This window comes from Amycolatopsis sp. NPDC098790 (assembly GCF_044759945.1).
GTDB lineage: Bacteria > Actinomycetota > Actinomycetes > Mycobacteriales > Pseudonocardiaceae > Amycolatopsis.
The window spans coordinates 1,189,803-1,246,148 of sequence record NZ_JBIWAI010000002.1 but is presented as its reverse complement, the minus strand read 5'-3'; the positions used below and the strand labels follow the sequence as shown (position 1 = coordinate 1,246,148).

Here is a 56,346-nt window from a genome sequence, read left to right as displayed (position 1 = left end):
TCGTCCTCGGGAACGCCCTCCTCCTGACCCGCGACGGCTACGACGCCGCCGTCGCGGGCGTCGAAAAGGCCGATCTCAAGGCCCACACCCTCGCCACCATCAAGCACTTCGCGGCGTCGAACCTGTTCACCGGCGGCACCGAGTGGGGCCGGAAGCTGTTCTTCGACACCACCTTCCAGTCGTACTTCCTGCTCGCCGCCCGGCTACTGTGGACAGACCTCGACGGCACCACGAAACAGCACGTCGAGCGCATCACCACCGAACAAGCCGCCTACACCACCGCACTCGGCACCAGCGACGACCCGACCTCCGGCGGCTGGACACCCAACGGCCTCAAGGGCGGCTTCGTGGGCGATACCAAACTCGAAGAAATGGGTGTCTACGCCCAATCGCTCGCCCCCGCGCTCGCGTGGACGCCCCAAGATCCGCGAGCGAAAGACTGGCGGGAAGCCTTCGGCACCTGGAGCCGCAACGAAGGCGGGCTGCCGGCCGCCGACCTCGCCAACCCGCGGCTCGTCGACGGCCACCCCGTCGACGCGAACACCGCCACCAACCTCTACGACACCTTCCTCGTCGAGAACCACGGCTCCTTCGGTCCGCACTACCAGGAAGAGCTCTGGCGCACCTCCGGCCGCAACGCGATGCACTTCCTCGCCGCCGGCACGCCGCTGCCCGAGGTCCTCACCGCCCAGCCGAACGGCGAACTGCTCTGGCGCACCATGCTGCTGATGACCAGCGACGCCGGCGAGCCGCTGATGCCGATGGTCGCCGACCGCGAACACCTCTACGGCCGGGACGTCATCCCGCTCGCCTTCCGCGCCCAGGTCGTCGGCGACCGCCACGCCGCCTACGCCGAAGCCCAGCTGGCCGCCCGGCTCGAGCCCTACCAGGCCTACGCGCCCGCCGATCGGATCACCAAGTTCTCCGGCGAACCCAAGTACGAGCCCGAAGCCCGCGCCGAACTCGCCATCAGCTACCTGCTCCACGAATGGCGGGCCGAGCGAGGCCCGGTGAAAGCCGTCGCCAAGGACGAGTTCGACGCCCACGCCGCCGGCACCGCCGACTTCGGCGCCGCGCCCGGCCTGCTCGCCCACCGCTCCCCCGGCGCCTGGGCGGCCACCGTCACCAAGCCCGGCTTCGTCAAGTTCGCCTGGCAGCCCCGCCACGACGACTGGCTCTTCGTCCTCGGCGGCGCGAACCCGATGCTCCTGCCGGCCACGAACATCGCCGTCAGGGAACGTCACGCCACCACCTACGCGAAGATCCGCGACGGCTTCGACGGGACCGTCGGCGTCCTCCGCTTCGACACCGGGTACGCCGCCTTCGCCACCCTCCCGACCGGCGCCGCCGTGTACGCCAGCACCGGTGTCGCCGAGGGCGAAGGCGTCCTGAACGTCTACAACCTCGCCATGCCCGGCGTCCCGGGCCTCGACGGCGCCCGCACCTACACGGCCGCCGAAGGCACCGTGACCATCGAAGCGCAGACGCCGGGCGTCCGGACCGACGACCTGACGTTCGCCCCGGTCACCGCCCGGCACGTCCGCATGCTCGGCGTCCAGCCGGACCCGCAGTACGGCTACTCGCTCTGGTCCTTCGAGGTCCGGGACGGCGACGGCCCGGACCTCGCGCGGGCCGGCACCGCGTCGGCCTCTTCGGCGAGTGCGGGCAAGGAAGCCAAGTACGCCAGCGACGGCGACGCCACCACCCGCTGGGCAGTGTCCACTTCGGACCGGCCACGCGCCGACAGCTGGCTCGCGATCGACCTCGGCGCACCGCACACGATCGACCGCGCGAGGCTGAGCTGGGAAGCGGCCGCCGGGCGCAAGTACCGCGTCGAAACCTCCGAAGACGGCGTGACCTGGACGACGGCGGCGACCTACCCCACCCCCGCGCTCAGTAGCACGAGGGGCCGGCTGGACATCGACGGCCGGGCCGGGATCACCGTCGCCGGCCCGAACCCGCTCACCGTCACCGGTGACCGCGTCACGCTTTCCGACGGCCCGGCCGCCCCCTTCGTCGCCGAGCTGCGCCCCGGCCCCGCCCAGCCGACCGGCCGGGTCGCCACGAGCGCGGCCGCGGTCGAAGCCACCGTCACCGACGGCTTCCTCGTCCTGCTCAACCTCGCCGGCGCGGCGACGAGCGGGACGGCGATCCTGCCGGGTGGCACCCGGCTCTACCGCGGCGAGCAGACCGTCACCCGGACCGGCACCGAGTACTCCTACGCCCTCGCCGCGGTGGAAGGCCGCATCGAGCCGCCGCGGTTCACGCTGAAGGCCCCGGCCGGTGTGAAAGCGGTCGTGCGCGACGCGAGCCGGGTCGAGCTCACCGCACCGGCCGGGCTGCTGCCCGTGCTCGTCACGGTGACCCCGGACGGCGGTCGCGCGCGGCCGGTGCTGCTGCCGCCACGGCGAACCGTGCCGGTCGTCTTCGGTGACATCCGCCCCTACCCGCTGGCCGACCGCGCGCTCGGCCGGACCACCTTCCCCGCCGAGCCGCTGCCTCCGGGGATGTCCAGCCCCGCCGCGGCCGTGGACGACGACCCGGCGACGGCGTGGCGGCCGGGCCCGGACGGCCGGCTGGTCGTCGATCTCGGGGCGGTGACGGCGGTTTCCGCGGTCGAGCTGGCCTGGACCCGCGGCCGGGTGCCCGCCGCGACCGTCGAAACCAGCGTCGACGGCGTCACGTACACGACCGCGGACTCGGGTCCGGCCCGGTACGTGGCCGTCCGGACGCGCTGGCGGACCGGCGACGCGAGCCTTTCCCGGTTGTCCGTCCGGACTTGATCGATCTCGCACCGCTCGCGGCGGCCCCGATGGCGAGTACCTTGGCACCACAGGGCCCCCGGGAGGACGGATGCGCGTCACGATCGCCGAGGTCGCCCGCCGGGCGCGGGTGAGCAAGACGACCGTGTCGAGGGTGCTCAACAACAAGGCCGATGTGGACGCGGCGACCGCGATCCGGGTGCGCGAGGTGATCGCGGCGACCGGGTACATCCCGAGCGCCGGCGCGGTCGGGCTGGCGCGCGGGGTCACGCGCACGGTCGGGATGCTGGTGCCGGGGCTGACCTGGCCGTGGATGGGCGAGGTGCTGCAGGGCGTCGCCGACGTCGTGGAGGCCAAGGGCTACGGCCTGCTGCTGTCCACGGCCAACCGCGGCACCGAATCCCTCGAGGAGTTCTCCCGGCAGGTGTCGGCGAAGGCGTTCGACGGGCTGCTGCTCGTCGAACCGCCGGACGCGGTGCGGCACCTGCGCGTGCTGCACGACTCCGGGTTGCCGGTCGTGGTGATCGACGACCGCGGGCGGCGGCCCGCGTTCCCGTCGGTGGGCACGGACAACCGGCAGGGCGGCGGCGCCGCGGCCCGGCACCTGCTCGACACCGGGCGGACGCGGTTCGCGACCGTGACCGGCCCGCGCGACTTCGGCTGCACCACCGATCGCCTCAACGGGTTCAACGACGTCGTGCGCGAAGCCGGGCTGACGCTCGACCCTCGTCTGATCATCGAAGGCGACTTCACGAGTGAAAGCGGCGAGGCCGCGATCCTCCAGCTGCTCGCCACCGGGCCGGAGTTCGACGCCGTCTTCGCGCACAACGACCTCACCGCGGCCGGGGTGCTGGCCGGGCTCCGGAAGTCCGGGCGCGCGGTCCCGGGAGACGTCGCCGTGGTCGGGTTCGACGACATCCCCCTGGCCGCGCACACGCAGCCCGCGCTGACGACGATCCGCCAGCCCCTGCGGGAAATGGGCGAGACGGCGGCCCGGCAGCTGCTCGCCCGGCTGGGTGGGGCACCCCGGCCGGACGAGCCGCTGATCGTCCCGACGTCCCTGGTGATCCGCGAATCGACTCGAGGGGCTCAGGAGACGGTCAGCGCCGCCGAGAGCGGGACGTTCCGCGAGGAGTCACCGACGTAGACGCGGTACTGGCCCGCGTTGGTCGTCCACGACCCGGTCCAGTGCGCGAGGTCCCGCGGTGTGAGCGGGAACGACACCTGCGTGCTCTGTCCCGGGTTGAGCTGCACCTTCTTGAACCCCTTCAGTTGTTTGGGCGGCTCGCCGTTCCCGGCGGGCTGCCCGACGTAGAGCTGGACGACGTCGGCGCCCGCGCGGGTGCCGGTGTTGGTCACCGTGGCCGTCACGGTGGCGGTGCCGTTGGTGCCGGAAGGCGTGACGACCAGGTTCGAGAACCCGAACGTCGTGTACGACAGCCCGAAGCCGAACGGGAACAGCGGGTCGACGTTGCGGCTGTCGTACCACCGGTAGCCGACGTTGAGCCCTTCGGAGTACTCGATCCGGTCGTTGGCGCCCGGGAACTGCTGGACGTTCGCCGTCGGCAGGTCGGCGATCTGCTTCGGGAAGCTGATCGGCAGCTTGCCCGAGGGGTTGACGTCGCCGTAGAGCAGCGACGCGAGCGCGTTGCCGTTCTCCTGGCCCGGGTACCAGCCCTCGATCACCGCGGCGACCTTGCCCAGCCACGGCATGGTCACCGCCGACCCCGTGTTGAGCACGACGACCGTGCGCGGGTTGGCCGAGGCGACGGCGTCGATCAGGTCGTTCTGCTGGTGCTGCAGGTCGATCGTGTCGAGGTCCTCGGTTTCGGACTCGCCGTAGCTGGCGAACACGATCGCCACGTCCGCGGTACGCGCGGCGGTCACCGCGGCCGGGATGTTCGGCGTCTGGACGTGTTCACCCGCGCCGTCCACATAGGACACCGTGACGCCGGCACCGGCCCGCGCCTTGATCCCGTTGATGGGGTTGACCGACGCCGGCGACGGGTTGACCTTGGCGCTGCCGCCGCCGATGTTCTGCGGGTCGATCCCGTCGCCGCCGGACAGCGCGATCGACTTGACCGAAGAACCCAGCGGCAGGACGCCGGTGTTCTTCAGCAGCACCGACCCGGCCGCGGCGACGTCCCGGGCGGTCGCCACGTTGGCCGCGTTCGTCACGACCGACTGGGGTGTCCCCCGCCGAGCGCGGTCGAAGACGCCGAAGCGGAACATCTGGGTCAGCACACGCCGGACCATGTCGTCGACCCGCGCCTGCGTGACCTCGCCGCGGGAGACGGCGTCGAGCAGGCCCTGGCCGAAGAACGCGCCGCCGGGCATCTCCATGTCGAGCCCGCCGTTGGCCAGCTGCCGCGGACCGCCGGTCGCCGAACCCCAGTCGGAGCCGACGAACCCGCCCCAGCCGGCGTCCTGCTTGATCGCCGTGGTGAGCACCCCGCTGTTCTGGCAGGCCGGGACGCCGTTGATCTGGTTGTAGGCGCACATCATCGACGCGACCTGGCCCTGGCTCGCCACCTGCTGGAACGCCGGCAGGTACAGCTCGTGCAGCGTCCGGTCGTCGATGATGACGTTGTCCGACGGCGTCCCGCGCGACGCCCCGGCCTCGACGTTGTACGCCGCCGCGTGCTTGGCCTGCGCCATCACGCCCTGGCTCTGGATGCCCTGGATCGTCGAGGTCCCGGCCGCACCGGCGAGGTACGGGTCCTCGCTGTAGGTCTCGAAGTTGCGGCCCCAGCGCGGGTCGCGGACCAGGTTGATCGTCGGGCCGAGGGCGATGTCGACGCCCTTGCCGGCGAACTCGGCACCCATGGCGCTGCCGTACCGGTTCAGCAGCCCGGTGTCCCAGGTCGCGGCGGCCGACACCGGCGCCGGGAACTGGGTGACGCCGTCGAGGCCGTCACCGACCCCGGCCGGGCCGTCCTGCAGGCCGAGGGCCGGGATGCACAGCTCCGGCACGGCGTCGGTGTTGCCGATGTACGGCCCGGTCGCGCCGTTTCCGTGCAGCACCTTGATCTTCTGCTGCGCGGTCATCGCCGCCATGAGCTGGTTGACGCGGTCGGCGACCGGCGCCGTCGAGCCCACCCACGGGCAGCCACCGGGGTTGGTCGGCGTGGTCGTCGGCGGCGCGCTGTCGCTCGTGCGCACCGCGAACTCCCACAGCGAGATCCCCCACTGGGTCGCCCGGGCCGTGGCGTTGAGCCGGACGTAGCGAGCCGTGCCGGACACCGCCGGGTGCTCGGTGCCGCCCGCGCCGGTCACGGTCGCCGCCGTCGTCCACGACGAGCCGTTGGTGGACAGCTGGATCGTGTACGCGCTCGCGTACGCGGCTTCCCACGTCAGGTCCACGCCGCAGACCGGCCGGGAGCTGCCGAGGTCGACCTGGATCCACTGCGGGTCGGCGGCCAGGCTCGACCAGCGCGTGCCGCCGTCGCCGTCGAACGCCGCGCTGACCGGGAAGGCGTCGGACTGGACGCTCGAGGCCGACGACGGCTGCCGCAGTGCCGCGTTCGCGCTGCCGCACGCCTGGGCCGTGCCGTCGCCGAAGACCTGGAACTCCCACAGCGACACGCCCCACTGGGTCGCGCGCTGGGTCGTCGTCAACCGGACGTACCGGCCGGTCCCCGACACCGGCAGCGTCTGCGTGCCGCCGGTGCCGGTCGTCGTCGAGTACACAGTGGACCACTGGTTGCCGTCGGCGGACGCCTGGATCGTGAACGCCTTGGCGTAAGCCGACTCCCACTGGAGCACGACCTGGTTGAGCGTGTGCGATCCGCCGAGGTCGACCTGCAGCGTCTGCGGGTCGGCCGCGAGGCTCGACCAGCGGGTGCCCGGGTCGCCGTCCACCGCGGCCGACGCCGGGAAGGCGGCGTTCTCGGTGGACGACGCGGTCACGGCGTGCCCCTGCGAGAGCAGTGCCGGGGCCGCCTGGGCGGTGAACAGCGGCACGGTGAGCAGGCCCACCGCGACCACCGCGCCGAGGGCGAGCCGCCTCACTGGTAGACCCGCACGTAGTCGATCACCATGTCCTGCGGGAGCACGGTGCCCGCTCCCGGCGGGCCGGGGAAGTCGCCGCCGATGGCGTTGTTGAGGATGAGGAAGAACGGGTGGTCGTAGACCCACGGCCCGCGGGTCGACTCGACGGTGGCGCGGTTGATCGTCTGGAACGCGTTGCCGTCGACGTAGAAGGTCATGTGGTTCGCGTCCCAGTCGAGGCCGAACTTGTGGAAGCCCGCCGCGACGTCCTGGCCGAGGTCGAGGGGCGCGCCGATGCCGCCGGCGCCGTTGTACGCCGGGGCGTGGATCGTCGAGTAGGCCAGGTTCGGCGACTTGCCGACGTGCTCCATGATGTCGATCTCGCCGCAGTTGGGCCACGGCGTGCCGCTGAAGAAGTTGGCGCCCAGCAACCAGAACGCGGGCCACAGCCCCTGCGTGCCGGACACCTTGATGTTCGCCTCGACGTGGCCGTAGGTGAAGCTGAACTTGCCCGCGGTGTTGATCCGGCCCGAGGTGTACTGGCAGGTCCCGCTGCCGCTGATCGGGTCGACCGGGCACGCCGAGCCGGGCGTGACTTCGCGCCGGACCTGGATGACGAGGTTGCCGCGGCCGTCCTGCTTCGCGTTGTTGTTGTTCGTGTAGTACTCGAGCTCGTTGTTGACGCCGGGGCCGGTCTCGGCGGTCCACTTGCTCGCGTCCGGGTTCGCGCCCGCGGCGCCGTTGAACTCGTCGCTCCAGACCAGCGTGCCCGGGAAGTGCGGGGCCGGCGGCGCGGGCGGCGGCTGCGTCGGGTTGCCGCCGGTGCCGTAGACGTCGAAGCCCCACAGCGAGTAGCCGTAGCCGTTCGAGCGGGCGGTGCCGTACATCCGGACGTACCGGCCGGAACCGTTGACGGTCAGCGTCTCCTTGAAGCCCTTACCGGTGGTGGTCGAGTAGACCGAGGTCCAGTTCGCGTTGTCGTTCGACACCTGGATCTGGTAGGCGACGGCGTAGGCCGGGTCCCACTGCAGGACGACCTGGTGGATCGCCGCGGGCGCGCCGAGGTCGACGGTGAGCCAGCCCGGGTCGACCCAGCCGGTGGTCGCGCTCGTCGCCCAGCGCGTGGCCGGGTCGTGGTCGAACGCCTTCGCCGGCAGGCAGCCGGGGCACGCGCCGTCGTCCTGGTAGGAGGACGCCTGACCGGACTTGCCGTAAGACAGCAGGACGTCACCGGGCTGCGTGGTGCCGCCCCCGCCGTAGACCTGGAACTCCCACAGCGAATAGCCGTACTGGGTCGCCCGCTGGGTGCCGGTGAGCCGGACGTACCGGCCGCTGCCGGTCACGTTCAGCGTCTGCGAGCCGCCGGCCGCGGTGGTGGTCGAGTAGAGGGACGTCCAGGTGGCACCGTCGGTCGAGGCCTGGATCGTGAACGCCTTGGCGTAGGCGGCTTCCCAGTTGAGCACGACCTGGGACAGCTGCTGGGCCGAACCGAGGTCGACCTGGAGGTACTGCGGGTCGCTGAACGCGCTGGACCAGCGGGTACCGGGGTCGCCGTCGACGGCGGCGGACGCCGGGAACGCGGCGGACTCGGTCGAGGACGCCGTCACCGGACGGCCTTGGGAGAGCAGGACGGGCGCGGCCTGCGCCACCGGTGCGGTGAGCAAGGCGGCCAGGGTCAGGGCGAGGACGGCGAGAACGCGGATCCTCGGCGTGCGGCGTTGCATGGGCACCTCCACGGCGAACCGGCGCCGGGACGGCCTTGCCCCGGCGCGGATCGGCTCACGTGGTCCTCGGCGCGGGTGTGGGGCCCGCCGTCGGCACGCTCTTAGTTCAGGATATAAATAAAGAGCCGTAAAATGTCAACTTCCCTGCGCCGGACGGTCGCGGACCACGCCGGACACTGGTCCGGGAGAACGAATCCGCGCCGGAGCCTTGACTCCGCCGAACCCGGCGCTGTTAACTGCGATCTCACCGACGGAACCGGTTCCGTGACCGCCACCGGGACGGCTCCGCCGCGACACACACACACCCTTCGGGCTGACTGGTTCGCGCTCCTCGCACCACCCGGTACCGCTCCTCCGGCTCACGGCGCCGGGCGGGTGCCCGGACGCGGACCCGCCGCACCACCCGAGCCGGCGCGAGCTGTGGGGCTCGCCCGGCCCGTTTCGCACGCCCTCCCCCCGATCAGCAGGCAGGCCGATGAGATCAACGACGTTCTCCCCCGTACACCGCCTCCTCGTCATCGCCACCACCTTCGTCACCGCGGTCACGACCGCGGCGGTGGTCGGCTCCGCGCCCGCCCAGGCCGCCGCGTGCGGCACGGCGAACCTCGCGCAGGGCCACCCCGCGACCGCGTCCTCGACCGAGAACGGCGGGACGCCCGCGTCCGCCGCGGTCGACGGCAACACCGGGACGCGCTGGTCCAGCGCGTTCAGCGACCCGCAGTGGCTGCAGGTCGACCTGGGCTCCGCGCAGCAGCTCTGCGACGTGGCGCTCACCTGGGAAGCCGCGTACGCGAAAGCGTTCTCCGTGCAGCTGTCCTCGGACGCGAACACCTGGACGACCGCGTACTCGACGACCACCGCGGCCGGCGGCACGCAGACCGTGCCCCTCACCGGATCCGCGCGCTACCTGCGCGTCTACGGCACCCAGCGGGCGACCGGCTACGGCTACTCCCTCTGGGAAGTCGCGGTGCACGGCACCGGCGGCGGGACGACCGTCCCGCCGACCGACCCGCGCAACCCGGACCTCGGACCGAACGTGTCGGTGTTCGACCCCTCGACCCCGGCCGCGACGATCCAGAACCGGCTGACGCAGCTCGCGAACCAGCAGCACACCAACCAGTTCGGCAACGAGCGCTACGCCGTGCTGTTCAAGCCGGGCACCTACAACGCCGACGTCAACCTCGGCTTCTACGAGCAGGTGGCGGGCCTCGGGCTCTCCCCTGACGACGTCAACCTCAACGGCCACGTCCGCGTCGAGGCGGACTGGCTGCAGCAGGGCGACAACCCGAACAACAAGGGCAACGCGACGCAGAACTTCTGGCGGTCGGCCGAGAACCTGTCGGTGACACTGCCGGCAGGCCAGGTCGAGCGCTGGGCCGTCGCGCAGGCCGCGCCCTACCGCCGGATGCACCTCAAGGGCAGCCAGATCCAGCTGTGGAACGGCGGGGACGGCTGGGCCAGCGGCGGCCTGATCGCCGACAGCAAGATCGACGGCGTCGCCGTTTCCGGTTCGCAGCAGCAGTTCCTGACCCGCAACAGCGAGCTGGGCGGCTGGCAGGGCGGTGTCTGGAACATGGTGTTCGTCGGCTCGACCGGCACCCCGCCGGCGTCGTTCCCGAACCCGCCGGAGACGGTCGTCGGCCAGACGCCGGTGATCCGCGAGAAGCCGTTCCTCTACGTCGACGGCTCGGGCAGCTACAACGTGTTCGTCCCGGCGCTGCGGCAGAACTCCCAGGGCACCAGCTGGGGCCACGGTGCCCCGGCCGGGCAGTCGATCTCGCTCAGCGAGTTCTACGTCGCGCACCCGTCCGACTCGGCCGCGACGATCAACGCGGCGCTGGCGGCGGGCAAGAACCTGCTCGTGACGCCGGGTGTCTACCACCTCGACCAGGCGCTGAACGTCACGCGCCCGGACACGGTGGTGCTCGGGCTCGGCCTGGCGACGCTGATGCCCACCAACGGCACCGCGGCGATCACGACGTCCGATGTGGACGGCGTGAAGATCGCCGGGCTGCTGATCGACGCGGGCCCGGTGAACTCGCCGGTGCTCGTGCAGGTCGGCCAGCCGGGGTCGAACGCCAACCACGCGGCCGACCCGACGTCACTGCACGACGTGTTCTTCCGGATCGGCGGCGCGGCCGTCGGCAAGGCCACGCAGACGCTGGTGGTCAACTCGAACAACGTCATCGGCGACCACATGTGGCTGTGGCGCGGCGACCACTCGAACGGCGTCGGCTGGAACGTCAACACCGCGGCCAACGGCCTGGTCGTCAACGGCGCCAACGTGACGATGTACGGCCTGTTCGTCGAGCACTACCAGCAGTACGAGGTGCTCTGGAACGGCAACGGCGGGCGGACGTACTTCTTCCAGAACGAGATGCCGTACGACCCGCCGGACCAAGCGTCCTGGTCCAGCGGCGGCGGCCGGCAGGGCTGGGCGGCGTACAAGGTGGCCGACTCGGTGACCAGCCACGAAGGGTGGGGCCTGGGCAGCTACTGCTTCTTCCAGACCAACCCGTCCATTGTGGCCGGCCATTCGTTCGAGGTGCCGAACAACGCCGGCGTCCGGTTCCACAACCTCGTTTCGGTGTCACTCGGTGGCGTCGGCACGATCGCGCACGTCATCAACGACACGGGTGACGCCGCGAACACCGGGCACCAGGTGAGCCCGCTGGTCGCCTACCCGTAACACCTCGGCGACGTACGCGTCCGGGCGGACCAGCCAGGCTTCGCCCGGACGCGCACCCAAAGCTCCGCCCACCGGGATCTGCACCGACCGCACGCCCTCCGCCCGCACGCCCGGCGTCGTCAAGAAGAGGAACCCCCGCCGCGCCAGGTCCCGCAACCGTCCACTCGCGACGGTGACGTCGGGGAGCAGCACGCCCGGTCCCGGCGGCGGCACGGCCCCACGCGGTGGCCGTCCGGCGAACGGCCGCAGCGGATCGGGTGTGGTCAACGGCGAATCCACGTACCAGAACGGTTCCGCCAGCCGGCCCGAGTCGACCTGCTCGCAGGCGGCCGGGTCGTGCGCCGCGCGCGTCAGGACGTCGAGCCGGCGCCGGTGCTGCTCGTCGTCCTGGGGCACCAGGAAGTCCATCGTGGCCGTGGTGACGGCCGCGTTCTCCACCGCCGCCGCGTGCCGCTCGGTGTGGTAGCTCTCCAGCAGCTCCTCGCCGGCGTCGCCGCGCAGGACGGCGGCCAGCTTCCAAGCCGCGTTCTCCGCGTCGGCGACGCCGGAGTTGAGGCCGCGCGCCCCGAACGGCGCGACGAGGTGCGCGCAGTCCCCGGCCAGCAGCACCCGGCCGACGCGCATCCGCGGGACCAGCCGCGTGTGGAAGCGGTACACCGACCGCCAGAGCACTTCGTACGGCACCGAACCGATGATCGCCCGGATCCGCGCCTCCATCGCCCCGCCGGACTCCTCGGCCGCGAGGTCGTAGTCCTCGGGCACCTGCCAGTCGATGCGGAACCGCGAGCCCGGGCACGGGTGGATGAGCACCTGGCGACCGGGGTTCCACGGCGGGTCGAAGTAGAACCGCCGCTCGGCCGCCCAGCCCGGGAGGTCGGCGCGGATGTCGCAGATCAGGAACAGGTCCCGGAAGGACACGCCGTCGAGGTGCTGCCCGAGCGCCCGCCGCACGGTGTCGCCGCGCGCACCCGCGCAGGCGATCGCGTAGTCGGCCTCGATCCGGCGCGGCCCGTCCGCCGTGTCGCACTCGACGACCACCCGGCCGGGCTGGGTCAGGCCGCGGACGCGGTGGCCGCGGCGGACGTCGATCAGCGGCTGCCGCTCGATCAGCTCGTCCAGGACCTCCTCGACACGGGCCTGCGACAAGTTGACGAACGGCGGCAGCGCCGACCCGCCGCCGGGCAGTTCCAAGGAGAACAGTTCGGTTTCGTGGTGGAACGTCCGCGCCGTCGTCCAGGTGAGGCCCTCCTCGGCGAGGCAGCCCGCGCCGAGCGACGCCCAGACGTCCAAAGTGTCCCGTTGCTGGCAGATGGCCTTGGATCCCACGGGATCGCGCACCTCGTGCTCGTCGACGAGCACCACCGGTACACCCCAGCGCGCCAGCAGCAGCGCGGCCGTCTGGCCGACCGGGCCGCTGCCCAGGACGGCGACCGTCATCCTTGGAGCTGGTCCCAGACTTCACGGTCGCGTTCGGCCGTCCACACCACCGGCCGCTCGATGCCGCCCAGCTCGTCCCACAACCGGGAGACGTCGAAGGGCAGGCAGTGCTCGAAGATGGGCCAGTGGCCGTACTGGCCGTTCAGCGCGGCGTGCGTGCGCTCGAAGGCTTCCTTGAGCGTGCCGCCGGCGTCGCGGACCGCGCCGACCTCGCGGATCATCGTGTCCAGGAAGTGCCGGGTCTGCGCGATGGCGGCGTCGACGGCTTCGCGGCCGCGGCTCACCCCGCCGCGGCCGCCGATCAGCGACTCGGCACCGAACGCGGCCACCCGGTCCAAAGTGGACGACGCCCACTCGCGGTGGAACGCGTCGCCGGTGTAGAGCGCGGCTTCGGCTTCGACGAGGTCGCCGGCGTAGAGGATCTGCTGCCGCGGCAGCCACGCGACGATGTCGCCTTCGGTGTGGCCGCGGCCGCAGTACTGCAGGACGAGGTCGCCGCGGTCGCCGCCGAGGTCGATGGTGAGCCGGTCGGAGAAGGTCAGCGTCGGCCAGGTCAAGCCGGGTACGGAGTCCGCGCCCTTGGCCAGCCGCGGCATCCGGCCGAACTCGCTCTCCCAGTCCTCCTTGCCGCGCTCGGCGACGAGGGCCCGGGTGTTCTCGTGCGCGACGATCACGTCCGCGTCGAACGCCGACGCGCCCAGCACGCGCACCGCGTGGTAGTGGCTCAGGATCAGGTAGCGCACGGGTTTGTCGGTGTGCTCGCGGAGTTTCGCGAGCCACTCGGCCGCCGCGACCGGCGTGGCCAGCGCTTCGAAGCAGACGAGGAAGTCCTCGCCCTCGATGGCGCCGATGTTGGGGTCGCCCTCGGCGGTCAGCGCGTACACGCCGTCGTCGAGGACTTCGAGGGTCTGCGCTTTCTCCGCCAGGTCGGCCGAAGAGGCGAACGCTTTCTTCGTCACGGCGAGCGCTCCTTCTGATCGTCAAAGGTTTGACTATCTCGCCGGTCACAGTAACCCGCCGAGGCGGCGCGCGGAACCCCTTCGCCTAATCTGGGCCGCATGACCGACCGACCGGCCGAAGACCTCGACTACCTTTCGTTCGTCGACTACGCGATCGGGAAGACGAAGGCGGAGCTGCCGGACACCGACCCGGTCGCGATGCGCCTGGGCCTGACGCTGCACCGGCTGGCGGGCGCGCTGGTCTACGACTGGGAGTCGACGGTGCACCGCCCGCGCGGCCTGAGCTGGGGCGGGTTCCGGGTGCTGTTCGTGCTGTGGCTGGCCGGCCCGCTGGAGTCCCGCCACGCGGCGCGCCTGGCCGGGATGAGCCGCGCGGCGGTGTCGGCGCTGGTCAAGACCCTGGAGCGGGACGGGCTCGTGACGCGCACCCAGGTTCCTCGCGACCGGCGAGCCGTCCAGCTCGCGCTGACGGAGGCCGGGCACGAGACGGTGACCGACGCGTACCAGGCGCACAACACGCGCGAGCGGGCCTGGGCGGCGTCGCTGACGGCGTCGGAGCAGACGGTCCTCATCGGACTGCTGGAGAAGCTCACCACGAGCCCGGCGGCCGCGGCGGCCCAGCGGCTGTCCTAGCTGGCGAGGCCGGGCAGGGTGTGCCCGGTCTGCTCGGCCTTCGCGCGCAGGTAGCGGACGTTGTTGTCGGTGGCGAAGACCCCGGTGGGAACGCGCTCGCGCACAGCGATCCCGGCGGCTTCCAGCTGCGCGGCCTTGTCCGGGTTGTTCGACAGCAGGTTCACTTCGGCGACCCCGAGCGCTTCGAGCATCTGCGCGGCAACGGTGTAGTCGCGGGCGTCTTCGGGCAGGCCGAGCGCGGCGTTGGCGGCGTAGGTGTCGAGGCCGTCGTCCTGCAGGGCGTAGGCGTCGAGCTTGTTGTAGAGGCCGATCCCCCGGCCTTCCTGGCGCAGGTAGAGCAGGTAGCCCCCGGCGGCGGAGATCCGTTCGACGGCCTCGGCCAGCTGAGGCCCGCAATCGCAGCGCGCGGACCCGAAGACGTCCCCGGTGAGGCATTCGGAGTGCGGCCGCACGAGCGGCACGTCCCCGGGGGTACCGAGGACGAGGGCGAGGTGCTCACCACCGTCGGCGAGGTTCCGGAAGGTGACGGCTTCGGCGTCGACCTCGATGCCGCCGTGCAGCCGCAGCGGGATCCGCACCCGCGTCCGCACCTCAGCCGTCATGCTCTCTCCCCTGGGATCGCCCATTCGGCCGACCCTACCCAAGGTGCACATCGGACACCCCCGGTCGGGTCGCACATCACTTGATCGAACACGGACGGCTCGCGGGTTCTTCCCGGTTGGGGAACCTTTCGGTGTCTCGACGGTCACCCCCGTAACAGCGAAGGCCGCCTCATCGTCTCCTCGCGCAAGTACCGGTTTCAGCCAGGAGAACGCGCAGCTGCTGATGGCGATGTCGACCGGCGCGCTGTGCCCGCAGTTCAACGACCGGGTCACGTACGACGCCGTCGGCTGGGGTCCCGGCGTGGCCACCCCCTCCGCTCCCGCCACCAGCGTGGGCGAAGGCACCTACAAGGTCGGCGAAGACATGGAACCCGGCAGCTACAAAGCGGACTGCGCGGGTCACGGTTACTGGGCCCGGCTTCGCGACGACTCCGGGAACGACATCATCGCCGACGACCTCAAGGCCCACGGTGGTCCGATGCGGTTCACCGCCAAGAAGGGCGAGTACGTCGAAAACTCCGGCGACTGCACCTTCACCAAGGTGAAGTGAGCCTCTCCAGGCGCGAAAACCGCTGGCGCCAGGGTCCTATTCTCGACCCATGATCCCCGGTGCCACCGCCGCCTCGTTCCTGCTGGTCGTGATCCTCGGGGCGATGTCGCCCGGGCCGGACTTCGTCGTCGTCACGCGGTCGTCCCTCGCCGGTGGGCGGCGGGCTGGGATCGCCGCCGGGGCCGGGGTCTCGCTCGGGGTCTTCGCCTGGGTCGTCGCCATCGCCTTCGGCGTGGCCGCCGTGCTGACCGCCTCCGCCGTCGCCTTCATGGTCGTCAAGCTCGCCGGGGCCGCTTACCTCGTCTTCCTCGGGGTCAAGGCCTGGCTCGCCGTGCGGCGCGGGGAGTACCGGGACCTCGGCGAGAACACCGCCAAAGCCCTCAACGCCGGTGCCGCGTTCCGGCAGGGCCTGTTCACCAACCTGCTCAACCCCAAGGTCGCCGTCTACTTCCTCGCGCTGCTCCCCCAGTTCCTCCCCGCGAACGGCTCCACCGCGCAGACCCTCGAGCTGGCCGCCATCGCCACCGCCGGCACCGTCGCCTGGTTCGCCGCCCTCGCGCTCGTCGTCGGCGCGCTCAAGCGGTTCTTCGCCGACGGGCGCGTCCGGCGGGGCCTCGATGCCGTGCTCGGCAGCGTGCTCGTCGCGCTCGGGCTCAAGGTCGCCGCCGAGACGGCCTGAGCGTGCCGGAACGGGGCCCGCCGGAACGGGCCCCGGCCGTCACAGCTGGCCGGCCGCCAGCGAAGTCCCCTCGACCCGCGCCTGGATCTTGGCGAACGCGATGTCGCGTGACGTCGAGGTGTCGTCGGCGAACGGCGAGAACCCGCAGTCGTCGCAGGTGCCCAGCCGGTCGGCGGGCAGGTACTTCGCCGCCGTCAGCACGCGGTCGCGGACCTCCTCCGGCGTCTCCACCCGCGGGTCGATCGGGTCGATCACGCCGACGAACACCCGCTGCTCACCCCCGAGGTGGTCGGCGATCACCTGCAGCGCGCGCTCCGGCTCGCCCTCGCTCGCGAGCTGGACGTAGAAGTTGCCGGCCTTGAGCGAGAGCAACGCCGGCAGCAGGCCCGCGTAGTCGACGTCGAGGCTGTGCACCGAATCCTGGTCGCCGCCGGGACAGGTGTGGACGCCGATCTTCGCGCGCTCCTCCGCCGTGAAGCGGTCCAGCACGGCGTTGTTCAAGTCGACGAACTGCCGCAGCAGCCCGCCGGACGGGTCGAGCTTCAGCGACAGCCGCCCCTCGGTGAAGTCGATCTGGACGCTGTGCGCGCCCGCGTCGAGGCTGCGCCGGATGTCGGCTTCGGCCTCGTCGACGAGGTCCGCGAGGAACTGCTCCTGCGAGTACCCCGCGATGCCGTCGGCCGGGTAGATCAGGGAGAGCGCCGAAGCGGCGATCACGGCCTGCTTGACGGGCTTGCCGGTCAGGGCCTTCGCCCGCGTCAGGTAAGCGTCCGCGTGCGTCGCGTAGCGGAACGGGCCCGCGGTCAGCCGCGGCAGCTGCCGGGTGTGGCCGTCGGCGAACGGGATGACGACACCGTCCGGTGCCAGCGCGGTCAGCCCCGCCAGCGGGTAGGTCGCGAAGCTCGGCTTGCCCTGTTCGCCGTCGGAGACGACCGGTGAGCCGGTCTCTTCGAACCGGGTGATCGTGTCGGCCAGCGCCCGGCTCTCCAGCTCGGCGAGCGCGGCGGCGTCGATCCGTCCGGCCGCGAAGGCGCCGAGCCCCTCGATCAGGTAGTCGGGACGCGGGATGCTGCCGATCGGTTCGGTGGGCAGGGTCATGAGTCCTCCGGCTTCTTGAAGGTCCGGACCGGCCACAACCCGGCGCGAAGCCGGCCTGGCCGGCCTCGTGCCAGGCGAACGTAACGCGTTCCCGGCCGGTCACGGAGCGCGGATCACCCGGTCGGAGCAGCAAAAAGCACGAATTGAGAAGGCGATTGGCGGTTCGCCGGGGGGACCATGGGGTATTCGCTCTGGCGATACGGCGGGTTCGGCGCCGAAGGAGTACCCCGATGCTCAGTCACCACGATCGCACCGAGCTCGAAAAGATCGAGCGCACCCTCGAGCTCAGCGACCCCGACCTGGCCTCCGCCCTGCGCGAAGGCCGGCGCCCGAAGTCGCGCGCGCTCCGCAGCGCCCTCCTGATCGCCGTCGACGTCGTCGCCGTGACCCTGCTGGTGCTCGGGCTCGTCCTGCCCGACCCCGGCGTGACGCTCTGCGGGATCATCGCCCTGACCGCCACCGTCTGGACCCACGTGGCGCGCCACCGCCTCTGAGGCAACACTGGGCGACGTGAAGTGGGTCCTGCACGTCGACCTCGACCAGTTCATCGCCGCGGTCGAGATCGCGCGCCACCCCGAGCTGCGCGGGAAGCCCGTCATCGTCGGCGGCAACGGCGACCCCGCCGAACGCGCGGTCGTCGCGACGGCGTCGTACGAGGCCCGCGAGTTCGGGATCCAGTCCGGCATGCCGCTGCGGATCGCGGCCAAGCGCTGCCCGGACGCCGTCTTCCTGCCCAGCGACCCGCCGGCCTACCTCGAGGTCTCCGAACACGTCTTCGCCACCGTTCGGGAGTTCCCCGTCGTGGTGGAGGTGCTGGGCTGGGACGAGGCGTTCGTCGGCGCCGAGACCGACGACCCGGAGGCGCTGGCGGCGTCGATCAAGGACGCCGTCGCGCGCGAGACCGGGCTGTCGTGCGCGGTCGGGATCGGGGACAACAAGCTGCGCGCCAAGCTCGCCACCGGGTTCGGCAAGCCGGGCGGGATCTTCCGGCTCACCCAGGCGAACTGGTGGGAGATCATGGCCGCGCGCCCGACCGACGCGCTGTGGGGCATCGGCGGCAAGACCTCGAAGAAGCTCGCCGAGCTGGGCATCACCACGGTCCTCGACCTGGCCGGCGCCGACCCGGCGGAGCTGGCGGCGCGGTTCGGCCCGAAGACCGGCCCGTGGCTGCGCCTGCTCGGCGGCGGGATCAGCGACGCCGAGGTAAGCGCGACGCCGTGGGTGGCCCGGTCCCGCAGCCGCGAGACGACGTTCCAGCGCGACCTCACCGACCCGGTGGAGATGGCGGCGGAGGTCTCGGCGCTGGCGAAGCGCGTGTCGCAGGACGTCCTGGACGAAGGACGGCCGGCGGCGCGGGTCGCGGTGAAGGTCCGGTTCGTGCCGTTCCTGACCCACACGCACAGCATCACGCTGCCGGAGCCGACCTCGGACGCTGCGGAGATCGACCGCGCGGCCCAGGAGGTGCTGGGGATGTTCGAGCTGACCCGCGCGGTGCGGCTGCTGGGCGTGCGGGCGGAGTTCCCGCGCGAGGATTAGAGCCCGTCCGGCAGCGGCAAGGGCCGGTCCGGGTCCAGTTCGACGCCCACCGCCCGCAGCGTGTGGTCGAGCATCGCCCAGATCGTGCCGCTCAGCTGGGCCGTCAGTTGCTCCAGCGTCAGCGCCCCCGGGTGGTCGAGCCAGCGGGTCGTCGCCGACTCGACGTAGCCGACCAGGCCGAACGCGATCGTGTCCGCCGGGGCCGGGTCGCGGCCGAACGCCGTCAGGTAGCCGGCGAACAGGCCGCTCAGGTGGCGGGCGATCGTGCCGCGGACGTCCGTCGGCCCCGGGGCCGCGCGGGCCAGGTAACGGTGCAGGTGGACGTGCTCGGTCAGCCAGCGCAGGTGCGTCGCGATCACCGTCGAGATCATCTCGTTCGGCGAGCCCGACGGGTGCCACAGCGGCTCGAGCTCGGCCGTGACCAGCTCGGCCGCGCGCTGGGCGATGGCCCGCTGGAGGTCGGCCGCGTCGGCGAAGTGCTTGTACAGCCTGGTTCGGGCGACGCCGGCGCGCTCGGCGATCTGCTCGGTCGAGACGTCCGGGCCGTGCTCCGCGATCGCCGCCAGTGCCGCGTCGACGAACTCCGCGCGCCGCCGTTCCTGCTGGCCCGCCCAGCGCGTCGCCCGTCCGTCGGCCTTGGTCACCCGGGAAGCCTACTCAAGCCCGGCGAGCCGGTGTACGCTCCCAAGTAGCTAGTACAGCGTGTACCCCCTACTTTTCGGAGGTCGCCATGGGCGTCGAGGCCCAGGACCGGGACGTCACCGCGGCGAGGCTGCTGAAAAGCTCCGCGAAGAACTCCTACGACCCGTACGTCGACATCGACTGGGCCGCACCGCTCGCCGAAGGCAAGGCGTACATGCCGCTCGAGCGCGTCTCCCTCTACGGCACCGAGCTGTGGGCGAAGCTGACGCCGGAGCAGCGGATCGAGCTGTCCAAGCACGAGATCGCCAGCATCATGAGCGTCGGGCTGTGGTTCGAGATCGTCCTCATGCAGCTGCTCGCCCGGTACGTCTTCGACCTCGACGCGCGCACCGAGCACGCGCAGTACGCGATGACCGAGATCGGCGACGAGACCCGGCACTCGGTGATGTTCGCCCGCACCGCCGACCGGCTCGGCGTTCCGCGCTACGGCGTGCCCAAGGTCGTGCACCGCGCCGCGAAGGTGTTCGGCGCGACCGCCGCCGGGCCGTCGATGTTCGCCAGCGTGCTGGTCGCCGAGGAGACCACCGACCGGCTGCAGCGCTCGATGATGGACGACGACGGCATCCAGCCGCTGATCCGCTCGGTCAACCGCATCCACGTCGTCGAGGAGGCCCGGCACGTCCGGTTCGCCAAGGAAGAGGTGCTGCGCGAGACGCCGAAGCTGACGAAGGCGGCGCTTCAGCGGCACCGGGTGCGGACGGCACTGGTCGCGTTCGGCGTCATCGACAGCATGGTCGACCCGCGGATCTACCGCAGCGTCGGGATCGACCCGCGCGAAGGCCGGGCCGCGGCGCTCGCCAACCCCCACTTCCACGAGACGCGGCGGTGGATGGCCGAGAAGATCGTGCCGTTCCTGCGCGAGGCGGGACTGATCGGCGGCCGGTCGGAGGCCATTTGGCGGCGGGCACATCTCGTCTGAGGCACCGGCGGCGAAAAGGGTCTTCCCGGACAACCCGGTCTACGCCACGATTCCCTCGTGACCGAGGGCTTCTCGCAGGAATTCCCGATGCCGCCCGCGCCCGGGCAGCCGACGACCGCGGTGCCCCGGCGCCGCCCGCTGCTCGCCCGGCCGGTGGCCGTCGGCCTGATCGGCGTGCTCGTGGGCGCGTTCCTCGTCGGCGTGCCGTGGTTGACGCTGAGCCTCTTCGGCGACGCGCCGGGCGGCCGCCCGCTCGAGGCGCCGGGCACGCTCGGCGGGTACGAGTCCACCCAGGTCGCGGTCGGGAAGCTCGGGAGCGCCGGCACCGCGGGGAAGGCGCAGATCGAGCGCGCCGACAAGACCGACCGCGAGAACGCCGCGCGGGTCTCGGAGGCCTACGACGGCGCGCCCGCCGCCTCCCGGTCCTACAGCGACGCCCGGCTGACGAACGGCTTCCAGCTGACGGCCGTCCGCGCACCGTCGCCCGAGCTGTTCGCGCCCTACGAAGACGCGACCGCGCTCGGCCTCGCGGCGCCGTCGACCGAGCTCGTCCGGGTCGGCGCCGTGCAGTGCCTGCGGCACAACGACCCCACCCCGCTCGGCCGCGAGCCCGATCCCGACAGCTCCTTCGTCACGGCCTGCCAGCGCTCCGGCCCGGCCCTCACCGTCCTCCTGCGGATCACCGCCCGGGAGGACACGCCGACCGCGGAGCGGCTGGCCGCGGCCGTCGAAGAGGCGTGGACCACACTGGGCCGGTGACCACCCTCCGGACGGCACGGGCCGACGACGAAGCCGCGCTGGCGAAGCTCGACGAGCGCACCTGGACGACGGCGGTGTCCCCCGCTCCCCCGCCGCCGCCCGGCACGCCGTTCTTCGACGAGGACTGCCGGCCCGAAGACGTCCTCGTCGCCGAGCACGACGGCGCGGTCGCCGGCTACGTCCGGCTCAACGTGGGCTTCGGCATCCCCGCCCACGCCCACGTGCGGGTGATCGGCGGGCTCGCCGTCGCCCCGGACCGGTGCCGGCTCGGCATCGCGCGGCAGCTCGTCGACGCCGCCGTGGCCGAGGCTCGCCGGCGCGGCGCGCGCAAGGTGACGCTGCGCGTACTGGGTCACAACACCGCCGCCCGCCGGGTCTACGAGTCCTGCGGGTTCGTCGTGGAAGGCGTGCTGCGGGCCGAATTCCGCGTCGACGGCCACGACGTCGACGACGTTCTCATGGCCTGCTCGCTCGCTTGACAGCCTCCCGGCGGCTTTGCCATCCTGGTCACGGGCCGAGAGGCGCTGCGACGGAACCCTTTCCGCCACGCTCGGCCCGCACCACGACTCCAAGGGCGCCTCCCGCGAGGGAGGTGCCTTTCTTGTTGTCACACCACGGTTCCTCCCGAGCGTTTCGCAAACGGACTCCGGAGTGCACCGAAGCATGAGTGACAAGCTGCAAACCCGCAACGGCCTCGACTTCGCCGTCGCCGACCTCTCCCTCGCCGACGCCGGCCGCACCCAGCTGCGGCTCGCCGAGCACGAAATGCCCGGCCTGATGGCGATCCGCCGCGAGTACGCCGCCGCGCAGCCGCTGAAGGGCGCCCGCGTCGCCGGGTCGCTGCACATGACCGTCCAGACCGCCGTGCTCATCGAGACGCTGGTCGCGCTCGGCGCCGAGGTGCGCTGGGTGTCCTGCAACATCTTCTCCACCCAGGACGAGGCCGCCGCGGCGGTCGTCGTCGGCCCGGAAGGCACCGTCGAGGCCCCGGCGGGCACCTCGGTGTTCGCGTGGAAGGGCGAGACGCTCGAAGAGTACTGGTGGTGCACCGACCGGCTCTTCGCCTTCCCCGGCGGCCAGGCCCCCAACATGATCCTCGACGACGGCGGCGACGCCACCCTGCTCGTCCACAAGGGAGCCGAGTTCGAAGCGGCGGGCGCGGTCCCGCAACCGTCCGAAGAGGACTCCGAGGAGTACCGGATCGTCCTGGAGACGCTGCGCGCGAGCCTCGCGGCCGACGGCGACCGGTTCACCCGGATGGCCAAGGAGATCCGCGGCGTCACCGAGGAGACGACCAACGGCGTCAAGCGGCTCTACAAGCTCGCCAAGGACGGCGAGCTGCTCTTCCCCGCGATGAACGTCAACGACTCCGTCACGAAGTCCAAGTTCGACAACAAGTACGGCATCCGGCACTCCCTTGTGGACGGCCTGAACCGCGCCACGGACGTGATGATCGGCGGCAAGCGCGTGGTCGTCTGCGGCTACGGCGACGTCGGCAAGGGCGCGGTCGAGGCGCTGCGCGGCCAGGGCGCCCGGGTCGCGGTCACCGAGATCGACCCGATCTGCGCGCTGCAGGCGGCGATGGACGGGCTCGACGTCGTCGAGCTCGACGACGTAGTCGGGACGGCCGACATCTTCATCACCACCACCGGCAACTTCGGGATCATCTCGGCCGACCAGATGAGCCGGATGAAGCACAACGCGATCGTCGCGAACGTCGGGCACTTCGACAACGAGATCGACATGGCCGGCCTGGCGAAGCTGCCCGGGATCGCGAAGAAGGAGATCAAGCCGCAGGTGCACGAGTGGACGTTCGCGGACGGCCACGCGCTCATCGTGCTCTCCGAGGGCCGCCTGATGAACCTCGGCAACGCGACCGGCCACCCGTCGTTCGTGATGTCGAACTCGTTCACCAACCAGGCCATCGCGCAGATCGAGCTGTTCGCCAAGCCCGGCGAGTACGCCACCGACGTCCACCGGCTGCCCAAGCACCTCGACGAGAAGGTGGCCCGGCTGCACCTCGACGCGCTCGGTGTGAAACTCACCAAGCTCACGAAAGCCCAGGCCGAGTACATCGGCGTCGACGTCGAAGGCCCGTACAAGCTCGATCACTACCGGTACTGATCCAGGATTGCTCCATTCGACGCAGTTTGGTTCATCGGGAAAGTGGCCATCCTCCCCGTGACAGCGCATCCGCCCGGCCGGCACGCCGGACGGGTCCCATGCGAAGGAGTGTGTGTCAAGTGATCATTCTCGGTGTAATTCTTCTCGTCATCGGGTTCATCGTGGGCATCCCGGTGCTTTACACCATCGGCATCATTCTCGCGGTGGCCGGCGTGGCACTGGCCATCCTGGGCGGCACCGGCCGCCGGATCGGTGGGCGTGCGCACTGGTACTGATCCACTAGTCCGCTAGTGACCAACGGCCTGGCACGGCGTCAGCAGCAATGCTCGCCGCGCCAGGCCGTTCGGCCTTCTTTCACCGCGACGAAAGCGATGAAGAGGGCGACGGCCGGATCGGCCCACCACCAGCCCAGAACGGTGTTGAGCAACAATCCCGCCAGCAGGACCGCGGAAAGGTAAGTGCAGAGCAAAGTCTGCCGCGAATCCGCGACCGCGCTGGCCGAACCCAGTTCCCGGCCCGTTCTCCGTTGCGCGGCGGACAGGACGGGCATGACGACGAGCGAAACCGCCGCCAAGACGACACCCGTGAGCGAGCTTTCCGGTGCCGCCGCGGTGAAGAACGTCCGCAGGGACTCCGCCGTCACGTAGGCGGCCAGCGCGAAGAACGACAGCGCGATCATCCGCAGGGCCCGCCGTTCGCGGGCTTCCGGGTCCCGGCCCGAGAACTGCCACGCGACCGCGAGCGCGGAAGCGACCTCCACCACCGAATCCAGCCCGAAGCCGACCAGCGCGCCGGACGAGGCCACCGTGCCCGCCGTCAGCGCGACGGCGGCTTCGACGACGTTGTAGGTGATCGTCGCCGCCACGAGCAGCCGCACCCGGCGCACCAGCACCGCCCGGCGGTCCGCGGCGATCGCCACCGGCGAGCAGCAGCCGTCGGAGCACGCGTCCGTCATGCCGGCTCGCACTCGTCCCGCGGCTCGACCGCCAGCACCACCTGGACGAGCTCGCGCAGGGCGCGGGCCAGGTGGACGTCGGCGATCTCGTAGCGCGCTTGACGCCCCTCGTAGCCGGCCACCACGAGCCCGCAGCCGCGCAGGCACGACAGGTGGTTCGAGACGTTCGAACGACTCAGCCCGAGTTCGGCCGCCAGCCGCCCGGGGTAGGCGGGTCCGTCGAGCAGGGCGGTCAGGATCCGGCAGCGGGTCGGGTCGGCGAGGGCGCGCCCGATCCGGGCCAGCGCCGACTCGCGCGTCTCACAGGTCACCACGCGGTGAACTGTACATCGACCGCTGACCTATCCACAACGGACGGAAAATAAAGGGTCCTCCGGCTCCGAGGGGGAGGGAGAGCCGAAGGACCCCGTTAGTGTTAGCACATCGCCAAGCCCGTGTACACAGCTGCATACACGATCGTGTTACGTCCTTGACGCCGTTCTGACGTCGTCTTGACGCCGCGAAGGCCTCCCCGGCCGGCGGTGAAGCCCGGGCGGGAAGGCCTTCGCGATCCTGGCGGGAGGCTCAGGAAGCTTGGCGCAGCAGGGGTTTCGCGGGTGTGGCGGCGCAGCCGCACCCGCTGCCGAGCGTCTGGCAGTCGACGATCAGGCCGTGCCGCACCCGGTCGGCGTCCGCACAGGCCGCGTCGGTGCACTCGGTGAATCCGCCTTCCGGGTGCACCACCAGCGTGCCGTGGCAGTGGTCGATGCCCGCATCACACGAAGCGCAGTCCATAATCCCTTGGTACCACCGGCAACCACGCGGACGCGGGACGACGGCGGCGGCGTGTCGCGCCGGGGGTCACGCCGACTTGGACGCCCGCTTGCGCGTCGCCGGCTTCTTCTTCGCGGCCGGCTCGCCGTCCTCATCGGACTCCTCCGAAGAGGACTTCGCGCCGCGGGACTTCTTCGCGGCGTCCACACTGGCCTGCAGCGCCGCCATCAGGTCGACGACGTCGGCCTTCGCGGTGACCGCGGCGGGCTTGGTCGTCTCCTCCCCCGCCACCTTGGCCTCGATCATCTCCTCGAGGGCCTCGCGGTAGTGGTCGTGGTACTTCTCCGGCTCGAAGACCGGCTCGGCCAGCGAATCGATCAGCGAACCGGCCATGGTCACCTCCTGCGGCCGGATCTGCGGCGGGTCGTCGCGCAGGAACGGGAAGTCGGGCTCGCGGACCTCGTCCGGCCACAGCATCGTCGTCATCACCAGCACGTCGGCGTGCACCCGCAGCACCGCCATGCTCTCCCGCTGCCGCACCGCGACCTTGGCGATGGCCACCTGGCTCGACTTGTGCAGCGCGTCCCGCAGCACGACGTACGGCTTCACCGCGTTCTTCTGCGGCTCCAGGTAGTACGTCCGGTCGTACTGGATCGGGTCGATCGACTCCAACGGCACGAACTCCAGGACGTCGATCGTGCGCTGCGACGACAGCGGCAGCTCGGCCATCTCGGCGTCGGTGAGCACGACCATCTCGCCGTCGGGCAGCTCGTAGCCCTTGGCGATCTCGGCGTAGGGCACCTCGGCACCGTCGATGGTGCAGAACCTCTTGTACTGGATCCGGCCGCCGTCGGCCTCGTGCACCTGGCGCAGGGAGACGTTCTTGTTCTCGGTCGCCGCGTACATCTGGATCGGGATGGACACCAGCCCGAACGAGACCGAGCCCTTCCACATCGCCCGCATGCCACGCACCTCCGAGAGACGACCCAGTTGACTTCACGCTACGTAACTACCGTAGCCCGAATCGTCCATCGGCGACAGTCTGATCTAGACCTCTGCCAGGTACTTCTCCCAGAGTGCGGGGTCCAGGAACCAGTTCTGGAAGTCCGTGGGATCGGTGAACCCGTTCGCGAACCGCCGCGCGACCGCGGGGTTCTGGCCGGCCACCCCGAGGATCTGGAGCACGTGCGGGGGCGGCGGGAGCAGCAGCGCGTTGGTCCATTCGGTGACGTGCCGGGCGTACTCCCAGTAGCGCTCGAACGTGGCGTCCATCCACGCGGCGTCGAACGGCTCCTCGCCGCGCTCGACGATCGCGTCCAGGTAGGTGGCCGCGCAGTGGCTCGCGTTGTTCGAGCCCTGGCCGGTGATCGGGTCGTTGGCGACGACGACGTCGGCCATGCCCAGCACGATCGCCCCGCCGGGCAGGGTGCCGACCGGCCGGCGCACCACCGGCGTGTAGCCGCCGGCCAGCGTGGCCTTGGCGTCGGTCAGCTCGGCGTCGCGGCAGCGGTCGTACTCCCACGGCACGAACCGCTTCATCAGGTCGAGGATCCGCCCGAAGTGCTCGGCCGGGCCCGGGCGGTCGTCGAAGCAGTCCAGCGGCCCGCCGGGGACGCCCTCGAAGAACAGGATGTCGCAGTTCCCGCTGAGCGTGTACGCGGGGATCATGAACAGCTCGCCGACGCCGGGGACGATGTTGAACCGCACCGCCATCTTGTCCGGGTGCTCCGGCCGCGGCCGGACGCCGTGGGCGTAGGCCAGCGACAGCGCGCGCATCGGCTTCGTGTACGGCGAACGCTCGGGCACCCGGTCGAACAGCTGGACCAGCTCGCCCTTGCCCGCCGAGATGATCACCAGGTCGTAGAGCCGCGACAGGGCGTCCAGCTCGGACGTCATCACGCCGTGGATGACGAGCTTGCCGCCGCGGTCCTCGAACAGCTCCAGCCAGCCCGCCATCTTGACCCGCTGGTCGACCGACTGCGCGATGTGGTCCAGCTCGGCGAACCAGTCGAGGGCGCGGCCGCCGTCCGGCGCGGCCACCGACACGCCGAGTCCCTCGACGTTGACCGTGTCGGCTTCCCACTGGTTGATCCCGAGGTCCCGCTCGTGCTGCAGCGCGTCGTGGAACATGCACTGCGTCGACATCACGCGGCCGTTCCGGATCTCCTCCGGCGTCCGCGCGGACATCACCGTGACGTCGTAGCCCTTCGCCTGCAACCCGAGGGCCAGCTGCAGCCCGGACTGCCCGGCGCCGACGATCAGAACCCTGCGCATGAAGCTCGCTCTCCTTCTCAGGCGTTCGGGACGCTGCCGGCCAGCTCGCGCGGGCCGGACAGCACGGCCAGCGACAGCGTGTGGCTCACCAGCTCGGTCAGGGTGGCGATCGTCGACGCCCGGTCGCGGGCGTCGCAGGTGACCAGCGGGACGCTCGGGTCGAGCGCCAGCGCGTCGCGCACCTCGTCGAGGTCGTGCACCGGCATGCCCTCGAACTGGTTGACCGCGACCACGAACGGCAGCTCGGAGTCGTTCTCGAAGTAGTTGATCGCCGCGAACGACTCGTCGATCCGGCTGGTGTCGACCAGCACGACCGCGCCGAGCGCACCCCGGCTCAGGTCGTCCCAGAGGAACCAGAACCGCGCCTGCCCCGGCGTGCCGAACAGGTACAGCAGCAGGTCCGGGCGCAGCGTGATCCGCCCGAAGTCCATCGCCACGGTCGTCGTCGACTTGCCGCCGGGCGGGATCTCGTCGATGCCTTCGCCGGCCTCGGTCATCCAGGCCTCGTTGCTCATCGGCGGCACTTCCGACACCGCGCCGACGAACGTGGTCTTGCCGACACCGAAGCCCCCGGCGACGACGATCTTCGCGGAGATCGTCAGCAGATCGCCCTCAGGCGGGGAGCCGCTTGAGCCCATCAAGGATCCTCTCGAGCACGTTGGTGTCGTGGTGGTAGGCGTGCGCCGTGGGGTGGACGAACACCGCGCCCTGGGACGCGAGGTCGCCGATCAGCACCCGCACCACGCCCAGCGGCAGGTCGAGCCCGACCGACAGCTCGGCGATCGAGCACCGCGCCCGGGCGCGTTCGTAGAGCGAGCGCGACTCGGGCATCAGCGTGCCGCTCAGCGCGGGGTCGTACCGCGGGACCGAGACCAGGGTCTCCACCAGCAGCTGGTGCCGGGTGCTGGTGCGGCCGCCGGTGAGCGCGTACGCGCGGATCCGGCGGCTGCGCCGCGGCAAGGCGGTGTCCTTCTCGGACACTGAGATCACATCCTCGTCGGGCATTCTCATCACACCCGCGGACGGCGCGCGGTGAGCACCTGGCGCAGTTCGGCGCGCACCTCGGGGGTGAGCGCGTGGCCGGCGTTGGTGATGAACTGGGTCATCTCGTAGGCGACCACCTTCATGTCCGCCTCGCCCGAGGTCAGCACCGCGAGCCCGGCACCGGAACCGATGCCCATGAACAGGAAGTAGCCGTGGGTGAGCCGGATGATGATCTGCTCGCAGCTGCCCTTCCCGAACAGCGCCGCGCTGTTGCCGGCGAGGGAGAGCAGGCCGCTGGCGATCGCCGCGAGCTGTTCGGCCTCGGCTTCGCCGACCGAGTCGGACGCGGTGAGGGGGAAGCCGTCCACGCTCATGATCAGCGCGTGGCTGACGCCGTGGACCTTGCGCACGAAGTCGTCGAGCAGCCAGGCGAAGTTCGCCGGGGCCGGGTGGGGTGCGCTCACGAGGCGGTTCCTCCGGGCGTCTCGTCCTGCTGGGCACGGTGGTTCTCGGCGAGAGCGGCCCGCTCGCCGTCGGCGAAGGCGCCGAGGTCGGCGAGCAGCTGCTCGTGCCCGTTCCCCGCGGGTTCGGCGGCCGCGGGTGGTGGCGGCGGTTCGGGCGCGGCCCCGCGGATGCTGCCGGGCACGCGCCGGGGAAGGCCGTTGGCCGTGGTGCCGCCGGTCTGCTCGAGCGGCCGCGGGCGGGGGCTCGGCCGGCGCGGCATCGCCCGCACCGGCTCCTCCTTCGGAAAGGTGCCCGGACGGCGGCGCGGCAGCCCGCCGACGGAAGCCGGTTCGCCTTCCGGCGCCTTCACCGGCTCGACGGTGACGGTCCGGGTGCCCGACCACGCGTTCTCGGTCAGCTCGGTGACGATGCCGGTGGGCAGCAGCACAGTCGCCACGGTGCCGTGCGGGCTGCGCCGGTCCAACCGCACGGTGACGTCGTGACGGGCGGCGAGCCGGGAGACCACCGCGAGCCCCATGTGCCGCGCCGCGGCGTCGTCGAGGTCGCCGCCGGCGGCCAGCCGCGCGTTGAGGCCGTCGATCCGGTCGGCCGGGATGCCGATGCCCTCGTCCTCGATCCGGACGAGCACGCTGCCCTGCTCGGTCAAGTGCGCGCTGACGTTCACCGGCGAGCTGGGCGAAGACTGGTTGGCCGCGTTGTCGAACAGCTCCGCGAGCACCCGGCCCAGGTCTTCCGCGGCGAAGCCGACGACGCCGAGGTTGACCACGCGGCCGATGGTGATCCGGGCGTAGTGGTCGATCGAGGACATCGCCGCGCGCATGACGTCGAGCACCGTCGTCGCGCGGGCGGCGTCGTCGGCGGTCTCCTGGCCGGCCAGCACGCGCAGGTTCTCGGCGTTGCGGCGCAGCCGGGTCGCGAGGTGGTCGAGCTGGTAGAGCTCGGCGAGGCGGTGGTGGTCCTCCTCCCCCGCCTCCAGCTCCTCCAGCCGGGCCAGCAGCTGGTCGAGCAGGTTGAGGTCACGCAGGGCCACGCTGGCGCAGATCTCGGCCAGCACGGCGTCGTCCGCCGGCGACGGCGGGACCGCCACCACCGGCGGCGTCAGCTGGGCGATCGCCGGACCCGCGGCGGGTGCGTACCCGGGGTGCTTCGGCGGCGCCGTGAGGAACTGCGCGGCGGCGACCCGCGAGCGGTCCAGCAGGACGCGTGATCGATCCAGGAGTTCCCGGGCCCGGCTCGCCATGTGGTCCCACTTCTTCCTTGCTCAGGTGCGGAAAAACGCGTACGCGGCGCCGACCCCCGGCGGCGACGCCCGACATGCAAGCAGAAAGTCTCGCCGGATGTCCACAGCCGGTCCCCGTGCGATCGCGGGCAGTGAGCGGATTTCGGGCACGTAGCTCCTGGTGAGCGCAGTGCGTTAGGCCAATCGGTCCAATTTTGCAATTTGCGCCCCGCAACGGAACGCACACGGGCGTCGATACCGCAGGCCGGGCGGTCCCGCACGACGGAATCCGAGCCTGTCCGGTTCGACCGAATTTTTGCGTGCCCCGCACTTTTTTGCGGGGCACGCAAGTTTTTCGCTACACTCCGTTCATGCCGCCGGAGGAACCACCGAAGCTGACGCTGCGGGAACGCAAGAAGCGCGAGGCCCGCCGAGCCCTCGCGCAGGCCGCGTTGCGGCTCACGCTGGAGCGCGGGCTGGAGAACGTCCGGGTCGAGGACATCGCCAACGAGGTCGGCGTCTCGCCCCGGACATTCAACAACTACTTCTCGAGCAAGGAGCAGGCGGTCTGCTCGGTGGTCGTCGACCGCCACGAGGGGATGCGCGAGGCCCTGCTCGCCCGGCCGGCGGGCGAGCCGCTCTGGGAGTCGGTCAAGCAGGCGGTGATCCGCCAATATTCGCGTGAGGGCGAGCCGGATCGCGCGTATGTTGCGCGTATCCGGGAGCTGATGGGCCAGCTCATGCTGCGGGGCGAGTTCCTCAACGCCCACGCGGCGGTCGAGCGGGTCCTCGCCGAAACGATCGCGAAACGGGTGGGCGGTGTGGACCACCTGCTGTGCCGGCTGATGGCCTCCTCGGTGGAAAGCGCTGTCCGCGTCGCCTTCGTCAACTGGTTCATGACCGACGAGCCGCTCCTGCCCACGCTGGAGCGGTTGCTGGACGAGCTGGCCGCCGGGATGCCGACGCTGACTGCCGGCGCACCGAAGAAAAACCCGAACACCACCACCACTCCACTGGGGGAATCTCTGTGCTAGTCAAGCTCCTGCGCAGTCACCTGCGCCCGTACAAAACCACGTTGTGGGTGATCGTGGTGCTGCAGCTCGTGCAGACGATCGCCATGCTCTACCTGCCGACGCTCAACGCCGACATCGTCGACAACGGGCTGATCAAGGGCGACATGGGCTACATCCTGCGCGTCGGCGCGGTGATGCTGGCCGTGACGCTCGCCCAGATCGCCGGGTCGATCGGCGCGGTGTACTACGGTGCCCGCACCGCGATGGCGGTCGGGCGCGACATCCGGTCCGGCGTCTTCCACCGGGTGCAGGACTTCTCGGCCCGCGAGGTCGGGCAGTTCGGCACGCCGTCGCTGATCACCCGCACCACCAACGACGTCCAGCAGATCCAGATGCTCGTGGTGATGACGCTGACGCTGATGGTGTCCGCGCCGATCATGTGCGTCGGCGGCATCATCCTGGCGCTGAACCTCGACGTCCCGCTGTCGGGCCTGCTGCTGGTCATCGTGCCGGTGCTGGCGATCGCGGTCGGCACGATCATCACGAAGATGCGCCCGGCGTTCCGGCTGATGCAGGAGCGGATCGACCGGATCAACCAGGTGCTGCGCGAGCAGATCATGGGCATCCGCGTGATCCGCGCGTTCGTCCGCGACAAGCACGAGCGCGAGCGCTTCGACGTCGCGAACGACCAGCTGCTCACCGTTTCGCTGCGGGTGGGCAGGCTCATGGCGCTGATGTTCCCGATCGTCATGCTGGTGATGAACGCCTCCAGCGTCGCCGTGCTGTGGTTCGGCGGGCAGCGCATCGACTCCGGCAGCATGCAGATCGGGGCCATGACGGCGTTCCTGTCCTACCTGCTGCAGATCCTGATGGCCGTCATGATGGCCACGTTCATGTTCATGATGGTGCCGCGCGCGGAGGTCAGCGCCGAGCGGATCAGCGAGGTCCTCGACACCGAGTCGAGCGTCCGCCCGCCGGTGTCGCCGATCCGTCCGGGCGCGGTGCACGGGCACCTGGAGCTCTCCGGTGTCGAGTTCCGCTACCCCGGCGCGGAAAAGCCGGTGCTGCAGGACATCTCGCTGATCGGGCGGCCGGGTGAGACCACCGCCGTGATCGGGTCCACCGGTACCGGCAAGACGACGTTGCTGAACCTGATCCCGCGGCTGATGGACGCCACGAAGGGCACGGTCAAGGTCGACGGCGTCGACGTGCGCGACCTCGATCCCGCGGTGCTCGCCCGCGCGGTCGGGCTGGTGCCGCAGAAGCCGTACCTGTTCGCCGGGACGGTCGCGAGCAACCTGCGCTACGGCAACCCGGACGCCACCGACGAAGAACTGTGGCACGCGCTGGAAGTGGCGCAGGGCAAGGATTTCGTCGAAGCGATGCCCGAAGGCCTGGAGGCACCGATCGCCCAGGGCGGCACGAACGTCTCGGGCGGCCAGCGGCAACGGATCGCCATCGCGCGGATGCTGGTGCACAAGCCGGAGATCTACCTCTTCGACGACTCGTTCTCGGCGCTGGACTACGCGACCGACGCGGCCCTGCGCCGCGCCCTCGTGTCCGAAACCGCCGACGCGACGGTGATCATCGTCGCGCAGCGCGTCAGCACCATCCGCACCGCCGACCGCATCATCGTCCTCGACGAGGGCCGCGTCGTCGGCACCGGTACCCACCACGAACTGTTCGACAGCAACGAAACCTACCGCGAGATCGTGCTGTCGCAGCTCACCGAGCAGGAGGCGGCGTGAGTACCACGGAATCGCCGAAGGCCGCCGTCACCGAGGCGGGGGAACGGCCCACGGCCGAACGGCAGAAGAACACCGGGGCGGCCACCGCCGGACCGGGCCGGTGGATGGCCGGCGGCGCCCCGCCGGAGAAGGCCCTCGACTTCAAGGGGTCCCTCAAGCGGCTGCTGCGCATGCTGGCCCCGCAACGGCTGCACCTGATCGGCGTGCTCGTGCTCGGCGCGGCCAGCGTCGCGCTGACCGTGATCGGGCCGAAGATCCTCGGCCAGGCCACCGACGCGATCCTGGCAGGCGTGCTCGGCAAGCAGGTGCCGCCGGGGGTGACGAAGGAGCAGGTCGTCGCCGGGCTGCGCGCCCGCGGCGACGGCACGCTGGCCGACATCTACAGCCGCGTCGACCTCGTGCCCGGCGTCGGCATCGACTTCGACAAGGTCGGGCAGATCCTGCTGGTCGTGCTGGCGCTGTTCGTCATCGCGTCGTTCTTCGGGCTGATCCAGGCCCGGCTGACGACGACGCTGGTGCAGCACGCGGTGTACCGGCTGCGCCAGGACGTCGAGGAGAAGTTCTCGCGCCTGCCGCTGAAGTACTTCGACCGCCAGCCGCGCGGCGAGGTGCTGTCCCGCGTCACCAACGACATCGACAACCTGGCGATGTCGCTGCAGCAGACGCTGTCGCAGATCGTCTCGTCGCTGCTGACGGTGATCGGCGTGCTGATCATGATGTTCCTGATCTCGCCGCTGCTGGCGGTGATCGCGCTGCTCACGGTGCCGCTGTCGGCCGTCGTCGCGGCGAAGATCGGCAAGCGGGCGCAGCCGAACTTCATCAAGCAGTGGTCGACGACCGGCAAGCTCAACGCGCACGTCGAGGAGATGTACACCGGCCATTCGCTGGTCAAGGTGTTCGGCAGGCGCGATGAGGCCGCGGCGATCTTCGACAAGCAGAACGAGACGCTGTACGAGGCGAGCTTCCGGGCGCAGTTCATCTCCGGCATGATCCAGCCGGCGATGATGTTCATCGGCAACCTGAGCTACGTGCTGGTGGCCGTGATCGGCGCGCTGCGCGTCGCCTCGGGCAGCCTGACTCTCGGCGAGGTGCAGGCGTTCATCCAGTACTCGCGCCAGTTCAGCCAGCCGGTCACGCAGATCGCCAGCATGGCGAACCTGCTGCAGTCCGGGGTCGCGTCGGCCGAGCGGGTGTTCGCGCTGCTCGACGCCGAGGAGCAGGCGCCGGAGCCTTCTTCGCCGGAGCGGCCGTCGGTCGTTCGCGGGCGCGTCGAGTTCCAGGACGTCTCGTTCCGCTACCTGCCGGACAAGCCGCTGATCGACGACCTGTCCCTGGCCGTCGAACCCGGCCAGACGGTGGCGATCGTCGGCCCCACCGGCGCGGGCAAGACGACGCTGGTCAACCTGCTCATGCGGTTCTACGAGCTGGACGGCGGGCGGATCACGCTCGACGGCGTCGACATCGCGAAGATGAACCGCGAGGAGCTGCGCGACCAGACCGGCATGGTGCTGCAGGACGCGTGGCTGTTCGGCGGCACGATCGCGGAGAACATCGCCTACGGCGCGGACGACCCGAGCCGCGAGGAGATCATCGAAGCGGCGAAGGCGACGCACGTCGACCGGTTCGTCCGGACGCTGCCGGACGGCTACGAGACGGTGCTGGACGACGAAGGCGGCACGGTCAGCGCGGGCGAGAAGCAGCTGATCACGGTGGCGCGGGCGTTCCTGGCCAAGCCGGTGATCCTGATCCTGGACGAGGCGACCAGTTCGGTGGACACGCGGACGGAGGTGCTGATCCAGCGGGCGATGAACTCGCTGCGCAGCGGCCGCACGAGCTTCGTGATCGCCCACCGCCTGTCGACGATCCGCGACGCGGACGTGATCCTGGTGATGGAGCACGGCCAGATCGTCGAGCAGGGTGACCACGAGACCCTGCTGCGCAGCGGCGGCGCCTACGCGCGGCTGTACGCGGCGCAGTTCGCCGAAGCCATGGCGGAGACCGACTGACGTCGTCGCCCCGGTACCCTGGACGCTCCCGAGCGGAAAGGGGTACCGGGGCGGCGATGGCGGACAAACTCGAGGAGTACCGCGGCAAGCGCGGCCGGGACCGCACCCCCGAACCCTGGCCCGACGGCCCGCCGGAACCCGGGGGCAACGACCTCTTCGTCATCCAGGAGCACCACGCTTCCCGCCTGCACTGGGACTTCCGGCTGGAACGCGACGGCGTGCTCGTGTCCTGGGCCGTCCCGCGCGGGCTGCCGCTCGCGCCCGGGGTGAACCGGCTCGCGGTGCACACCGAAGACCACCCCATGGAATACCTCACCTTCGAGGGCGAGATCCCGGCCGGCGAGTACGGCGGCGGCCGGATGACCGTGTGGGACACCGGGAAGTACGAAACCCTGCACTGGAACGACCACAAGGTCGAGGTCGTCTTCCACGGCGAGCGGGCGCGCGGCAAGTACCTCTTCCTCAACCGGCACAACGCCGACGACGACCGCGACTGGATGCTGCGGCGCCTCGACCCGGCCGAGCCGGGGCACGAAGACGCCCCCGAGTTCGTCGAGCCGATGACGGCGGTCCCGGGCGAGCTGCCCGCCGAGGACGACGACTGGGCCTACGAATTCGCCTGGGGTGGCCTGCGCACGATGCTGCTCGTCTCCGGCGGCCGCGTCACCGCGCACGACGAGACCGGCGCCGACGTCACCGGCCGCTACCCCGACCTGCACAAGCTGGGCGAAGAGCTCGGGTCGACGGAAGTGCTGCTGGACGGCGAAGCCGTCGTGATCAAGGACGGCAAGCCGTACCCCGAAGGCCTCGAGGAGCGCCGCCGGGCCGACGGCAACGCGGCGAAGCGGCTCAAGGCGCACTGCCCGGTGTTCTACTTCGCCTGCGACGTCCTGCACCTCGACGGCAAGCCGACCGTGGACCTGCCCTACACCGAACGCCGCGAGCTGCTGGCGGACCTGCCGGTGACCGATCGCCACTGGCAGGTCCCCCGCTACTTCCTCGGCGGCGGCGAAGACGTCCTCGGCGCGAGCCGCCAGCACGGCCTGCCGGGTGTGGTCGCCAAGCGGGCCGGCAGTCCCTACCGGCCCGGCTCCGCGGACTGGGTGTTCATCGGGAATTGACGGTGTGCTCAGTCGCCGCGTGCGAGCACGACCACGCCCGCCACGACGACCACCGCGCCCGCGACCACGTTGCCGACGAGCGCGGCCGTCGACGGCTGCGTCTCCGCGGCCGAGCGCAGCAGCCACGGCGAAAGCGCCGTCCACGCGCCGAGCACCGGGACGACCCAGCCGAGGAACCGCAGGCGCCGCGTCGCGGTGCGGGCGATCGCCAGCGCGACCAGGACCAGGCCGACGACCGTGTTGCTCAGCGCGAGCACGCCCGCGCCGCCGAAGCCGGTGACCCAGGGGGCGAGCACGAGGTAGAGACCGGCGAGCAGGACGAAGCCCGCGGCGGCGCCGATGACGGCGGTCCGCTGCCCGCCGGCCGGGGTGCTGTGCGAAGTCATCTCCTCACCTCCACCCCGGAGAGGTACCCCGCGGTAGCGGCCGGTAACCGGGAGCTGCCCGCAGCCCTCGAAACGGGCAGGTCCCGGCCGGGAGCGCTCAGCAGCCGCAGGTGTAGTAAGTGATGTCCCAGTGGTTGCCTTCGTCGCAGTAGAGGTTGCCGGAGCCGGCCTTCCACTGCGGGTAGCCGTCGCCGCGCAGCCCGATGTAGCCGAAGCTGTTCTTGATGTAGTTGTCGATGCAGCTGTTGTGCGAGATGTCCACCTTGTAGCCGTTGTAGTGGCTGTAGGTGCCCGACGCGTGGCCGACCTCGGTCCCGCCGGTGATGTTGACCGCGCAGCCGCTGGCCCGCTTCAGCGTGATCACGCCGGTGACGGTGGTCTGGTTGATCTGCTCGTAGGACGTGCAGGTCGAGTTCGACCGCGTGGTGCAGCCCCCGCTCGACGAGTGCGTCACCCCGGCGGCGGACAGCTGCGACGCCGCCTGCGCCTGGGTGAGCTTGGTGACCTCGACGCTCGCCGACGCGGTGCCGATGGTCGCGAAGACCACCGTCGCGGCCGAAGCGGTCAGTCCCAGTGCCGCGCGCGCGAGCATCCGTTGTCCCGGCATGCCTTGCCTCCTCGGGTACGAGATTCCGAACGGCGGCAGCCAAGACGGGCGGGCCATAACTTCGCCAAACGCCACGCGGCGGGCCGGGGCGGCGGCGGGGTCAGGTCCTGATCTTCGTCAAGACTTCACGAGTGCGGTCCCGGGCCGGGGATTCACTGGTGACGGCGGTGAGCTCCCGCAGCGCGCGCAGCTCCCACAACGGGAAGCCGAGCTCGCGGAAGAGGCCCGCCGACGTACGCAGGAGCCGGGCGGCCTCCGTCCCGGTGCCCTCGTCCGCGTGCGTGCGGCCGAGGCTGAGCAGGGTGTAGCCGGCACCGCGGCGGTCGCGCAGCTCGCGGAACACGCCCATCGCGACCCGCAGGTGCCACCGCGCGCCCGCCGGGTCGCCCGCGCCGCGGCGCGCTTCGGCGAGGCAGCGGTGGGTGTAGGCGGCGGCGTGCCGGTGCCCGATCTGCTCGAACAGCGTCAGCGACCGCGTCAGGAAGCGTTCGCCGTCGAGCGGCTCGCCTGCCTCGGTGTGCAGGGCGCCGAGGCTGCGCAGGACGTGCGCCTCCCAGTGGCGTTCGCGGGTGCGGACGGCACCGCCGAGCGCGCCGGTGAGCAGGTCGGCGGCCCGGTCGTAGCCGCCGTGGCGGCGCAGGACGTCGGCGTAGCGCTTGGCGGCCTGGTCGTGCCCGCGGCCGTCGTCGCACTCGCCGGCGAGCAGCATGCTGACCTCGAAGCTCTCGACGGCGCGCCGCACGTCCCCGACGTCTTCGGCGAGCGACCCCAGCTGCGCGGCGGCGGCCGCCTGCCCGTGCCGGTCGCCGCAGGCGCGCAACAGGCCGAGAGCCTCGACGAGTTCGGCCTCCGCGGCCCGCGGGTCACCGCCGTCGAGGTGGACGTCGGCGAGCGCGGCCAGCACCGCGCCGGTGCCCTGCGGGTCGTCGAGCTCCCGGAAGCGGTGTTCGGCCATGACGAAGTAGTTGCGGGCCTGCCGCCCGCGGCCGTGCTGCCAGTGCACGGAGCCGAGGTTGTACAGCTTTTCGGCCTCGGCACGCGGATCCCGCCGCCGCCGGGCGGCGGCCAGCCCGAGCACGGAGACGGCCCGGGCGGCGTGCCCGAGCCACGGGGTGCCGGCCAGGGCGGTGCAGGCGTCGGCGAGCCGTTCGGTGAGGTCGTGCCAGCCGTGCGTGCCGGCGAGCCGCGCGGCGGCGGCGAGGTGGGCGGTCTCGCGTGCAGGATCGGCGGCGACCTGGCGTACCGCGGCGGGGTCGGGCTTCGGGAGGTCGGCGGGCGTGCGGCCCTGGGCGTGTTCGGCGACGGCGAGGGTGACTTCGCAGGCCCGGCGGAGTGCGGCGAGGTCGGGGTCCGGGGTTTCGGTGAGGAGGAGCCGGGTGAAAGGTGGGACGGTCCAGTGGGTGTCGGCTCGCTGGAAAACCGGGCCGAGCTGGTCGCGAGGATCTTCTTCCCCGGCAACGGGTTCCGCGCCGGCCCGCTCCAGCAAGTGCGCCGCGGCCAACGCCTCCAGCCGGTCGCGGGCCTCCTCCGGCGGCCGGTCCAGCAACGCCGCCGCGCACCACTCCGGCACTGGCCCCTCGAACGCCGCGAGCAGTCTCAGCAACGTCCGGTCCGGCGCCGGCCGCTCGCGCAGCGCCGAGGTCACCGCCGCCCGGACCGAAAGGTCGCCCGTGGCCAGCTCGTCGAGCCGGCGGCGGTCGTCGGCCAGCCGGGCCGCCGGCTCGGCCACCCGCAGCCCCGGCCGGGCCGCGAGCTTCGCCCCCGCGATCCGGACCGCGAGCGCGAGCCCCGCGCACCACTCGAGAACCCGGTGCGCCGCCGCAGGTTCCGCGCGCAACCTCGGCTCCCCCACAATCGCCGCGAACAGCGCCCAGGCGTCCTCTGTGGACAGTACGCCCACCGGGACCGGTCGCGCCCCGCACAGGCCGGGCAGCTCGCGGCGCGTGGTCACCAGCGTCGCGCAGCCGGGCCCGCTCGGCAGCAACGCCCGCACCTGCGCCTCGGACGTCACGTCCTCCAGCAGCACCAGCAACCGGCGGTCCGCGGTGTAGCTGCGCCACAACCCGGTCAGCCCGGCGCGGTCGGCCAGCTCGGCCGGCGTCGCGCCGAGCAGGCGCAGGAACCCCGTCAGGACGGCGGCCGGCTCGGCGTCACGCAGCGACGCCGTCAGCTGGCCGTCGGGGAAGCGGCGGCGCGCCCGCCAGGCCGCCTGGACGGCCAGCGCCGACTTCCCGGCCCCCGCGGCCCCCTGCAGCACGACCGGCCCGGAGCCGCGCAGGGCCCGGCCGACCTCGGCCAGCTCCGCCGCCCGGCCGGTGAAGTCGGGCACCGCCGGCGGGAGCTGGGCGGGCGGGCCCGGCGTCGTCCACTCGGTGCCGGCGATCCGGCGGTACACCGCGACGAGGTCGTCGCCCGGCCACACACCCGCCTCTTCCCACAGCGCCCGCCGCGTCCGGCGGAGCACCTCCAACGCCGACTCGCGGTGACCGACGGCGCCGAGCGCGGACGCCAGCCGGGCGGCGAACCGCTCGTCGGCGGGCCGGGCCGCGACGACCGGGTCGAGCCGCTCGACGACCGACCGGCCGTCGCCGTCGGCGAGCTCCAGCTCGACCAGCTGCAGCAGCGCCGCCGAGCGCCGGTCCTCCAGCCACAGCTTGTGCGCCTCCAGCAGCGGACCGCCGGCGACGTCGGCGAACGCGTCACCCCGCCAGCACGCCAGTGCCCGTTCGAGCGCGCGGCGGCGTTGCGCGCGGTCGTCGGCGCCCGCGGACAGCAGCGTCAGGAAGTCGTCCGCGTCCAGCTCCCCCGGCTCGACGGACAGCGCGTAGCCCCGCGGGCCGGACCGCAGCCGCTGCCCGGCCTCGGCGGCCCCGAAGCCGGGCGAGAGCGTCTTGCGCAGCTTCGACACGGTGACCTGCACGATCGCCGCGGCACTCGACGGCGCGCCGTCCGGCCACAGCTCGTCGACCAGCGTGTCGCGGCCGACGAACTGGCCGGCGCGCGCGAGCAGCACGGCGAGCAGCCGCCGCGGCTGGGCCGCCGACGGCAGCGCGACGGTGGCGGTCAGCGGACCGAGGACCTGGAACCGCACGGCTACACCCCACCCGCGAGATCACCTGATCGAGCGAGCTGAATCTAGCCGCCGGAAGCTGGGCGTTTCCCTCGATCACCCGGATGGCCGACGCCGTTGGTTCAGGCGTTTGCCAATAGTTTGCCCAGCAGCTCCGGGTGGTCGGCCAGCCCGGCCCGCAGCGTGTGTTCGCGCAGCGGCTTGAGGTCGCCGTAGGGCTGGTTCGCCCAGTCCAGGCGGCCCTGCGGCGGCTCGGGGTCGTACTCGATGGCGAACTGGACGTTCGTCGCGATCCGCCGTCCGGCGAGCCGTTCGACGAGGTGCAGCGCCAGGTCGATGCCCGCCGACACGCCCGCCGCGGTGATCACCCGGCCGTCTTCGACCCAGCGCTCGGCGACCGGCGTCGCGCCGAGGCCGGTGAGCAGGTCGCGGAACATCCAGTGCGTCGTCGCCCGCTTGCCCTCCAGGAGCCCGGCCGCGCCGAGGACCATCGAGCCGGTGCAGACCGACGTCACGAGCTCGGCGCCGGCGGCCGCGCCGCGCAGCCAGGCGAGCAGGCGCTCGTCCGCCATCGCGCGCAGCGTCGGCACCGTGCCGCCGGGCACCAGTACCGCGTACGGCGACGGCACTTCGTCGAACGTGTGGCTCGGCGCGACGCTCAGCGGCGTGTCGGTGCCGATGGTTTCCTTGGTCGCGCCGACGACGACGGTCCGGTAGGTCGCGTCCATCTGCGCCAGGGCGCTCAGCACCTGGAGCGGGCCCACCAGGTCCAGCGGCGTGAGCCCCGGGTAGACGACGAAGGCGAGGGTCTTCTGCTCAGCGGTCATGGGCCCGACCTTCGCGGGCGCACGGGATCGGCGTGCCGCGGATGTCCGAAATCCTGCGAACCGCGTCCGAAGGCCGGTCCGGCTGCTAGCGTGCGATCATGGCAGGCTCACCCAGACGGGTCACGATCGTCGGGTTCCCCGACGTGGAGCTGCTGGACGTCGCCTGCCCGGCCGACGTCCTCGACGCCGCCAACCGCCACGGCGCCCGCCCTCCGTACGAGATCCGGCTGGCCACGATCGACGGCCAGGCCATCCGCACCTGCTCCGGCCTGGTCCTGCAGCCGCACCTGCGGCTCGACCAGGTGGCGGCCGACCTCGACACGCTGGTCGTCGCGGGTGGCTGGGGCAGCACGACGGCGGCGTCCGACGAGCGGGTGCTCGCCCACATCCGGCGCCTGGCCCAGACGAGCCGGCGGGTGGCGTCGGTCTGCACGGGGGCGGAGGTGCTCGCCGCGGCCGGCCTGCTCAACGGCCGCCGCGCGACGACCCACTGGCGCTGGGCGGCTCGGCTCGCCGAGAACTACCCGGCGGTGACGGTGGACCCGGTGCCGCTCTACATCCAGCACGGCAACGTGTACACGGCCGCCGGGGTGACCAGCGGCCTCGACCTGACCATGGCGCTGGTGGAGGCCGACCACGGGCCGACGCTCGCCCGCGAAGTCGCCCGGTCGCTGGTGACGTACCTGCAGCGGCCCGGCAACCAGGCCCAGGTCAGCCTGTTCCTGGCCGGCCCGCCGCCGGAGCACCGCGAGGTCCGCGACCTGACCGCGTACATCGCCGAGCACCTCGACGCCGACCTCGGCACCCCGGCGCTGGCGACCCGGGCGGGCCTCAGCACCCGCCAGCTGACCCGGCTCTTCGACGCCCACCTCGGCACGACGCCGGGCAAGTACGTCCGCACGGTCCGCACCGAGCACGCGGCGAGGATGCTGTCGGGAACGGACCTCCCCCTGGCGACGATCGCCCGCCGCTGCGGCTTCGGCTCGACGGAAACGTTGCGGCAGGCGTTCCTCGACCACTTCGACACGCCGCCGTCGGCGTACCGGCGGGTCCACGTCCGCCAGGCCTACGGCTGACGCACCCGCTCGGCGGCCCCTTGCGCAGGCGGCGCGATCCCGCTGTCAGGATGTGCTCGTGGACCGCCCCGACACCGACGACGACGCAACCGGCCCGATTCGCCGGATCACGGACGAGGTGTCCCCTTCGCCGGCGCGAGGTGCGTCCGGAACGCCCGGTACGCCCCGGAAACCCGCCCGCCGGACCCCACCTCCCGACGGCGCGCGCCGCGCCGCCGACCCGGCTCGCCGCCGCACCGACACGGGGCCGCAGCGCGTCCCGGCCAACGGTGCCGGCACCCCGCGAGCGAACGGCGATCGCCGGGCCGACACCGGACCCCAGCGGGCCGCCCGGCGCGGGGACACCGGGCCGCAGCGGGTCCCGGCCGGCACCAAGCCGCGCCCGGCGAAGAAACCCGAGCCCGAAACCGGCCACGGCCACGGCCACGGGCATGGCCACGGGCACGGCCCCGCCGCCCCGGCGTCGAAGCGCGTCAAGCTCCTGCTGATCTGGCTGCTCGCCCCGCTCGCGCTGGCGACCGTCGTCGGCATGGTCGTGCTCTACCCCTGGGGCAAGCCGGACCCGACGAGCGTCGTCCCGCAGGGCACGCCCGTGGCCGCGGACATCAGCGCCACCACCACCGGCCCGTGCCTCGCCCAGGGTCAGGTCCAGGTCGGCGACCAGACCGACCCGAACGCGAAACCGTGCCTGACGGTCGACCTCACCATGACCGACGGCCCGGCGAGCGGGAAGCAGCTGAAGCTGACCGTCCCGATCGAGCCGAGCACGCCGCGGTTCGCCGCCGGTGACGCCGTCGTGCTCGCCTACAACGGCGGCAACGCGAGCGATCCGGCCAGCTTCCAGCTCGTCGACTTCCAGCGCGGCACCCCGCTGCTCGTGCTGGCCGCGCTCTTCGCGGTCGCCGTGCTGGTGCTCGGCCGCTGGCAGGGCCTGGCCGCGCTCGTCGCGCTCGGCCTGTCCTTCCTCGTGATCGCGCTGTTCATCCTCCCGGCCATCCTCGCCGGCGAGAACCCGCTGGTCGTGGCCATCGCCGGGTCCGGCGCGATCATGTTCATCGCGCTCTACCTGACCCACGGCCTGACGGCGAGAACGTCCGCGGCCGTCCTCGGCACGCTGGTCAGCCTCGCGCTCATCGGTGTCCTGTCGGCGATCTTCTCCGCGGCGGCCTCGCTGACCGGGCTCGACGACAGCACGTCGACGCTCATCGGCTCCCTCGGCCACGGCATCGACGCCCGGGGTCTCTTGCTGGCCGGCGTCGTGATCGGCGCGCTCGGCGTGCTCGACGACGTGACCGTCACCCAGACCAGCGCGGTTTGGGAGCTGCGGCGCGCCAACCCGGACCTGACCTGGCAGGAGCTGTACCGCTCGGGCCTGCGGATCGGGCGCGACCACGTCGGGTCGGCGGTCAACACGCTCGTGATGGCCTACGCCGGGGCCGCGCTGCCGGTGCTGCTGTACTCGTCGATCTCGGGGGTCGGGCTGGGCGCGCTGCTCGGCAGCGAAGAGATCGCGCAGGAGATCATCCGGACGCTCGCCGGCAGCGTCGGCATCGTGGCGGCCGTCCCGGTGACGACGATCCTGGCCGCGCTGATCGCCTCCCGCGAGCCCGCCGCGTACCTCAGCAGCACCACCAAGTCCGTTCCGTCTCACGCGTAACACCGGCGCACCCCGACCGAGCCGTACCAGCGAGAACGCGGTAGGAAGGCCTCAGCCGACCCGGGGAGGCGCCATGTTCGTGCTCATGGGCCCGCGCCAGGTGGTTCGCGGCGCGCTGCGGGTGGTCACCGCCACGGTCCAGGCCGTGGAGTCGCTGCCGCGCATCGCGGCCGCCCTCGAGGACGTCCGCGCCACCCTGCACCACGTCGAGCGCCTCACCGCGTACATCGCGCAGGAGGTCCCCGAGCTCGTCTACCAGCTCGAGCAGCTGCGCGAGGCGGACGAGGAGCTCAGTCGAGAGTCGCCACGAACCGGCTGACCGCCTCCATCGTGAACCGCTGCACGTACTTGCCGGACGGCGCCACCGACGCCAGCCGGTAGAGCGGGCGGTCCGCCACGCCGGAGCCGCGCGCCTCGGCCTTCAGCTCGGCGACCAGCAGCTCGCCGAACACCAGGCCGTTCGCCTCGGTGTTGTTCATCAGCGCGTTCGCCAGCTTCCGCAGCTGCAGGATGCCCAGTTCGCGACCACCCGTGCCGGAGAACACCGCGAGGTCGACCTTCGCCACCTTGCCGCGCTGGCCGGCGTTGACCAGCAGGCTCACCGTGCGGGAGCCGCGGACGTCGCCGATCACCAGGTCGAGCCGCGTCGCCGTCACGAGGTCGACGCGGCGCAGGCCCCAGGTCCGGACGATCAGCGTCGAGCCCTCCAGCCAGACGCGGCGGCGGATGCTGACCGCCATCACGTACAGCAGCGGCAGCGCGATCACCAGCGCCACGATCAACCCGATCAGGGTGCCGCCGATCAGGCCGGCGACGCCACCGAACGCGGCCGCGACGATCACCACGCCGATCAGGCCCGAGATCCCGCGGCGACGGCGGCCGCGCGGGTCCTCCTCGAACAGCGCCAGCCGCTCGGCCGGTTCCTCCGCCATGGTCAGGCCCCCGTCCCGGCGAGGAACGGGTTGCCCGCGCGTTCCCGGCCGATCGTCGTCACCGGGCCGTGGCCCGGCAGCACCACCGTGTCGTCCGGCAGGCTCTCCAGCAGGTCCCGCACCGCGCCGGGGTCGGCACCGCGGCCGACCGAACCGGCGAACAGCGTGTCGCCGGTCAACGCGAGCCGGCCGCCCTCGGCCGTCGCCAGGCTCAGGACCACCGAGCCCGGCGTGTGCCCGGGCACGTGCCGGACGTCGACGGCCAACCCGGCGAAAGTGCCCGGTTCGAGCGGCACGCTCTCGCCGTCGTACAGCGAGGCGTCTTCGGGGTGCAGGTGCAGCGCAACGCCGTGTTCGGCCGCCAAGGAAGCGGCCGAAGCGACGTGGTCGGCGTGCCCGTGGGTGGCCACCAGCGCCGCCGGGACCAGGCGGTGCTCGGCGAGCGCGGCGGTCAGCGGGGCGGTCACTTCCTCCCCCGGATCCACGACCACGCAGGGCCCGCCGGCGGCCTCCGCCAGCAGGTAGCAGTTGGCCTGCAGCGGGCCGCTGCCGAACCCGACGACGAGCACCGAACGCCTCCCGGACTTCCGCGCCGGATGGCGCCGATCACGATCGGGTTGAGACTAGCGGGCCCTGTACATGGTCCTCACAGGCTGTGCCCATACACTGCCGCTACCTCAGACGTGTGACACGAGCGGAAACCTGGAGGGTACGGGGTGGCGACCAACCAGCAGCGCCGCGAAGCTGCGAAGCGCAAGCTCGAGAGGCAGCTCGAGCGCCGATTGGAGCAGCAGAAGCGACGCAGGAGGATCGGCGCTGGTGTCGTCGGCGTGGCCGTGCTCGTCGTGGCGGGCGTGGTGGTGTGGATCGTGAGCGCCAACGGCGGTGAAGCCACCGACACGGCGGCGTCGTCCTCGGCCGCTCCGCCGCCGACCGACCTCCAGATCCCGACGGAGCGCACGGCGCTGCCGAAGCGGACCACGGCGCTGCCGAACCCGACGACGTGCGACTTCAAGGCCGACACGACGGGCAAGGCGCCGAAGAAGGTCAACCTGCCCGACGGCAAGAACGTCGCGTCGACCGGCACGGTGAACGTGACGCTGAAGAGCACGGCGGGCGACATCCCGCTGACGCTCGACCGGGCGCTCGCGCCGTGCGCGGTGCAGAGCTTCCTCAGCCTGGCGCAGCAGAACTTCTACAACGACACCATGTGCCACCGGCTCGGCACCGAGGGCCTGCAGATGCTGCAGTGCGGTGACCCCTCGGCCACCGGCGACCCGACCCAGGACGGTCAGGGCGGCCCCGGCTACACGATGCCGGACGAGGCGTTCCCGGAGATCAAGTACGGCCGCGGCATCCTCGCGATGGCGAAGACGTCCGCCCCGAACTCGGGCGGCAGCCAGTTCTTCATGGTCTACGGCAACGCCGACGGCCTCCCGGCGGACTACTCGGTGTTCGGCAGCATCAGCGACGAGGGCCTGAAGGTCCTCGACGCCGTCGCCAAGGCCGGCATCGCGAACCCGAACCCGCAGGACGGCACCGGGGCGCCGACGAAGCAGGTGAAGTTCACGGGCGTGACCGTCTCCTAGTGGCGGCGCGCATCGAGCTGAACGGGGACCCGCTCGGCCCGGGCGCCTTCGTCGCGGGGATGACCTCCTACGGTCACTTCACCGCGATGCAGGTCCGGGACGGGCGGGTCCGCGGGCTCGCGTTCCACCTCGAGCGGCTCGCGACGAGCACCCGGCTGCTGTTCGGCACCGACCTCGACGTCGACCGGGTGCGGTCCTGCGTCCGGCACGCGATCGACGGCGAACCGGCGCTTTCGGTGCGGGTCATGGTGGTCACCCGCTCGTTCGACGAGCCCCTCGTACCGGAGATCCTGGTCCGGACACTCCCGCCGCACCCGCCCGAACCGGCACCGCTGCGCCTGCGGACGGTCCGGTACCAGCGTGATCTGCCGCAGGTGAAGCACCTCGGCACCTTCGGGCTGATCTACCACTCCCGCCAGGCCGAGCTGGCCGGCTACGACGACGCGCTGTTCGTCGACCCGGCCGGCCGGATCAGCGAGGCCTCGGTGTGGAACGCCGGTTTCCTCGCCGGCGACACGGTCGTGTGGCCGGAAGCCGCGGTGCTGCCGGGGATCACGATGCTGGTGCAGAAGGAAGCCTTGCGCCGCCGGGGAGTGCCGCAGGAGACCCGCGAGGTCCGGCCGGCGGACCTGCGCGACTTCGACGCGATGTTCGTCACGAACTCCGAGACGCCCGGGCGCGCGGTCGCCTCCGTCGACGACCTCGTGCTGCCGCCCGCGGACCACGCGGTCGAACTGCTCGCGGAAGCGTACGAAACCGTGCCGTGGGACGAAATCTGAACCGCACCCGCTCCGCCCCCGTGTAGAGGGGCAACACCGGGACCCGCCGGGGTCACCGGGGAGAGGTGCCGACGATGGTCGCAAACCCCGCGGTGCGCCGCGTGCTCGGGCGCGCCGGGCAGGCCGGGGCCGCCGGTGTCCTCTTCGCCGTGCTCGCCGGGGGTCCCGCGCTCGCGCAGACCCCGCCGCCGCCGGCCGCCGTCAAGTACTACATCGTCCCGCACGCCGACAACCCGGACGACATCACGCTGTTCAAGATCGCCGAGCGCGCTCTCGGTGACGGCAACCGGTTCCCCGAGATCTTCAAGCTGAACCAGGGCCGGCCGCGACCCGACGGGACGCCCTTCACCGACGCCACCGCCATCGAACCCGGCCAGGTGCTGCAGCTGCCCGACGACGCCCGCGACCCCGCCGTCCAGTACGGCCCGCTGCCCACCGCTCCCCCGGTCGCCGTCCCGGAAGCCGAACCGGTGGCGGAACCCTCCGGGCTCGGCGTCGGGCTCGCCTCCGCCGTGAGCGGCACCGGCGGGCTGCTGACCGGCCTGATCGCCGGGCTCTGGTGGCGCCGCCGGCCTCGGCTCGTCCCGCCACCGCCGGTCGAACCGGTCGAAGAAAGCGACGACGGCTCCGGCTCGGTCAGCGGCACCCTGCCGATCCCGGTCGTGCCCGAAGTCCTGCGCACGGAACCCGTCACGACCGAGCTCTCGATCATCGTGCTCGACACAGCCGAAACGCAGGTGGTCGCCGCCGTCCGGCCCGGCTCGCGGTTCCACTTCCGGCTCGGCGGGAAACCGGACTTCGCCGACGACTCCACCGTGCTCGTCGTCGACGGCGAAAGCGAGCCCTGAGCTGAACGGATCAACCAGCGCCCGAACGCTGGCCTTCGGGGCGCCGGTGCCGCGATAGTCGAACGATGACCTCGGATCCGTTCGGGACGCTGCGCACAACGCTCTGGATCGGTGGGGCCCCGTGGACGGGCAAGTCGACCGTCGCCCGGCTGCTGGCCGAGCGCCACGGGCTGACGACCTACCACCACGACGACCGGACGCGGCCCGGTAGCGGCCCGGCCGACGACGTCCCCGCCGTCGACCAGCTGACCGCGCTGCTGGCCGAGTTCCGGCAGCGGTTCGACTGCGCGCTGGCCGACCTGCGCGCCCTGGCCTCGCCGCGGCCGATCGTCGCCGAGGGCCGGGGCCTGCGCCCGGAACTGGTCGCGCCGCTCGTGGACTCGCCGAGCCGGATGGTCGTGCTGGTGCCGACCGAGCTGTTCCGCCAGCACCAGCTGCGGCACCGGCCGGACGAGCCCACCATCCCGCGCCAGCGCAGCCGCCTGACGCGCGACCGGATGCTCGCCGCGCAGGCCGTGCGCTCGGCGCGGGAGCTCGGCATCCGCGTCATCGAAATCGACGGCAGGCTCGACCCCGCCGGGGTGACCGACGTCGTCGCCGACCACTTCCACGCCTACCTGGATGGCTGACGCCCCCGTTGGCGGAATCCGCGGCGAGCACCGAAGATCGGTGGTCGACACGGCGTTCCGCACGGCGAAGGAGCTTCCTTGGGGTTCGGGAGAAGGCCGGCGTTCACCGTCGCGCTGGCATTGGCGGCCACCGTCGTGACGAGCGTGCCCGCCGGCGCCGCCGGCCGCTGGACCGTGAGCCTCACCGGGGCGGTGACCGCGGCCGTCGCCCGCACCGGCGACGGCGGCCTGACCTTCGCGGTTTCCCGCGGTGACACGACCGTGCTCGCCCCCGCTCCCCTGGGCCTGCGGACGCGAGCCGCGGACCTGACGCGGGACCTGGAGTTCCTCCGCCGCACCGACCGGGTCGTCGACGAGCGCTACTCGATGACCACCGGGAAGCGCTTGCAGCGCCACGCACGAGCGGCCGAGACGACGTTGTCCTTCACCGGCACCGACGGGACCCGGCTGGACGTGGTGGTCCGCGCGGCCGCCGACGGCGTCGCCTACCGGTACGTGCTGCCCGCCGGCGGGACTGTTCTCAGCGAAGCGTCGGCGTTCACGCTGCCCGCGACCGCACCGGCGTGGCTGCTGCCCTACTCCCCCAACTACGAGAAGGTCCGCGTCGAAACCACCGCGGGCGGCGCACCGGCGGGCGACTACGGGTTCCCGTCGCTGTTCGCCACCGGCGACGGCTACACGCTGCTGACCGAGTCCGATGTGGACGGACGGTACTCCGGCGCCCGGCTGACGCACCCGGCCGGCACGGCGGACTACGCGATCAAATTGGCCGACGCCACTGTCACCGGCGCGGGGCCGTTCGCGACGCCGTGGCGGGTGGCGATCACCGGCGATCTGGCGACGGTCACCGAGTCCACCTTGGTCGACGACCTCGCGGCACCGTCCGAACTGGACGACACGTCCTGGGTGCGGCCGGGCAAGGTGGCCTGGTCGTGGCTGTCCGAACACGACAGTCCGCGCGATCCCGTGCGGCAGAAGCAGTTCGCCGACTTCGCCGCCCGCCACGGCTGGCCGTACCTGCTCGTCGACGAAGGCTGGGACGCCGCCTGGGCGCCGGACGTCGTCCGCTACGCCCGCGCTCGCGGCGTCGAGGTGCTCCTCTGGTTCCGCTGGGACGACCTCGACACGCCGGCCGAGCGCGCGCGGTGGCTGCCGCTGGTCAAGTCGTGGGGCGTGGCCGGGATCAAGGTCGACTTCATGGACTCCGACACGCAGGCGCGGCTGGGGTTCTACGACGACGTCGCGCGGGCGACCGCCCAGCAGCGGCTGATGCTCAACTTCCACGGCGCGACCGTCCCGCGGGGGTTTCAGCGCACCTGGCCGCACGTGATGAGCTTCGAAGCCGTGCGCGGCGCCGAACAGCTCGCGACGCGTGCCGCGACCAACACGATGTTCCCGTTCACCCGCAACGTCGTCGGCAGCATGGACTACACGCCGACGGCGTTCGTCGTGTCCGATCGGGACACCACGGACGCGCACGAGGTGGCGACCTTCTTCGTCTACGAATCCGGCTGGCAGCACGGCGCGGACAACCCGGAGAACTACGAAGCCCGGCCGGAGGCCCTGCGCACCCTCGACGAGCTGCCGACCGTCTGGGACGAAACGCGGCTGCTGTCCGGACGGCCCGGCCGTGAAGCGGTGTTCGCGCGCCGCTCGGGTGAGCGCTGGTTCGTCGGCGGCATCTTCGCCGGCCCGGCCACGACCATGACAGCAGCGCTGGACTTCCTGGGCCCGGGCCGCTGGGTCGCCGACACCCTGCGCGACGGGCCGTCCGGGCTGGTCCGGGAGACCTCGGAAGTCACCTCGGGCGAACGGCTGCGCGTGCCGATCGCCCAGAACGGCGGCTTCGTGACGATCCTCAGCGGAAGGTGAACCGCGGCGGGCGCCGTTCCAGGAACGCGGCGACGCCCTCCGCGTAGTCGACGCCGTGCAGTGCCTCGGAGCGGATCTCCTCGACCTCGGCGTCGGACGTCTCCTGCCCGGCGACGATCTTCTCGATGATCCGGTTCATCCCGCGGATCGAGGCTTGCGAGCGCGAGCAGAGGGTCGCCACGAACTCCCGCGTCGACGACTCCAGCGAGGCGGCCGGGAAGACGTCGTTCAGTAGGCCGATTTCACGGGCCCGTTCCGCGGTGATCAGCTCACCCGACAGCAGGAAGTACTTCGCGTGCGCCGGACCGACCAGCGACACGAGCTGGCGCGTCGAGTCGAAGTGGTAGACGATGCCGAGCTTCGCCGGCGTGATGCCGAAGCGGGAGCCTTCGGCGGCGAAGCGGAAGTCGCAGGCGACCGAGACCTGGCAGCCGCCGCCGATGCAGTTGCCCTGGATCATCGCCACCGACGGCTTGCGCAGCGCGGTCAGCGCCGCCACCGCGCCCTCGACCGCCTTGTCGTAGCTCGCCGCGCCGTCGGCGGTGGTGCGCAGCTCGCCGAACTCGCTGATGTCCGCGCCCGCCGAGAAGTGCTTCCCGGCACCGGTGATCACGAGCACCTTCACCGCGGGATCGGCGTCGACCTCGGCCACGACGTCCGGGATCGCCGACCACATGCCGTAGGTGATGGCGTTCATCTTCTCCGGGCGGGTCAGCGTGAGCCGGGCGACTTCGCCGTCGCGCGTCAGCTCGAATCCGTCGGTCATGACTCGCACCTTAACCGCTCGCTCTGAGCGAAAACTGCGGTGTGTGACACGGTCGTGCCGCTAGCTTGGGGCCCATGGCGATGATCGAAGTGAACGGGACGGCGTTCGGCTACGACGAAGCGGGAGAGGGGCCCGCGGTCGTCCTGCTGCACGCCGCGATCGGCGACCGCCGGATGTGGGACGCCCAGTTCACCGCGCTCGCCGCCACGCACCGGGTGATCCGCTACGACCGCCGCGGCTTCGGCGAGACCGCCGACCGCCCCGGCGAGTACGCCCACTTCGAGGACCTGCTGGCCCTGCTCGATGCCCGGGGGATCGAGCGGGCCGCACTGGTCGGGGCGTCGATGGGCGGGGCGTGCGCGCTGGACGCCGCCCTGGCCGCGCCGGAGCGGGTCACCCGGCTCGCGCTGCTCGGCTCGGGCCTGACCGGGCACGCCTGGCCGGACCACATGCAGCGGGACATCGCGCAGCTCACGGCGGAGATCGACCCGGACGGCCGGCTCGCCCGGTACGCCGCCCGCGAAATAGACGTCGACGAAGCGGACGTGCGCGCCATGGCGGAGGCCAACATCCGCTACCTCGTCGCCGGTCCGGACCGGGACGTCTCGGTCCTGCCGGCGGACATGCTCGCGCTGGTGCGGGAAATGTGCGAGCAGGTCTACCGGCACGACTGGACCGCTCCACAGTGGACGGAGAAGATCCCCGACACCCGGCACCGGCTCGGCGAGATCACGACCCCGGCCCTGGTGGTGATCGGGACGGCGGACGCGCCCGGCCTCGTCGAGCTTTCCCACCACCTCGCGGCATCGTTGCCGAACGCGGAGCTGGCCGAGCTCCCGGACACCGGCCACCTCCCGGCGATGGAACGGCCGGCCGAGGTCACCGCGCTGCTGCGGAAGGTCCTGTGACGCGGCTCAGGTGAAGATCTTCTGCACCTGGTCGGAGATCTTCGCGACCAGCTCGGAGAACTGCGCCAGCCCGCCCAGCAGCCCCTTGACCTTCTCCCAGCGGCTGCGCACCACCGCCGGCTCCGCGGCGTCGCCCGCGCGCAGGTCGCCCGCCAGGTCGGTCAGCGTGTCCTCCAGCACCTCCTGCTTCGCGAGGTCCTTCCCGCGCACTTCGGCCGTCAGCCGCTCGACCAGCTGCAGCAGCGAGGAAACCGTCTCGTCGGCGCCGCCGCCCTCGATACCGGTCTGGCTGATCCGGCCCGAGTTGTCGCCGCCGATGCTGACCTTGTTCGTGATCCGGTGTCCCATCAGGCCTCCGTTCCGGCGTTCCGGCCGGTCGTCTTCGGCACGCGCGGCCGCGCGCCGCGCTGCCCGGTCTGGGTGATCGGGGCGCGGTTGTCGCCGCCGATGCTGATGTCATTGTTGATCACGACCGCGGCCTGCTCGTCGAACTGCGCCGTCGAGAACCCGGCATCGTCGAGCAGCTTGCCGATCGTCGGCAGGAGCCTGCTGCCGATGATCTTCTCGTAGCGTTCGACGTCGAGGAGCTGGAAGTAGTCGGTGAACAGGTTGACGGCCGCGAGCTCGCGCAGGGTGCTCGCGGTGCCGTAGCGCTCCGGGTCGAGGACGCCGGCTTCGCGCTTCGGCTGGCGGATCCACGAGGCCAGGTTCGCGATCCGGCCCGGCAGGCTCGCCGGCAGCTCGAGCCAGGCGAGCATCCCCTGCCCGAACGGGCGCAACGACTCCTGCCGCATCTTGTCCACGACCCGGTACTCGCCCTTGATCGGCGGCAGCATGAACGGCGTCCACTCGACGTACAGCGTCGTCTCGTCCACCGCCACGTGCAGGAACGTCGTGAGCACTAGGTCGCGGTCCCAGGTCTCCACCTGGAAGCACAGGTAGTAGCGCGCCCACTCCTTCGGCTCGCGCCGGATCCGCTCGACGTCGGCCTCGGTCAGCCGGGTGTGCGGCGGGTACTCGATGTCCGGCAGGTAGGACGCGGCCTCGCTCTCCGCGAGGTGGTCGATGAGCTCGGCGGCCGGGGTGAACACCGCGTCGGTGACGGTCAGCCCGCCCAGCCGCCGGTCCGGCGACAGCGCGGCCGACTGCCGCAGGTCCGCGATCGCGCCGCGGATCTCCTCGTACAGCGTCTCGGTGGTCAGCTCCCGCCGGGTCTCCGGGTCGCTCTCGTCGTCTTCGAGCCGCTCCAGGGGAATCGCCATGGACCACGCGTCGCGCCGGAAACCCGCGCCCACGAAGGGTTTGTAGCCGCGGTACACCACCAGCGGCGCGCCGGGCATGCCGGCGAACTCGTCGCCCCGCTGGTAGCGGCCGAGCTGCTCGCGGAAGTCTTCGGTGAACAGCCCGGAGAGGCTGCCGGTGTCGGGGGCCGGCGGCGCGAAGCGCTTGAAGCGCGTGGTCAGCAGGTTCCACAGCGACCAGCGCTCGAAGGTGACGACCATCAGCACGACCACGGCCAGCACCACGCCGATGACGACCCGGGCGGTGTCGTCGCCCGGGGCGTCGCCGAAGTCGACGTCCTCGGCGTAGCGCGACGAATACGAGCTCCGGGTTTCGAAGAGCTCGTCCGCGTAGGTCAGCAGCAGCCACACGACGACGACCACGGCGAGCACCAGGGCGAGCGTCTTCGGGTTGAACACCCGCTCGTTCGCGTACGCGGTCTTCCCGGCCCGCGCGACGACCAGCAGGACCGACAGCACGATCCAGCCGTACAGCAGCGGGTTGTCCCACGACAGCGCGACGACGACGGCCATGAGTCCCACCAGCACGCCGTCGTAGGTCTTGCGGCGCGCTCGCGCCCGGACCGCCTCGGTCAGCACGCGGCCGGCGTCGAGGCCCGGCGACGGCGGGACCGGCCGGGTCGGCTCGACGAGGAACTCCCTGATCGCTTCGGTGGTGTAGCGGGGATCGAGGTACGCCGCCGCGCACAGGTAGCGCGTGGTGTCGTCGGCCATGCCGCCCCCTTCGGTCAAGGGGCCTCGGTCACTCCACGGACGTCCCCCTGCAATTTGCGGACCGTAGCATGCAGTAACGGAAACCGGCACCGCAATTCCGGGCAAAACCGGCGGGCCGAGACGCCGAGCCGGTCCGCGGTGTCCACTGTGGACCGGCTCGGCAGCTAACGGCGGACGTCGCGTCGTGGGTCCCTCAGGAAGCCGACGTCACGCGGTAGACGTCGTAGACGCCTTCCACGCCGCGAACCACCTTGAGGACGTGGCCGAGGTGCTTCGGGTCGCCCATTTCGAACGAGAACCGGCTGACCGCGACCCGGTCGCGGGACGTGGTCACCGACGCCGAGAGGATGTTGACCTTCTCGTCCGCGAGCACCTTCGTCACGTCCGAAAGGAGGCGGTGCCGGTCGAGCGCCTCGACCTGGATCGCCACCAGGAACACCGAGGACGCCGAGGGCGCCCACTCGACCTCGACCAGCCGCTCGGGCTGGGACTGCAGGTCGCCGGCGTTCGTGCAGTCCGTGCGGTGCACCGAAACGCCGCCGCCGCGGGTCACGAACCCGAGGATCTCGTCGCCCGGCACCGGGGTGCAGCAGCGGGCCAGCTTGGCCCAGACGTCGCTGGCACCCTTGACCACCACGCCGACGTCGTTCGAACCGCGACGACGGGTGACCGTGGACGGCGTCGCGCGCTCGGCGAGCTCCTCCTCCGCCGCGTCGACCCCGCCGATCAGCGCCACCAGGCGCTGGACGACGTGCTTGGCGCTCGTGTGGCCCTCGCCGACCGCCGCGTACAGCGACGAGATGTCCGCGTGGCGCAGCTCGGTCGCCACCGCGCCCATCGACTCCGCGGAGACCAGCCGCTGGATCGGCAGGCCGACCTTGCGGATCTCCTTGGTGATGGCTTCCTTGCCGCCTTCGATCGCCTCGTCGCGGCGTTCCTTGGCGAACCACTGCCGGATCTTGGCGCGGGCCTTCGGCGAGCCGGCGAACGACAGCCAGTCGCGCGACGGGCCGGCGTTCTCCGCCTTCGACGTGAAGATCTCGACGACTTCGCCGTTCTCCAGCTTGCGTTCGAGCGCCACCAGGCGGCCGTTCACGCGGGCGCCGATGCAGCGGTGGCCGACCTCGGTGTGCACGGCGTAGGCGAAGTCGACCGGCGTCGAGTCCACGGGCAACGTGATGACGTCGCCCTTCGGCGTGAACACGAAGATCTCGCGCGCCGCCAGCTCGTAGCGCAGCGACTCGAGGAAGTCGCCCGGGTCCGCCGCTTCCCGCTGCCAGTCGAGGAGCTGGCGCATCCACGCCATCTCGTCGACGTCCATGGCGTTGCCGTTGTGCGTGCCCTTGGTTTCCTTGTAGCGCCAGTGCGCGGCGATGCCGTACTCGGCGGTGCGGTGCATCTCGTAGGTGCGGATCTGCACCTCGAGGGGCTTGCCGTCCGGGCCGATCACGGTGGTGTGCAGCGACTGGTAGACGCCGAACCGCGGCTGCGCGATGTAGTCCTTGAACCGGCCGGGCACCGGCTGCCACAGGGCGTGGACGACACCCATGGCGGCGTAGCAGTCGCGGACGTCCTCGACGAGGATCCGGACGCCGACCAGGTCGTGGATGTCGTCCAGGTCGCGGCCGCGGACGATCATCTTCTGGTGGATCGAGTAGTAGTGCTTCGGCCGGCCCTCGACCTTCGCGGTGATCCGCGACGACACGAGGTTGCTGGTCAGGTCGGTGATGACCGACCGCAGGTAGATGTCGCGCGAAGGCGCGCGGTCGGCGACCAGGCGCACGATCTCGTCGTACTTCTTGGGCTGCAGGATCGCGAACGCGAGGTCTTCCAGCTCCCACTTGACCGTGGCCATGCCGAGGCGGTGCGCCAGCGGGGCGAGGACTTCGAGCGTCTCGCGGGCCTTGCGGGCCTGCTTCTCCGGCGGGAGGAAGCGCATGGTGCGCATGTTGTGCAGCCGGTCGGCGAGCTTGATGACCAGCACGCGCGGGTCCTTGGCCATCGCGATGACCATCTTGCGGATGGTCTCCGCCTCGGCGGACGTGCCGAGCTTGACCTTGTCCAGCTTCGTGACGCCGTCGACGAGCTCGGCGACCTTCTCGCCGAAGTCGGCCTTCAGGCTCTCGACGGCGTAGCCGGTGTCCTCGACCGTGTCGTGCAGCAGGGCCGCGACCAGCGTCGTGGTGTCCATGCCCAGCTCGGCGAGGATGGTCGCGACGGCCAGCGGGTGCGTGATGTACGGGTCGCCGGACTTGCGCCGCTGGTTCCGGTGCAGCTCCTCGGCGACGTCGTAGGCGCGCTGGAGCAGCCCGAGGTCGGCGTTGGGGTGCAGCTCGCGGTGGATGACGGCCAGGGGTTCGAGGACCTGCTTGACCGGGGCGGCGCGCTGCGCGGTGATCCGCCGGGCGAGACGCGCCCGGACCCGCCGGGTCGCGGACGGGTTCGGCGCCGCGCCGTTCGGCCTCGGCGGCTGGGCCGCCGCCTGCCCGTTCTGCTGGGCGCCCTCTTTCGCGGGCACCGCGGCGTCGAGCTCCTGGCTCACCCGCACCTCCTGCTGCTCGTGCGGCCTTCGGAACACCAGGGTAGCCGCTACGCCTCGCGGCCCTCTCGGGTGCGCCCGTTCAGGGGGATGTGACGCCCGCTACCAGCGGGTTCACCTCGCGGATTCACCTCGTGGTCAGGCC

52 protein-coding genes and 1 riboswitch (1 of these 53 cut by a window edge) are annotated in these 56,346 nt (G+C 71.7%); of the genes, 26 read left to right on the top strand and 26 right to left on the bottom strand.

The window, feature by feature from the left end; all coding sequences use genetic code 11:
• Together ACIQWX_RS19525 and ACIQWX_RS19520 are read left to right on the top strand one after the other, a co-directional pair.
• Positions 1-2,783, top strand: the 3' portion of a protein-coding gene (locus tag ACIQWX_RS19525) for a discoidin domain-containing protein (protein WP_400872551.1). It extends 241 nt beyond the left edge of the window; the window shows 2,783 of its 3,024 coding nt (coding positions 242-3,024); its start codon lies off the left edge, out of view; the stop codon is at positions 2,781-2,783.
• A 70-nt stretch (positions 2,784-2,853) separates the two neighbouring features.
• Positions 2,854-3,909 carry a LacI family DNA-binding transcriptional regulator gene (locus tag ACIQWX_RS19520; RefSeq protein WP_400872548.1) on the top strand — a complete coding sequence of 352 codons (1,056 nt, stop codon included), beginning with the start codon at positions 2,854-2,856 and terminating at the stop codon, positions 3,907-3,909.
• Here the strand turns inward: ACIQWX_RS19520 and ACIQWX_RS19515 are convergent.
• Both ACIQWX_RS19515 and ACIQWX_RS19510 read right to left on the bottom strand, forming a co-directional pair.
• On the bottom strand, positions 3,852-6,773 hold the full coding sequence (locus ACIQWX_RS19515; protein ID WP_400872545.1) for a glycoside hydrolase family 3 C-terminal domain-containing protein: 2,922 nt from the start codon (positions 6,771-6,773) through the stop codon (positions 3,852-3,854). The two genes, ACIQWX_RS19520 and ACIQWX_RS19515, sit on opposite strands and share 58 nt — an antisense overlap.
• Entirely contained in the window at positions 6,770-8,476 is a 1,707-nt protein-coding gene (locus ACIQWX_RS19510) for a discoidin domain-containing protein (RefSeq protein ID WP_400872543.1), read from the bottom strand. The genes ACIQWX_RS19515 and ACIQWX_RS19510 overlap by 4 nt, the downstream gene beginning before the upstream one ends.
• 475 nt (positions 8,477-8,951) lie before the next feature.
• Here ACIQWX_RS19510 and ACIQWX_RS19505 point away from each other — a divergent pair, with 475 nt between their 5' ends.
• Positions 8,952-11,165, top strand: a complete 2,214-nt coding sequence (locus ACIQWX_RS19505) for a discoidin domain-containing protein (RefSeq protein ID WP_400872540.1) — start codon at positions 8,952-8,954, stop codon at positions 11,163-11,165.
• Here the strand turns inward: ACIQWX_RS19505 and ACIQWX_RS19500 are convergent.
• Both ACIQWX_RS19500 and ACIQWX_RS19495 read right to left on the bottom strand, forming a co-directional pair.
• Positions 11,067-12,602, bottom strand: a complete 1,536-nt coding sequence (locus ACIQWX_RS19500) for an FAD-dependent monooxygenase (protein WP_400872537.1) — start codon at positions 12,600-12,602, stop codon at positions 11,067-11,069. The two genes, ACIQWX_RS19505 and ACIQWX_RS19500, sit on opposite strands and share 99 nt — an antisense overlap.
• Positions 12,599-13,561 (bottom strand): MBL fold metallo-hydrolase, encoded by a 963-nt coding sequence (locus ACIQWX_RS19495; RefSeq protein WP_400872535.1) that lies wholly within the window; start codon positions 13,559-13,561, stop codon positions 12,599-12,601. The genes ACIQWX_RS19500 and ACIQWX_RS19495 overlap by 4 nt, the downstream gene beginning before the upstream one ends.
• 99 nt (positions 13,562-13,660) lie before the next feature.
• On the opposite strand from ACIQWX_RS19495, the gene ACIQWX_RS19490 reads away from it, so the two are divergent.
• Positions 13,661-14,194, top strand: a complete 534-nt coding sequence (locus ACIQWX_RS19490; protein WP_400872532.1) for a MarR family winged helix-turn-helix transcriptional regulator — start codon at positions 13,661-13,663, stop codon at positions 14,192-14,194.
• On the opposite strand, the gene ribA is transcribed toward ACIQWX_RS19490, so the two are convergent.
• Positions 14,191-14,796 (bottom strand): GTP cyclohydrolase II, encoded by a 606-nt coding sequence (gene ribA, locus ACIQWX_RS19485; protein WP_400872529.1) that lies wholly within the window; start codon positions 14,794-14,796, stop codon positions 14,191-14,193. The genes ACIQWX_RS19490 and ribA overlap by 4 nt on opposite strands.
• Positions 14,797-15,019: 223 nt before the next feature.
• Between ribA and ACIQWX_RS19480 the strand changes: the two genes are divergently transcribed.
• On the top strand, positions 15,020-15,346 hold the full coding sequence (locus ACIQWX_RS19480; protein ID WP_400872526.1) for a hypothetical protein: 327 nt from the start codon (positions 15,020-15,022) through the stop codon (positions 15,344-15,346).
• 49 nt (positions 15,347-15,395) lie between these two features.
• Positions 15,396-16,025 (top strand): LysE family translocator, encoded by a 630-nt coding sequence (locus ACIQWX_RS19475; RefSeq protein WP_400872524.1) that lies wholly within the window; start codon positions 15,396-15,398, stop codon positions 16,023-16,025.
• Positions 16,026-16,064: 39 nt separating this feature from the next.
• Here the strand turns inward: ACIQWX_RS19475 and ACIQWX_RS19470 are convergent, their stop codons facing one another.
• Positions 16,065-17,123, bottom strand: coding sequence for a cobalamin-independent methionine synthase II family protein (locus ACIQWX_RS19470; protein WP_400872521.1), 1,059 nt, complete (start codon positions 17,121-17,123; stop codon positions 16,065-16,067).
• 230 nt (positions 17,124-17,353) lie between these two features.
• On the opposite strand from ACIQWX_RS19470, the gene ACIQWX_RS19465 reads away from it, so the two are divergent.
• Together ACIQWX_RS19465 and ACIQWX_RS19460 are read left to right on the top strand one after the other, a co-directional pair.
• The gene (locus ACIQWX_RS19465; protein ID WP_400872518.1) at positions 17,354-17,617 is read left to right on the top strand and encodes a DUF3040 domain-containing protein; all 264 of its coding nucleotides are present in this window, start codon (positions 17,354-17,356) and stop codon (positions 17,615-17,617) included.
• 16 nt (positions 17,618-17,633) lie between these two features.
• Positions 17,634-18,659 (top strand): DNA polymerase IV, encoded by a 1,026-nt coding sequence (locus tag ACIQWX_RS19460; protein ID WP_400872515.1) that lies wholly within the window; start codon positions 17,634-17,636, stop codon positions 18,657-18,659.
• Here the strand turns inward: ACIQWX_RS19460 and ACIQWX_RS19455 are convergent.
• Positions 18,656-19,303, bottom strand: a complete 648-nt coding sequence (locus ACIQWX_RS19455; protein ID WP_400872512.1) for a TetR/AcrR family transcriptional regulator — start codon at positions 19,301-19,303, stop codon at positions 18,656-18,658. The genes ACIQWX_RS19460 and ACIQWX_RS19455 overlap by 4 nt on opposite strands.
• An 86-nt stretch (positions 19,304-19,389) precedes the next feature.
• Here ACIQWX_RS19455 and ACIQWX_RS19450 point away from each other — a divergent pair, with 86 nt between their 5' ends.
• The 5 genes from ACIQWX_RS19450 (at position 19,390) to ACIQWX_RS19430 (ending at position 23,438) form a co-directional block, all read left to right on the top strand.
• Positions 19,390-20,280 carry a diiron oxygenase gene (locus ACIQWX_RS19450; RefSeq protein ID WP_400872510.1) on the top strand — a complete coding sequence of 297 codons (891 nt, stop codon included), beginning with the start codon at positions 19,390-19,392 and terminating at the stop codon, positions 20,278-20,280.
• 57 nt (positions 20,281-20,337) lie between these two features.
• Positions 20,338-21,039: a hypothetical protein gene (locus ACIQWX_RS19445; protein WP_400872507.1), complete on the top strand. Its 702-nt coding sequence runs from the start codon at positions 20,338-20,340 to the stop codon at positions 21,037-21,039.
• Positions 21,036-21,518 carry a GNAT family N-acetyltransferase gene (locus ACIQWX_RS19440; protein ID WP_400872504.1) on the top strand — a complete coding sequence of 161 codons (483 nt, stop codon included), beginning with the start codon at positions 21,036-21,038 and terminating at the stop codon, positions 21,516-21,518. Before ACIQWX_RS19445 ends, ACIQWX_RS19440 begins: the two co-directional genes overlap by 4 nt.
• A 31-nt stretch (positions 21,519-21,549) precedes the next feature.
• A riboswitch (S-adenosyl-L-homocysteine riboswitch) is annotated at positions 21,550-21,626 on the top strand.
• 76 nt (positions 21,627-21,702) lie between these two features.
• Complete coding sequence (ahcY, locus tag ACIQWX_RS19435; RefSeq protein ID WP_400872501.1) at positions 21,703-23,163, top strand: adenosylhomocysteinase; 1,461 nt, start codon at positions 21,703-21,705, stop codon at positions 23,161-23,163.
• Positions 23,164-23,282: 119 nt separating this feature from the next.
• Complete coding sequence (locus ACIQWX_RS19430) at positions 23,283-23,438, top strand: hypothetical protein (RefSeq protein WP_004559113.1); 156 nt, start codon at positions 23,283-23,285, stop codon at positions 23,436-23,438.
• A gap of 38 nt (positions 23,439-23,476) precedes the next feature.
• On the opposite strand, the gene ACIQWX_RS19425 is transcribed toward ACIQWX_RS19430, so the two are convergent.
• The 9 genes from ACIQWX_RS19425 to ACIQWX_RS19385 form a co-directional block, all read right to left on the bottom strand.
• Positions 23,477-24,118 (bottom strand): cation transporter, encoded by a 642-nt coding sequence (locus tag ACIQWX_RS19425; protein WP_400872497.1) that lies wholly within the window; start codon positions 24,116-24,118, stop codon positions 23,477-23,479.
• Positions 24,115-24,432: an ArsR/SmtB family transcription factor gene (locus tag ACIQWX_RS19420; RefSeq protein ID WP_400872495.1), complete on the bottom strand. Its 318-nt coding sequence runs from the start codon at positions 24,430-24,432 to the stop codon at positions 24,115-24,117. The genes ACIQWX_RS19425 and ACIQWX_RS19420 overlap by 4 nt, the downstream gene beginning before the upstream one ends.
• A gap of 250 nt (positions 24,433-24,682) precedes the next feature.
• Positions 24,683-24,892, bottom strand: coding sequence for a hypothetical protein (locus tag ACIQWX_RS19415; RefSeq protein ID WP_400872492.1), 210 nt, complete (start codon positions 24,890-24,892; stop codon positions 24,683-24,685).
• 66 nt (positions 24,893-24,958) lie between these two features.
• Complete coding sequence (locus ACIQWX_RS19410) at positions 24,959-25,834, bottom strand: Ku protein (RefSeq protein ID WP_400872489.1); 876 nt, start codon at positions 25,832-25,834, stop codon at positions 24,959-24,961.
• A gap of 84 nt (positions 25,835-25,918) precedes the next feature.
• A complete protein-coding gene (locus ACIQWX_RS19405; RefSeq protein WP_400872486.1) occupies positions 25,919-27,145 on the bottom strand; it encodes a styrene monooxygenase/indole monooxygenase family protein in 1,227 nt (408 codons plus the stop codon).
• A gap of 17 nt (positions 27,146-27,162) precedes the next feature.
• Entirely contained in the window at positions 27,163-27,783 is a 621-nt protein-coding gene (locus ACIQWX_RS19400) for a GTP-binding protein (RefSeq protein WP_400872483.1), read from the bottom strand.
• Positions 27,758-28,150 (bottom strand): DUF742 domain-containing protein, encoded by a 393-nt coding sequence (locus tag ACIQWX_RS19395; protein ID WP_400872480.1) that lies wholly within the window; start codon positions 28,148-28,150, stop codon positions 27,758-27,760. Before ACIQWX_RS19395 ends, ACIQWX_RS19400 begins: the two co-directional genes overlap by 26 nt.
• Before the next feature lie 5 nt (positions 28,151-28,155).
• Positions 28,156-28,593 carry a roadblock/LC7 domain-containing protein gene (locus ACIQWX_RS19390; RefSeq protein ID WP_400872478.1) on the bottom strand — a complete coding sequence of 146 codons (438 nt, stop codon included), beginning with the start codon at positions 28,591-28,593 and terminating at the stop codon, positions 28,156-28,158.
• Positions 28,590-29,834, bottom strand: coding sequence for a sensor histidine kinase (locus ACIQWX_RS19385; RefSeq protein ID WP_400872475.1), 1,245 nt, complete (start codon positions 29,832-29,834; stop codon positions 28,590-28,592). The genes ACIQWX_RS19390 and ACIQWX_RS19385 overlap by 4 nt, the downstream gene beginning before the upstream one ends.
• Positions 29,835-30,184: 350 nt before the next feature.
• On the opposite strand from ACIQWX_RS19385, the gene ACIQWX_RS19380 reads away from it, so the two are divergent.
• From ACIQWX_RS19380 to ACIQWX_RS19365, 4 genes are read left to right on the top strand one after another with little or no spacing between them, the layout of a single operon-like run.
• A complete protein-coding gene (locus ACIQWX_RS19380; RefSeq protein WP_400872472.1) occupies positions 30,185-30,847 on the top strand; it encodes a TetR/AcrR family transcriptional regulator in 663 nt (220 codons plus the stop codon).
• A complete protein-coding gene (locus ACIQWX_RS19375) occupies positions 30,841-32,574 on the top strand; it encodes an ABC transporter ATP-binding protein (RefSeq protein WP_400872470.1) in 1,734 nt (577 codons plus the stop codon). The genes ACIQWX_RS19380 and ACIQWX_RS19375 overlap by 7 nt, the downstream gene beginning before the upstream one ends.
• Positions 32,571-34,580, top strand: a complete 2,010-nt coding sequence (locus tag ACIQWX_RS19370; protein WP_400872467.1) for an ABC transporter ATP-binding protein — start codon at positions 32,571-32,573, stop codon at positions 34,578-34,580. Before ACIQWX_RS19375 ends, ACIQWX_RS19370 begins: the two co-directional genes overlap by 4 nt.
• A 56-nt stretch (positions 34,581-34,636) precedes the next feature.
• Positions 34,637-35,701 carry a DNA polymerase ligase N-terminal domain-containing protein gene (locus ACIQWX_RS19365; RefSeq protein ID WP_400872464.1) on the top strand — a complete coding sequence of 355 codons (1,065 nt, stop codon included), beginning with the start codon at positions 34,637-34,639 and terminating at the stop codon, positions 35,699-35,701.
• Positions 35,702-35,709: 8 nt separating this feature from the next.
• Here the strand turns inward: ACIQWX_RS19365 and ACIQWX_RS19360 are convergent, their stop codons facing one another.
• From ACIQWX_RS19360 to ACIQWX_RS19345, 4 genes are all read right to left on the bottom strand, one after another.
• Positions 35,710-36,087 (bottom strand): SPW repeat protein, encoded by a 378-nt coding sequence (locus ACIQWX_RS19360; RefSeq protein ID WP_400872461.1) that lies wholly within the window; start codon positions 36,085-36,087, stop codon positions 35,710-35,712.
• A gap of 97 nt (positions 36,088-36,184) precedes the next feature.
• On the bottom strand, positions 36,185-36,694 hold the full coding sequence (locus tag ACIQWX_RS19355; protein WP_400872458.1) for a hypothetical protein: 510 nt from the start codon (positions 36,692-36,694) through the stop codon (positions 36,185-36,187).
• 100 nt (positions 36,695-36,794) lie between these two features.
• Positions 36,795-39,785, bottom strand: a complete 2,991-nt coding sequence (locus tag ACIQWX_RS19350; protein ID WP_400872455.1) for a BTAD domain-containing putative transcriptional regulator — start codon at positions 39,783-39,785, stop codon at positions 36,795-36,797.
• Between the two features lie 101 nt (positions 39,786-39,886).
• Positions 39,887-40,591, bottom strand: a complete 705-nt coding sequence (locus tag ACIQWX_RS19345; RefSeq protein WP_400872452.1) for a DJ-1/PfpI family protein — start codon at positions 40,589-40,591, stop codon at positions 39,887-39,889.
• 98 nt (positions 40,592-40,689) lie between these two features.
• Between ACIQWX_RS19345 and ACIQWX_RS19340 the strand changes: the two genes are divergently transcribed.
• The 3 genes from ACIQWX_RS19340 (at position 40,690) to ACIQWX_RS19330 (ending at position 43,643) form a co-directional block, all read left to right on the top strand.
• Positions 40,690-41,667, top strand: a complete 978-nt coding sequence (locus ACIQWX_RS19340) for a GlxA family transcriptional regulator (RefSeq protein ID WP_400872449.1) — start codon at positions 40,690-40,692, stop codon at positions 41,665-41,667.
• A 58-nt stretch (positions 41,668-41,725) separates the two neighbouring features.
• On the top strand, positions 41,726-43,324 hold the full coding sequence (locus ACIQWX_RS19335; protein WP_400872446.1) for a YibE/F family protein: 1,599 nt from the start codon (positions 41,726-41,728) through the stop codon (positions 43,322-43,324).
• Positions 43,325-43,397: 73 nt separating this feature from the next.
• Positions 43,398-43,643, top strand: a complete 246-nt coding sequence (locus tag ACIQWX_RS19330) for a hypothetical protein (protein WP_400872442.1) — start codon at positions 43,398-43,400, stop codon at positions 43,641-43,643.
• Here ACIQWX_RS19330 and ACIQWX_RS19325 read toward each other — a convergent pair.
• Both ACIQWX_RS19325 and ACIQWX_RS19320 read right to left on the bottom strand, forming a co-directional pair.
• Entirely contained in the window at positions 43,615-44,256 is a 642-nt protein-coding gene (locus tag ACIQWX_RS19325) for a hypothetical protein (protein WP_400872439.1), read from the bottom strand. The two genes, ACIQWX_RS19330 and ACIQWX_RS19325, sit on opposite strands and share 29 nt — an antisense overlap.
• Positions 44,257-44,258: 2 nt before the next feature.
• Entirely contained in the window at positions 44,259-44,825 is a 567-nt protein-coding gene (locus ACIQWX_RS19320) for an MBL fold metallo-hydrolase (protein ID WP_400872436.1), read from the bottom strand.
• Positions 44,826-44,972: 147 nt separating this feature from the next.
• On the opposite strand from ACIQWX_RS19320, the gene ACIQWX_RS19315 reads away from it, so the two are divergent.
• The 5 genes from ACIQWX_RS19315 to ACIQWX_RS19295 all read left to right on the top strand — a co-directional run bounded on the left by ACIQWX_RS19315 (position 44,973) and on the right by ACIQWX_RS19295 (position 49,973).
• A complete protein-coding gene (locus tag ACIQWX_RS19315) occupies positions 44,973-45,845 on the top strand; it encodes a peptidylprolyl isomerase (protein WP_400872433.1) in 873 nt (290 codons plus the stop codon).
• Positions 45,845-46,624, top strand: a complete 780-nt coding sequence (locus ACIQWX_RS19310) for an aminotransferase class IV (protein WP_400872430.1) — start codon at positions 45,845-45,847, stop codon at positions 46,622-46,624. The genes ACIQWX_RS19315 and ACIQWX_RS19310 overlap by 1 nt, the downstream gene beginning before the upstream one ends.
• 74 nt (positions 46,625-46,698) lie before the next feature.
• Positions 46,699-47,472 carry a hypothetical protein gene (locus ACIQWX_RS19305; protein WP_400872427.1) on the top strand — a complete coding sequence of 258 codons (774 nt, stop codon included), beginning with the start codon at positions 46,699-46,701 and terminating at the stop codon, positions 47,470-47,472.
• 65 nt (positions 47,473-47,537) lie between these two features.
• Positions 47,538-48,101 carry a hypothetical protein gene (locus tag ACIQWX_RS19300; protein WP_400872424.1) on the top strand — a complete coding sequence of 188 codons (564 nt, stop codon included), beginning with the start codon at positions 47,538-47,540 and terminating at the stop codon, positions 48,099-48,101.
• Positions 48,102-48,179: 78 nt separating this feature from the next.
• The gene (locus ACIQWX_RS19295; protein ID WP_400872421.1) at positions 48,180-49,973 is read left to right on the top strand and encodes a glycoside hydrolase family 97 catalytic domain-containing protein; all 1,794 of its coding nucleotides are present in this window, start codon (positions 48,180-48,182) and stop codon (positions 49,971-49,973) included.
• On the opposite strand, the gene ACIQWX_RS19290 is transcribed toward ACIQWX_RS19295, so the two are convergent.
• On the bottom strand, positions 49,960-50,739 hold the full coding sequence (locus ACIQWX_RS19290; protein WP_400872418.1) for an enoyl-CoA hydratase/isomerase family protein: 780 nt from the start codon (positions 50,737-50,739) through the stop codon (positions 49,960-49,962). The two genes, ACIQWX_RS19295 and ACIQWX_RS19290, sit on opposite strands and share 14 nt — an antisense overlap.
• A 74-nt stretch (positions 50,740-50,813) precedes the next feature.
• Between ACIQWX_RS19290 and ACIQWX_RS19285 the strand changes: the two genes are divergently transcribed.
• Positions 50,814-51,647 carry an alpha/beta fold hydrolase gene (locus ACIQWX_RS19285; protein WP_400872415.1) on the top strand — a complete coding sequence of 278 codons (834 nt, stop codon included), beginning with the start codon at positions 50,814-50,816 and terminating at the stop codon, positions 51,645-51,647.
• Positions 51,648-51,653: 6 nt separating this feature from the next.
• Here the strand turns inward: ACIQWX_RS19285 and ACIQWX_RS19280 are convergent, their stop codons facing one another.
• The 3 genes from ACIQWX_RS19280 to ACIQWX_RS19270 all read right to left on the bottom strand — a co-directional run bounded on the left by ACIQWX_RS19280 (position 51,654) and on the right by ACIQWX_RS19270 (position 56,204).
• Positions 51,654-51,995, bottom strand: a complete 342-nt coding sequence (locus ACIQWX_RS19280) for a hypothetical protein (protein WP_400872413.1) — start codon at positions 51,993-51,995, stop codon at positions 51,654-51,656.
• Entirely contained in the window at positions 51,995-53,662 is a 1,668-nt protein-coding gene (locus ACIQWX_RS19275) for a hypothetical protein (RefSeq protein WP_400872411.1), read from the bottom strand. Before ACIQWX_RS19275 ends, ACIQWX_RS19280 begins: the two co-directional genes overlap by 1 nt.
• 193 nt (positions 53,663-53,855) lie before the next feature.
• Complete coding sequence (locus tag ACIQWX_RS19270; RefSeq protein WP_400872408.1) at positions 53,856-56,204, bottom strand: RelA/SpoT family protein; 2,349 nt, start codon at positions 56,202-56,204, stop codon at positions 53,856-53,858.
• Positions 56,205-56,346: the final 142 nt, after the last annotated feature.

Excerpts from the sequence above, each read along its gene's own strand:
- ACIQWX_RS19520 (WP_400872548.1), top strand. The coding sequence starts at position 2,854 with ATGCGCGTCACGATCGCCGAGGTCGCCCGCCGGGCGCGGGTGAGCAAG.
- ACIQWX_RS19510 (WP_400872543.1), bottom strand. The coding sequence starts at position 8,476 with ATGCAACGCCGCACGCCGAGGATCCGCGTTCTCGCCGTCCTCGCCCTG.
- ACIQWX_RS19505 (WP_400872540.1), top strand. The coding sequence starts at position 8,952 with ATGAGATCAACGACGTTCTCCCCCGTACACCGCCTCCTCGTCATCGCC.
- ACIQWX_RS19500 (WP_400872537.1), bottom strand. The coding sequence starts at position 12,602 with ATGACGGTCGCCGTCCTGGGCAGCGGCCCGGTCGGCCAGACGGCCGCG.
- ACIQWX_RS19490 (WP_400872532.1), top strand. The coding sequence starts at position 13,661 with ATGACCGACCGACCGGCCGAAGACCTCGACTACCTTTCGTTCGTCGAC.
- ribA (WP_400872529.1), bottom strand. The coding sequence starts at position 14,796 with ATGACGGCTGAGGTGCGGACGCGGGTGCGGATCCCGCTGCGGCTGCAC.
- ACIQWX_RS19480 (WP_400872526.1), top strand. The coding sequence starts at position 15,020 with ATGGCGATGTCGACCGGCGCGCTGTGCCCGCAGTTCAACGACCGGGTC.
- ACIQWX_RS19475 (WP_400872524.1), top strand. The coding sequence starts at position 15,396 with ATGATCCCCGGTGCCACCGCCGCCTCGTTCCTGCTGGTCGTGATCCTC.
- ACIQWX_RS19470 (WP_400872521.1), bottom strand. The coding sequence starts at position 17,123 with ATGACCCTGCCCACCGAACCGATCGGCAGCATCCCGCGTCCCGACTAC.
- ACIQWX_RS19465 (WP_400872518.1), top strand. The coding sequence starts at position 17,354 with ATGCTCAGTCACCACGATCGCACCGAGCTCGAAAAGATCGAGCGCACC.
- ACIQWX_RS19450 (WP_400872510.1), top strand. The coding sequence starts at position 19,390 with ATGGGCGTCGAGGCCCAGGACCGGGACGTCACCGCGGCGAGGCTGCTG.
- ahcY (WP_400872501.1), top strand. The coding sequence starts at position 21,703 with ATGAGTGACAAGCTGCAAACCCGCAACGGCCTCGACTTCGCCGTCGCC.
- ACIQWX_RS19425 (WP_400872497.1), bottom strand. The coding sequence starts at position 24,118 with ATGACGGACGCGTGCTCCGACGGCTGCTGCTCGCCGGTGGCGATCGCC.
- ACIQWX_RS19415 (WP_400872492.1), bottom strand. The coding sequence starts at position 24,892 with ATGGACTGCGCTTCGTGTGATGCGGGCATCGACCACTGCCACGGCACG.
- ACIQWX_RS19410 (WP_400872489.1), bottom strand. The coding sequence starts at position 25,834 with ATGCGGGCGATGTGGAAGGGCTCGGTCTCGTTCGGGCTGGTGTCCATC.
- ACIQWX_RS19405 (WP_400872486.1), bottom strand. The coding sequence starts at position 27,145 with ATGCGCAGGGTTCTGATCGTCGGCGCCGGGCAGTCCGGGCTGCAGCTG.
- ACIQWX_RS19400 (WP_400872483.1), bottom strand. The coding sequence starts at position 27,783 with ATGGGCTCAAGCGGCTCCCCGCCTGAGGGCGATCTGCTGACGATCTCC.
- ACIQWX_RS19395 (WP_400872480.1), bottom strand. The coding sequence starts at position 28,150 with ATGCCCGACGAGGATGTGATCTCAGTGTCCGAGAAGGACACCGCCTTG.
- ACIQWX_RS19385 (WP_400872475.1), bottom strand. The coding sequence starts at position 29,834 with ATGGCGAGCCGGGCCCGGGAACTCCTGGATCGATCACGCGTCCTGCTG.
- ACIQWX_RS19380 (WP_400872472.1), top strand. The coding sequence starts at position 30,185 with ATGCCGCCGGAGGAACCACCGAAGCTGACGCTGCGGGAACGCAAGAAG.
- ACIQWX_RS19365 (WP_400872464.1), top strand. The coding sequence starts at position 34,637 with ATGGCGGACAAACTCGAGGAGTACCGCGGCAAGCGCGGCCGGGACCGC.
- ACIQWX_RS19360 (WP_400872461.1), bottom strand. The coding sequence starts at position 36,087 with ATGACTTCGCACAGCACCCCGGCCGGCGGGCAGCGGACCGCCGTCATC.
- ACIQWX_RS19355 (WP_400872458.1), bottom strand. The coding sequence starts at position 36,694 with ATGCCGGGACAACGGATGCTCGCGCGCGCGGCACTGGGACTGACCGCT.
- ACIQWX_RS19345 (WP_400872452.1), bottom strand. The coding sequence starts at position 40,591 with ATGACCGCTGAGCAGAAGACCCTCGCCTTCGTCGTCTACCCGGGGCTC.
- ACIQWX_RS19340 (WP_400872449.1), top strand. The coding sequence starts at position 40,690 with ATGGCAGGCTCACCCAGACGGGTCACGATCGTCGGGTTCCCCGACGTG.
- ACIQWX_RS19330 (WP_400872442.1), top strand. The coding sequence starts at position 43,398 with ATGTTCGTGCTCATGGGCCCGCGCCAGGTGGTTCGCGGCGCGCTGCGG.
- ACIQWX_RS19325 (WP_400872439.1), bottom strand. The coding sequence starts at position 44,256 with ATGGCGGAGGAACCGGCCGAGCGGCTGGCGCTGTTCGAGGAGGACCCG.
- ACIQWX_RS19305 (WP_400872427.1), top strand. The coding sequence starts at position 46,699 with ATGGTCGCAAACCCCGCGGTGCGCCGCGTGCTCGGGCGCGCCGGGCAG.
- ACIQWX_RS19300 (WP_400872424.1), top strand. The coding sequence starts at position 47,538 with ATGACCTCGGATCCGTTCGGGACGCTGCGCACAACGCTCTGGATCGGT.
- ACIQWX_RS19290 (WP_400872418.1), bottom strand. The coding sequence starts at position 50,739 with ATGACCGACGGATTCGAGCTGACGCGCGACGGCGAAGTCGCCCGGCTC.
- ACIQWX_RS19285 (WP_400872415.1), top strand. The coding sequence starts at position 50,814 with ATGGCGATGATCGAAGTGAACGGGACGGCGTTCGGCTACGACGAAGCG.
- ACIQWX_RS19280 (WP_400872413.1), bottom strand. The coding sequence starts at position 51,995 with ATGGGACACCGGATCACGAACAAGGTCAGCATCGGCGGCGACAACTCG.
- ACIQWX_RS19275 (WP_400872411.1), bottom strand. The coding sequence starts at position 53,662 with ATGGCCGACGACACCACGCGCTACCTGTGCGCGGCGGCGTACCTCGAT.